45 protein-coding genes, 1 tRNA gene and 4 pseudogenes (2 of these 50 only partly in view) are annotated in these 57,671 nt (G+C 62.1%); 24 read left to right on the top strand and 26 right to left on the bottom strand.

The window, feature by feature from the left end; all coding sequences use genetic code 11:
• From EKK97_RS24350 to EKK97_RS06120, 4 genes and pseudogenes are all read left to right on the top strand, one after another.
• A pseudogene (locus EKK97_RS24350) lies at nt 1-1,621 on the top strand (sensor domain-containing protein) (its annotated part extends 1,018 nt beyond the left edge of the window); the annotation flags it as partial.
• A gap of 60 nt (nt 1,622-1,681) precedes the next feature.
• Complete coding sequence (locus EKK97_RS24340; protein WP_236551442.1) at nt 1,682-2,170, top strand: response regulator; 489 nt, start codon at nt 1,682-1,684, stop codon at nt 2,168-2,170.
• Between the two features lie 177 nt (nt 2,171-2,347).
• Complete coding sequence (locus tag EKK97_RS06125) at nt 2,348-2,839, top strand: YciE/YciF ferroxidase family protein (RefSeq protein ID WP_159550287.1); 492 nt, start codon at nt 2,348-2,350, stop codon at nt 2,837-2,839.
• Nucleotides 2,840-3,017: 178 nt separating this feature from the next.
• Nucleotides 3,018-4,661: a methyl-accepting chemotaxis protein gene (locus EKK97_RS06120; protein WP_159550285.1), complete on the top strand. Its 1,644-nt coding sequence runs from the start codon at nt 3,018-3,020 to the stop codon at nt 4,659-4,661.
• Between the two features lie 44 nt (nt 4,662-4,705).
• Here EKK97_RS06120 and pncB read toward each other — a convergent pair whose 3' ends face one another.
• The gene (gene pncB, locus EKK97_RS06115) at nt 4,706-5,920 is read right to left on the bottom strand and encodes a nicotinate phosphoribosyltransferase (protein ID WP_159550284.1); all 1,215 of its coding nucleotides are present in this window, start codon (nt 5,918-5,920) and stop codon (nt 4,706-4,708) included.
• Nucleotides 5,921-6,128: 208 nt separating this feature from the next.
• On the opposite strand from pncB, the gene EKK97_RS06110 reads away from it, so the two are divergent.
• The 5 genes and pseudogenes from EKK97_RS06110 to EKK97_RS06090 all read left to right on the top strand — a co-directional run bounded on the left by EKK97_RS06110 (nt 6,129) and on the right by EKK97_RS06090 (nt 9,828).
• Nucleotides 6,129-6,374 carry a hypothetical protein gene (locus EKK97_RS06110; RefSeq protein WP_159550283.1) on the top strand — a complete coding sequence of 82 codons (246 nt, stop codon included), beginning with the start codon at nt 6,129-6,131 and terminating at the stop codon, nt 6,372-6,374.
• 111 nt (nt 6,375-6,485) lie between these two features.
• Nucleotides 6,486-7,012, top strand: a pseudogene (locus tag EKK97_RS06105) (helix-turn-helix domain-containing protein).
• Complete coding sequence (locus tag EKK97_RS06100) at nt 7,009-7,755, top strand: AzlC family ABC transporter permease (protein ID WP_159550281.1); 747 nt, start codon at nt 7,009-7,011, stop codon at nt 7,753-7,755. The pseudogene EKK97_RS06105 and the gene EKK97_RS06100 overlap by 4 nt, the downstream one beginning before the upstream one ends.
• Entirely contained in the window at nt 7,748-8,086 is a 339-nt protein-coding gene (locus EKK97_RS06095) for an AzlD domain-containing protein (protein WP_159550279.1), read from the top strand. Before EKK97_RS06100 ends, EKK97_RS06095 begins: the two co-directional genes overlap by 8 nt.
• 11 nt (nt 8,087-8,097) lie before the next feature.
• Nucleotides 8,098-9,828 carry an ExeM/NucH family extracellular endonuclease gene (locus EKK97_RS06090; protein ID WP_159550277.1) on the top strand — a complete coding sequence of 577 codons (1,731 nt, stop codon included), beginning with the start codon at nt 8,098-8,100 and terminating at the stop codon, nt 9,826-9,828.
• Between the two features lie 83 nt (nt 9,829-9,911).
• On the opposite strand, the gene EKK97_RS06085 is transcribed toward EKK97_RS06090, so the two are convergent.
• From EKK97_RS06085 to EKK97_RS24330, 5 genes are all read right to left on the bottom strand, one after another.
• Entirely contained in the window at nt 9,912-10,148 is a 237-nt protein-coding gene (locus EKK97_RS06085; protein WP_201297102.1) for a hypothetical protein, read from the bottom strand.
• Between the two features lie 456 nt (nt 10,149-10,604).
• Nucleotides 10,605-11,153, bottom strand: a complete 549-nt coding sequence (locus EKK97_RS06080) for a nucleotidyltransferase family protein (protein WP_159550272.1) — start codon at nt 11,151-11,153, stop codon at nt 10,605-10,607.
• On the bottom strand, nt 11,143-12,120 hold the full coding sequence (locus EKK97_RS06075; protein WP_159550269.1) for an XdhC family protein: 978 nt from the start codon (nt 12,118-12,120) through the stop codon (nt 11,143-11,145). Before EKK97_RS06075 ends, EKK97_RS06080 begins: the two co-directional genes overlap by 11 nt.
• On the bottom strand, nt 12,120-12,929 hold the full coding sequence (locus tag EKK97_RS24335; RefSeq protein WP_277987338.1) for a molybdopterin cofactor-binding domain-containing protein: 810 nt from the start codon (nt 12,927-12,929) through the stop codon (nt 12,120-12,122). The genes EKK97_RS06075 and EKK97_RS24335 overlap by 1 nt, the downstream gene beginning before the upstream one ends.
• Nucleotides 12,930-13,045: 116 nt before the next feature.
• Nucleotides 13,046-14,389 carry a molybdopterin cofactor-binding domain-containing protein gene (locus EKK97_RS24330; RefSeq protein ID WP_277987337.1) on the bottom strand — a complete coding sequence of 448 codons (1,344 nt, stop codon included), beginning with the start codon at nt 14,387-14,389 and terminating at the stop codon, nt 13,046-13,048.
• 261 nt (nt 14,390-14,650) lie between these two features.
• On the opposite strand from EKK97_RS24330, the gene EKK97_RS06065 reads away from it, so the two are divergent.
• Nucleotides 14,651-15,133: a MarR family winged helix-turn-helix transcriptional regulator gene (locus tag EKK97_RS06065; RefSeq protein WP_026038256.1), complete on the top strand. Its 483-nt coding sequence runs from the start codon at nt 14,651-14,653 to the stop codon at nt 15,131-15,133.
• A 37-nt stretch (nt 15,134-15,170) separates the two neighbouring features.
• On the opposite strand, the gene EKK97_RS06060 is transcribed toward EKK97_RS06065, so the two are convergent.
• Genes EKK97_RS06060 through EKK97_RS06045 form a run of 4 tightly spaced genes read right to left on the bottom strand, consistent with a single transcriptional unit; the run spans nt 15,171 to nt 18,569 of the window.
• Entirely contained in the window at nt 15,171-15,809 is a 639-nt protein-coding gene (locus EKK97_RS06060) for an N-carbamoylsarcosine amidohydrolase (protein WP_010629561.1), read from the bottom strand.
• Nucleotides 15,810-15,819: 10 nt separating this feature from the next.
• Nucleotides 15,820-16,572: a maleate cis-trans isomerase family protein gene (locus tag EKK97_RS06055; RefSeq protein WP_010629562.1), complete on the bottom strand. Its 753-nt coding sequence runs from the start codon at nt 16,570-16,572 to the stop codon at nt 15,820-15,822.
• A gap of 15 nt (nt 16,573-16,587) precedes the next feature.
• Nucleotides 16,588-17,406, bottom strand: coding sequence for an alpha/beta fold hydrolase (locus EKK97_RS06050; RefSeq protein WP_159550266.1), 819 nt, complete (start codon nt 17,404-17,406; stop codon nt 16,588-16,590).
• Nucleotides 17,403-18,569, bottom strand: coding sequence for an FAD-dependent monooxygenase (locus tag EKK97_RS06045; protein ID WP_159550263.1), 1,167 nt, complete (start codon nt 18,567-18,569; stop codon nt 17,403-17,405). Before EKK97_RS06045 ends, EKK97_RS06050 begins: the two co-directional genes overlap by 4 nt.
• 458 nt (nt 18,570-19,027) lie before the next feature.
• Between EKK97_RS06045 and EKK97_RS06040 the strand changes: the two genes are divergently transcribed.
• From EKK97_RS06040 to EKK97_RS06020, 5 genes and pseudogenes are all read left to right on the top strand, one after another.
• Entirely contained in the window at nt 19,028-19,522 is a 495-nt protein-coding gene (locus tag EKK97_RS06040; RefSeq protein ID WP_010629565.1) for a (2Fe-2S)-binding protein, read from the top strand.
• Entirely contained in the window at nt 19,515-22,514 is a 3,000-nt protein-coding gene (locus EKK97_RS06035) for a c-type cytochrome (RefSeq protein ID WP_159550260.1), read from the top strand. The genes EKK97_RS06040 and EKK97_RS06035 overlap by 8 nt, the downstream gene beginning before the upstream one ends.
• Nucleotides 22,515-22,538: 24 nt before the next feature.
• The gene (locus tag EKK97_RS06030) at nt 22,539-22,727 is read left to right on the top strand and encodes a hypothetical protein (protein WP_010629567.1); all 189 of its coding nucleotides are present in this window, start codon (nt 22,539-22,541) and stop codon (nt 22,725-22,727) included.
• Nucleotides 22,720-24,245 (top strand): annotated as a pseudogene (locus EKK97_RS06025) (sodium:solute symporter family protein). The gene EKK97_RS06030 and the pseudogene EKK97_RS06025 overlap by 8 nt, the downstream one beginning before the upstream one ends.
• A gap of 163 nt (nt 24,246-24,408) precedes the next feature.
• The gene (locus EKK97_RS06020; protein ID WP_026038257.1) at nt 24,409-25,440 is read left to right on the top strand and encodes a 2,5-dihydroxypyridine 5,6-dioxygenase NicX family protein; all 1,032 of its coding nucleotides are present in this window, start codon (nt 24,409-24,411) and stop codon (nt 25,438-25,440) included.
• Between the two features lie 190 nt (nt 25,441-25,630).
• On the opposite strand, the gene EKK97_RS06015 is transcribed toward EKK97_RS06020, so the two are convergent.
• Genes EKK97_RS06015 through EKK97_RS05985 form a run of 8 tightly spaced genes read right to left on the bottom strand, consistent with a single transcriptional unit; the run spans nt 25,631 to nt 31,651 of the window.
• On the bottom strand, nt 25,631-26,587 hold the full coding sequence (locus EKK97_RS06015) for a CobW family GTP-binding protein (protein ID WP_159550257.1): 957 nt from the start codon (nt 26,585-26,587) through the stop codon (nt 25,631-25,633).
• Nucleotides 26,584-26,757: a hypothetical protein gene (locus EKK97_RS06010; protein ID WP_422673330.1), complete on the bottom strand. Its 174-nt coding sequence runs from the start codon at nt 26,755-26,757 to the stop codon at nt 26,584-26,586. Before EKK97_RS06010 ends, EKK97_RS06015 begins: the two co-directional genes overlap by 4 nt.
• A 1-nt stretch (nt 26,758) precedes the next feature.
• Complete coding sequence (locus EKK97_RS25320) at nt 26,759-26,917, bottom strand: cupin domain-containing protein (protein WP_276574601.1); 159 nt, start codon at nt 26,915-26,917, stop codon at nt 26,759-26,761.
• A complete protein-coding gene (locus EKK97_RS25315; protein WP_276574602.1) occupies nt 26,917-27,066 on the bottom strand; it encodes a cupin domain-containing protein in 150 nt (49 codons plus the stop codon). The genes EKK97_RS25320 and EKK97_RS25315 overlap by 1 nt, the downstream gene beginning before the upstream one ends.
• Nucleotides 27,067-27,074: 8 nt before the next feature.
• A complete protein-coding gene (locus tag EKK97_RS06000; protein WP_159550254.1) occupies nt 27,075-28,397 on the bottom strand; it encodes a TRAP transporter large permease in 1,323 nt (440 codons plus the stop codon).
• The gene (locus EKK97_RS05995; protein ID WP_159550251.1) at nt 28,384-28,953 is read right to left on the bottom strand and encodes a TRAP transporter small permease subunit; all 570 of its coding nucleotides are present in this window, start codon (nt 28,951-28,953) and stop codon (nt 28,384-28,386) included. The genes EKK97_RS06000 and EKK97_RS05995 overlap by 14 nt, the downstream gene beginning before the upstream one ends.
• A gap of 14 nt (nt 28,954-28,967) precedes the next feature.
• The gene (dctP, locus tag EKK97_RS05990) at nt 28,968-30,014 is read right to left on the bottom strand and encodes a TRAP transporter substrate-binding protein DctP (protein WP_159550248.1); all 1,047 of its coding nucleotides are present in this window, start codon (nt 30,012-30,014) and stop codon (nt 28,968-28,970) included.
• Between the two features lie 32 nt (nt 30,015-30,046).
• Nucleotides 30,047-31,651, bottom strand: coding sequence for a zinc-binding metallopeptidase family protein (locus EKK97_RS05985; RefSeq protein WP_159550245.1), 1,605 nt, complete (start codon nt 31,649-31,651; stop codon nt 30,047-30,049).
• 136 nt (nt 31,652-31,787) lie between these two features.
• Between EKK97_RS05985 and EKK97_RS05980 the strand changes: the two genes are divergently transcribed.
• From EKK97_RS05980 to EKK97_RS05965, 4 genes and pseudogenes are all read left to right on the top strand, one after another.
• Nucleotides 31,788-32,669, top strand: a complete 882-nt coding sequence (locus EKK97_RS05980; protein WP_159550242.1) for a LysR substrate-binding domain-containing protein — start codon at nt 31,788-31,790, stop codon at nt 32,667-32,669.
• Between the two features lie 225 nt (nt 32,670-32,894).
• Nucleotides 32,895-34,511: an amidohydrolase gene (locus EKK97_RS05975; RefSeq protein ID WP_201297017.1), complete on the top strand. Its 1,617-nt coding sequence runs from the start codon at nt 32,895-32,897 to the stop codon at nt 34,509-34,511.
• Nucleotides 34,512-34,546: 35 nt separating this feature from the next.
• Nucleotides 34,547-36,178: a 5-guanidino-2-oxopentanoate decarboxylase gene (locus tag EKK97_RS05970; protein ID WP_159550239.1), complete on the top strand. Its 1,632-nt coding sequence runs from the start codon at nt 34,547-34,549 to the stop codon at nt 36,176-36,178.
• Nucleotides 36,175-37,619 (top strand): annotated as a pseudogene (locus EKK97_RS05965) (aldehyde dehydrogenase family protein). Before EKK97_RS05970 ends, EKK97_RS05965 begins: the two are co-directional and overlap by 4 nt.
• Nucleotides 37,620-38,451: 832 nt before the next feature.
• Here EKK97_RS05965 and EKK97_RS05960 read toward each other — a convergent pair.
• From EKK97_RS05960 to EKK97_RS05930, 7 genes are all read right to left on the bottom strand, one after another.
• Nucleotides 38,452-40,299, bottom strand: coding sequence for an ATP-dependent helicase (locus EKK97_RS05960; RefSeq protein ID WP_159550236.1), 1,848 nt, complete (start codon nt 40,297-40,299; stop codon nt 38,452-38,454).
• Nucleotides 40,299-42,146, bottom strand: coding sequence for an ATP-dependent nuclease (locus EKK97_RS05955; RefSeq protein ID WP_159550233.1), 1,848 nt, complete (start codon nt 42,144-42,146; stop codon nt 40,299-40,301). Before EKK97_RS05955 ends, EKK97_RS05960 begins: the two co-directional genes overlap by 1 nt.
• Nucleotides 42,147-42,246: 100 nt before the next feature.
• Nucleotides 42,247-45,465, bottom strand: coding sequence for a type I restriction endonuclease subunit R (locus tag EKK97_RS05950; protein ID WP_159550230.1), 3,219 nt, complete (start codon nt 45,463-45,465; stop codon nt 42,247-42,249).
• Between the two features lie 269 nt (nt 45,466-45,734).
• A complete protein-coding gene (locus EKK97_RS05945; RefSeq protein WP_159550227.1) occupies nt 45,735-46,703 on the bottom strand; it encodes a GIY-YIG nuclease family protein in 969 nt (322 codons plus the stop codon).
• Entirely contained in the window at nt 46,700-48,097 is a 1,398-nt protein-coding gene (locus EKK97_RS05940) for a restriction endonuclease subunit S (RefSeq protein ID WP_159550224.1), read from the bottom strand. The genes EKK97_RS05945 and EKK97_RS05940 overlap by 4 nt, the downstream gene beginning before the upstream one ends.
• Nucleotides 48,094-50,073 (bottom strand): type I restriction-modification system subunit M, encoded by a 1,980-nt coding sequence (locus EKK97_RS05935; protein ID WP_159550221.1) that lies wholly within the window; start codon nt 50,071-50,073, stop codon nt 48,094-48,096. The genes EKK97_RS05940 and EKK97_RS05935 overlap by 4 nt, the downstream gene beginning before the upstream one ends.
• 104 nt (nt 50,074-50,177) lie before the next feature.
• Nucleotides 50,178-50,254, bottom strand: a tRNA-Ile gene (locus EKK97_RS05930).
• Nucleotides 50,255-50,399: 145 nt separating this feature from the next.
• Between EKK97_RS05930 and EKK97_RS05925 the strand changes: the two genes are divergently transcribed.
• Complete coding sequence (locus EKK97_RS05925; RefSeq protein WP_159550218.1) at nt 50,400-51,005, top strand: hypothetical protein; 606 nt, start codon at nt 50,400-50,402, stop codon at nt 51,003-51,005.
• A 223-nt stretch (nt 51,006-51,228) separates the two neighbouring features.
• A complete protein-coding gene (locus tag EKK97_RS05920) occupies nt 51,229-52,812 on the top strand; it encodes a sodium:solute symporter family transporter (protein ID WP_159550215.1) in 1,584 nt (527 codons plus the stop codon).
• Nucleotides 52,813-52,864: 52 nt separating this feature from the next.
• Here EKK97_RS05920 and EKK97_RS05915 read toward each other — a convergent pair whose 3' ends face one another.
• Complete coding sequence (locus EKK97_RS05915; protein ID WP_159550212.1) at nt 52,865-54,670, bottom strand: ABC transporter ATP-binding protein; 1,806 nt, start codon at nt 54,668-54,670, stop codon at nt 52,865-52,867.
• Nucleotides 54,671-54,852: 182 nt separating this feature from the next.
• Here EKK97_RS05915 and EKK97_RS05910 point away from each other — a divergent pair, with 182 nt between their 5' ends.
• From EKK97_RS05910 to EKK97_RS05900, 3 genes are all read left to right on the top strand, one after another.
• Nucleotides 54,853-55,728 (top strand): AEC family transporter, encoded by an 876-nt coding sequence (locus EKK97_RS05910; protein WP_159550209.1) that lies wholly within the window; start codon nt 54,853-54,855, stop codon nt 55,726-55,728.
• Between the two features lie 95 nt (nt 55,729-55,823).
• Nucleotides 55,824-56,969, top strand: a complete 1,146-nt coding sequence (locus tag EKK97_RS05905) for a PQQ-dependent sugar dehydrogenase (RefSeq protein ID WP_159550206.1) — start codon at nt 55,824-55,826, stop codon at nt 56,967-56,969.
• 68 nt (nt 56,970-57,037) lie between these two features.
• On the top strand, nt 57,038-57,671 hold the 5' end (the start) of the coding sequence (locus EKK97_RS05900) for a sensor histidine kinase (RefSeq protein WP_159550203.1). 824 nt of this gene lie beyond the right edge of the window; the window shows 634 of its 1,458 coding nt (coding positions 1-634); it begins with the start codon at nt 57,038-57,040; its stop codon lies off the right edge, out of view.

Genomic DNA, 57,671 nt, shown 5'->3' with positions numbered 1-57,671 from the left:
GCCTGGCCGTTTACTTTCAAGACGTCAGTACACGCAAGGTTGCGGAAAAACGATTGCGTGTTCTTGAGAGAAGTGTCGAATCGAGCATCAATGGAGTCACCATCGTTGATGCAAGCCAACCGGATCTACCCATTATCTATGTCAACGCGGCCTTCGAGCGCATGACCGGCTACAGCCGCGACGAGATCATTGGACAGAACTGCCGCATTCTCCAAGGTGAAGGCACGGCGAAGAGCGCTCGTAACGCCATAAGGAAAGGAATTTCTGGGCATCGCGACATTCATGTGGTGATACGTAATTATCGTCGTGACGGGTCCCCCTTTTGGAACGAGCTCTATATTTCTCCCGTGCGTGATGACGAAGGCAACGTCACCCACTTCATTGGTGTGCAGAACGACATTACTTCGGAGCGGGAGTATAGGGCGCAACTGACCTATAGCGCCACTCATGACGCACTGACCGGCCTCGCCAATCGAGCCTCGATCGAAAAAACCATACACCGGGCGTGCGAGGCCGCCGCACTTTCCCATCGTCACTTGGCCGTCCTCATTCTTGATCTGGACGACTTCAAGCCAATCAACAACACATTAGGACACGAGACAGGCGATAACGTACTGATCGAGGTTTCCCGTCGCCTGGAACGACAGCTACGCCCCGAAGACAGTCTTGCTCGCTTCGGTGGGGATGAATTCGTATTGGTTCTTCCAAACCTGCTCGAAGGGAAAGAGGAGTGTGCTCGTCTCATTGAGCCCATACTGGCTGAAATAGCATGCCCCTATCATATCGACGCCAATGAACTCTATCTGACAGCCAGCGTTGGAGTATCGCTATATTCTGGTGGTGCAACACATCCACAGGCACTGCTGCAGCAGGCTGACTTGGCCATGTACCAGGCCAAGCAAAAAGGACGCAACACTTACCATTTCTTCTCTTCCGACCTAAACGAAAAAGTTAGCCAGCATCTTTCAATACGCAACGAACTCCAGCGCGCCTTGGTGGAAGGCCAATTCGAGCTCCATTACCAGCCACAAGTACACGGCCCCAGCGGCAGGATTCTTGGATTTGAAGCTCTGCTGCGCTGGAAACATCCTCAAAAAGGCTATCTTTCACCAGCGTACTTCATCGATATCGCCGAGAGCACGGGCAGATCGTACCCATCAGCGACTGGGTATTGGAAACCGCCTGCCGCGCCAACAAGAGACTCAACGAGCTTGGGCATGAGCCATATGTCATGTCGGTCAACGTCTCTCCCCTGCAGTTCCAGCGCAGCTGTTTCGTACCGGAGGTCTTGCAGGTGATCGAATCCACAGGGCTCGATGCCTCATTGCTTGAACTCGAACTCACCGAGAACATACTGATGGGGAGTACGGATAATGTCATCGAGACTCTGCATGAAATTCGCTCCCACGGTATCGGCATTGCCATCGACGACTTCGGCACCGGATTTTCCAGCCTGAGCTACCTCAAGTATCTTCCGATCAACAAGATCAAGATCGACCGCTCCTTCATCAAGGACGTTATCAGCGACCATCGCGACGCAGCCATCATTCAGGGTGTGGCCTCTATCGCCACCCAGCTCCAGCTACGAGTGGTAGCCGAAGGTGTCGAGACACAAGCACAGTACGGCTACCTTCAAAAGCACCTGTGTGAAAACTTTCAGGGCTATTACTTTGCCCCACCCATGCCATTGGAGGAGCTCATCACCTTCCTGGATGAACACTATCAGGCCCAGAACCTTGGCCGGAAGCAACGCGAAGGCCATCAGGGCGGGCAAACACTGCTGCTGCTGGACGACGAAGCCAATATCCTGCGAGCTCTCAAGCGCGTGTTGCGCCGGGACGGTTATCGGGTCCTGACGACGACCAGTGCCCAAGAGGCATTCGAACTGCTAGCGACCGAAACGGTGCAAGTGATCATCAGCGATCAGCGAATGCCGGAAATGAGCGGCACGGAATTCCTGCGCCGAGCCAAGGAGCTGTATCCCGATACGGTACAGATCGTGCTTTCGGGCTATACCGACCTAAAGACCATCACCGAGGCAATCAACGAAAGTGCCATCTACAAATTCCTGACCAAGCCATGGGATGACGAGGAGCTACGCTTGGTCGTGCAGCAGGCTTTTCGCCACTATGCCAAACAGCGGGTACGGCGACGCAGCGAAAACGCCTGACCCCAGATTGAAGACGCCGGTACCGACCAGCCCTGCCGGCCCTTCACTGCCATGGGTTTCATTCCCACACATATCGTCGCCGTTCAGCAAAGAAACTACGCGCGAGCGCCTGCTACGTTAGAGAGGCCGTGAGTCATCAAGATGGATCTGGAACCCAGCTAGAGGAGGAACCTCATCATGGTCATCAAGAACGCTCAGGAACTGTTCGTGCGCCTGCTTTCCGAAACCAACAGCGCCGAGAAGCAGATCACCCGCGCGCTGCCCAAGATGGCTCGCGCCGCCGATAACGAGAAGCTGGTAGAGGCCTTCCAGCATCATCTGGAGGAGACGCAAGGCCAGCTGGAGCGTATCGAGCAAGCCGCCGATTCCATCCCCGACATACGTGTCAAACGGCTCAAGTGCCATGCCATGGAGAGCCTGATTCAGGAAGGCGAAGAGCTGATCGACTCCACCGAGAAGGGCCCGGTGCGCGATGCCGGCCTGATCGCTGCGGCTCAGAAAGTGGAGCACTTCGAGATCGCTGCCTACGGCACCCTGTGCGAACTGGCCGAGCAACTGGGCCATACCAAGGCCAAGGAGATACTCGCCGAGACACTCAAGGAGGAGAAGTCCACCGATGACAAGCTGAGCAAGCTAGCCAAGCAGGACGTCAACAAGCAAGCAAGCTGAGCACCTGCTTGACCCGCGGCAGGCCGGCTCACGGCCTGCCGCACTCCCTCTCTCAAGCCCAAGCCCAAGCCCAAGATCAACGTAGCGTTGAATCTCTCCCTTTGATCAGGGGTGGCGCAATTCATCAGGGCTCTGTATTTGTATACAAAAACTGAATACAGACATGGAGCACTAAACGATGAGATTTGTGCACAACCTTACCATTCGTGCCAGTTGGACACTGGTTCTGCTTGGGTTCTTCTCCATGCTTGCCCTGCTCAGCACGATCGGCCTGCTGGCGGTGACTCACAGCCAGCGCAACTTCAATGCCTTCGAAGCGGTCAACGTTCATCAGCAGGGCACGCTGAACCGGGCCAACTCGATGCTGCTGAGCGCTCGCCTGGACATGGCGCGCTACTACGAAGAGGCCCTGGAGCAGGGTGGGACGGCGGATGCCGGACCGCTCGCCGAGACCGGTACCGCCTTGGAGGAGGTCACCAAGGTATTCGCCGAGTTCGAGGCCCTGCCGCGGCAGGCCGGTCACGACGCGCTCATCGAGCCAATCGCGGCCAGCTTCGACACCCTGGTGTCGCAAGTTCTACAGCCCCAACTGCACGCCCTGCAGGAAGGCAGGCTCGAGGCCTATCGCAGCCTGAGGGATACGGCTCACACCGCCTACGACGACTTCTACCGCGATGCCGTGGGTTTCTTTCATACCGTCGAGGCGGAAGGCACCGCTCGTGCCGGCAACTTCGAATGGGTGGTAAGCGCTACCCGCAAGGCCATCGTGGCAGTCTTTGCCGCGGCACTGATCATGATCGCGGTCGTCTTCTGGGGCGTGACCAACAACCTGATCCGCCCGATGGAGCAGCTCATCAAGCACTTCCAGGAGATGGAGCGAGGCAACCTGGGTGAAAGGATCGAGGTCTTTGGCCGCAACGAGATCACCAAACTCTTCGCCACGCTGCGCGGGATGCAGACCGCGCTTCGCGCTACGGTGTCGCAGGTGCGCGAGAGCAGCGAAGCAGTTTTTGCCGGTACCTCGCGTATCGCCGACGCGAACCGGGATCTCTCCGCCCGCACGGAGCGCCAGGCCTCGGCGCTGACCCAGACCGCCTCCAGCATGGAGGAGATCACGGCAACGGTGCAGAGCAATAGCCGCAACGCATCCGATGCCAGCCAGGCCATGGCGAGAGTCGCCGAACAGGCCGAAGAAGGCGGCCACATCGTGGCCGGACTGGTCAAGCAGATGCATGAGGTGCGGGAAGGGTCGGAACGCATCACGGATATCATCGCGCTGATCGATCAGATCTCGTTCCAGACCAATATCCTTGCCCTCAATGCATCCGTCGAGGCAGCCCGAGCCGGTGAGCATGGCCGGGGCTTTGCCGTCGTCGCCAACGAAGTCCGCAAGCTGGCCACACGCAGCGCCGATGCCTCTGCCGAGATCCGCACGCTGATCGAAAGCTCCGTCGACCAGGCCAGGGCGGGCGCCACTGGTGCCGACAAGGCGGGTGCGGCCGTGGAAGCGATCCGCCAGTCCGTGCACGACATCAACCACCTGATGCAGGAGATCGCCAACGCCTCTCGCGAGCAGGAGGCGGGCATCGGTGAGATCAATCGCGCGGTTTCCGACATGGACGAAACCACCCAGCAGAATGCCGCCATGGTATTGCAGGCCAGCGAGTCCGCCGAGCAGTTGGAAGGCGTGGCCAGCGCATTGCGCGAGGTGGTCTCACGCTTCCGCCTGGAAGCGCAGGCTCACGAGGCGCCCTTGATCGACTCGCCGGCCCCGCAAGCTTCGACACCGAACGCACCGGCCCGGCTACCCTCGATGGCCTGACGCTTGAACGCCCGCCTCGCCTGCTCACGGGAACGGGGCGGGACTCATCGAGCCCCATAGGCCCGGTCCACGCCAAAGACGTGCTTGAGATAGCTCACGTAACTCTCGTCGCGCGACATGGTCTTGCCCGGCGAATCGGAGATCTTGGCTACCGGCTGGCCGTTGCACGAAACCATCTTGATCACGATGTTCATCGGCTTCACCCCCGGCACATCGCAGGTCAGGCTAGTGCCGATACCGAAACTGGTCCTGATTCGCCCTTCCAGCGCCGTCTTGATCCGCATGGCCTTATCGAAGGTCAGGCTGTCGCTGAAGATCAGCGTCTTGGTCATCGGGTCGATGCCCAGCGACTCGTAGTGCCGGATGCACTTCTCGGCAAACCACAGCGGATCGCCGCTGTCGTGCCGCAACCCATCGAAGAGCTTGGCGAAGTAGAGATCGAAATCGCGCAGGAAGGCATCGAGGGTGACCGTATCGGTCAGCGCGATGCCCAGGTAGCCGCGATACTCCTGCACCCAGGCTTCCAGCGCGGCACGCTGGCTGTCCACCAGACGACTGCCCAGTTGCTGGTGCGCCATGATCCATTCATGAGCCATGGTGCCCATCGGGCTGATGCCGTGACGCCGCGCGATGTCGACGTTGCTGGTGCCGACGAAGTTGCCCGGAAACTCCACCTCCATGACCTCGACGATCGCCTCCTGGACCGGCTGGGAGAGCCGCCGCCGCGTGCCGAAGTCGGCCAGGTTGAAGCCGGCAAGCTGGTCGGGCGTGTAGGCCTCGCGCAGCGCCTCGAGCTTGCGGCGCAGTTGCGCCACGGCCTGGTCGATTTCCACATTCGGATAGAGAGTCCGATTGCGCACTTCGCTGATGATGGCGAGTATCACGATCTCGAACAGGATGCTGTGCGACCAGGGCCCGTCGATGACGATGCACAGCTCGCTGCCCTGCATGCCGACCTGGACGTACTCCGGCCGGAAGCGAAACAGCTCCAGGAAGCGGATGAAGTCGGGCGACATGTAGGGGAAGCGCGCCAGATACGCTGACTCTTCGCGAGACAGCTGTAGCGTGGCCAGGCGGTCGATCTGTTCACGAATCTCGGGAATGTAGCGCTCCAGCGGCTCGGCGTCGCGACAGCGAAACTCCCAGGTGACACTGGCGTTCGGATACTGGTGATGGACACCCTGCATCATGGTCAGCTTGTACCAGTCGGTATCCAGCAAGGAGCGGATGATCGGCCCTTCGCGATAGGTCTCGCCCATGTCACCTTCCGTTTGCCTGGTTTCGGTTGCTTGCCCGTGTCTGTCAGGCTAGCGCCCGCCGTGGCCCACGACCACCGATGCCTGGATGATGGGGCCGGTTCGCTGGGCCAGCCAGCTAAAGCACTAGCACTCGAATCGCTCGCCAAGCCGATACCGTGTTGCTATGGGTAAGGGATGCATGGGAGGAAACTTCCCGGAGGGTAACGCCATGACCCAGCACGAAAGGACCGTAATGGCCTTCGACGACCAGGGACGCGAGTACATGATCGACATGTTCGTCAGCGTACGCGACCTCAGCGAACTGCAGCACGCCGGCGCAACGCGAGGCTCACCCGCCTTCCGCACCCGCGACGGCCACGACGTCACCTACCTCGGTAATGGCGAGTTCATGATCATGGTACCCGGCGAGGAGGGTGGCGTGACCGTGAGAACCGACGATTCGGAGTTCGTCTGACGGCGCCGCACGACACCTGAGCCGAGCGACAAGAGCTGAGCGTGAGGGTTGACAGCCATCCGTTCCTTTTATAGAACGTTCATTAAAAGGAACAACTCGAGGCCACCTATCTTGGACAAGCTCTCGCTCGGCACCCTGGGCCGACACCTGCAGGACCTGCGCCAGGCGCAAGGTTGGTCGCTGTCGCAATTGGCCGCTGCCGCCGGCATCGCCAAGTCGAACCTGTGTCGCCTCGAACAGGGCAACGGCAACCCTACCCTGGATACTATCTGGCGCCTGGCGGTGCAGTTGAAGGTGCCCTTCGGCACCCTGGTGGCACCTATCGCCGTACCCCTGGGCGAGGATGGCGTGGAGGTGCGCCTGCTCGACCAGGGCAAGGATCACCCTCAGGTCGACGCCTACTGGATGCGCTGCGCACCGCATACCCTACGCCTTGCCGAACCCCACACCCCGGCGCCCGTGAAACGCTCACCTTGATCAGCGGTACGCTGGAGGCCGGTCCGGAAGGCAACACCCATACTCTCTCGGCGGGTGAGTCCCTCACCTTCGCCGCAGACCGCCCCCACCTTTACCGCACCGGAGACACCTGGGCCACGCTGCTGCTCAGCGTCGTCTATCACGAGGAACCCACGTCATGAGCCTGCAAGCCGCCTCCTCGCCCACCCGCCCCTGGCTGACCGGCGTGAGCGAGGCCATCCCGCTGCTCGGCGGCTATGTGCCGGTGGCCATCTCCTTCGGGCTGATCGCGACCCAAGCCGGCTTCAGCGCCTGGGAAGCCGTGGCGATCTCGACGCTGATCTATGCCGGTGCCTCGCAGTTCCTGTTCGTCGGCATGGTGGCTGCCGGAGCGCCGCTATGGCTGGTGGTGGCCATGACGCTGCTGATCAACCTGCGTCATGTGGTCTACGCCCCCAACCTGGCCCCCTGGCTGACCTCCAGCCGTCTGTGGCCCTGGCTGATGCACGGCCTCACCGACCAGATCTTCGCCCTGGCCCATGCCCGCCTGCCGCAACTGCCTGCCGCCCAGCGCCTCGGTTGGTACACCGGCGCCGCCCTGCTGGCCTGGCTCAGTTGGATCGGCGGCACGGCGCTAGGCGCCCTGGCCGGCGGTGAACTGGTCGCCCGCTGGGCCCTGATGGGTGAGATCCTGCCCTTCGCCCTGCCCGCGCTCTTCCTGGTACTGGTAGCGCCGCGCTTCACCTCGCGGCGCTGGAGCCTGGCCCTGGGCCTGACCATCCTCAGCGCCCTGCTGCTGACGTTCCTCGGCCTGACCAACGTGGCGATTCCCCTCGCCGCCATCTGTGGCGCGCTGTGCTTCCAGCTCGTCAAGTTCGGTCACAGCGAAAAAACAGAACACGCGCAAGGAGAGCGGCATGAGTAGCTCCCTCTGGATTGCCGTCCTGGCCTCGGCGCTGGGTACCCTGTTGATACGCCTGCTGCCACTGCTGTGGATGCAGCGCCGTCTCGAGCGCCAAGACGGCGACGACGGCCTCGAGGCCATGCCCCAATGGCTGAGCCTGCTCGGCCCGCTGATGATCGCCGCCCTCTTCGGTGTGTCGCTGATGCCGGTGACGCCCGGCGCCATCTCCTGGCTGGCCACCGCCATCGGCGTACTGGCGACCCTGGCCGTGTGGTGGTACAAGCGCACCCTGGGCTGGCCGGTGGCTGCGGGCGTGGCCGCCTATGGAATTGTCATGATGCTGCTCGGGTGAGGAATGAACGCATGACCCTCACCGCCCAGCCGCGCACTACCGGCAAGCGCCGGCACCCTGGCGTGACCCGCCGTGCAGGCCCCTCCAGCCTGTTGCTGGCCCTGCTGCTGGTGGCCCTACCGGCGGCGGCCGGTTGCCCCGAGCCATCCAGCGCCGACCTTGCCGCCATCAAGGGGATGGGTGAACGCACGGCCCTGCCCGCCGACCGTGAGGTGATCGTCGACGGCGTGGTGACCGGTGAGTTTCTCGGCCGCGAACGGCTGAACGGTTTCTACTTGCAGCAGGCAACGGAGCATGGCCCCGTCGGCCTGTTCGTCTATATGCCTGGCGCCACGCCGAGCGATGGGGCGCTCATCGCTCCCGGCACACACCTGCAACTCCACGCCCGCACCGGCGAGTACCGCGGCCAGATTCAACTGCAGCGGGTCGAGCGGATCGAAACCTGTGCCCGCGATCAACTGCCCGAGCCGCTTGCGGTCGACTGGCCGCTCAGCGAGGAGCAACTGTCACGCAAGGAAGGGCTGCTTCTGACGTTTCCGCAGACGCTGACCGTCACCGGCAACGACGAGCTGGCTCGCTACGGCTCCCTGAGGCTGGCCGCCAACCGCCTGTTCCGCCCCACGAATGCGCCCGGCGAGCCCCAGCAGGGGGATATCCTCGAGCTGGACGATGGCAGCTACCGCGCCTTTCCGAGCCCCATTCCCTACCTGGATGCGGAGGGTACCCGCCGTGTCGGTAGCACCGTGGAGGGGCTGACCGGGATACTGACCCACGCCTTCGATGCCTACCGCCTGCACCCAACCCTAGAGCCGCGCTTCGAGAACACCAACCCGCGCCCGGAACCGCTGCCGGCGCCGGGAGAACGGCTGCGGGTGGCAACCTTCAACGTGGAGAACTATTTCATCAGCCTGGGCCAGCGCGGCGCCGCCAACGCCGACGAGCTGGAGCGTCAGCGGGCCAAGCTCGCCGCTGCGGTCGAGGGCCTGCAGGCCGACATCCTGGCTCTGGTGGAAGTGGAGAACGACCCGCGTGCCCTGGCCGACCTGGTCGAGCAGCTCAGCGAGCGGACCGGCATCCGCTATCGTGCGGTGGGTGGGGACGCCGACCGCGGCAGCGATGCCATCAAGCTCGCCCTGATCTACCGGCCGGACCGGGTAGAGGCCGTGAGCGAGCTCTACGCCGACAACAACCCCGCCCATCATCGCCCGCCGTTGGCGGCCTTCTTCCGTAGCCTGAACGGCGGCCCGGCCTTCGGCATCGTTACCGCACACTACAAGTCCAAGACCGGCTGCCCGCCCAGCGGCGATATCGACCGCGGCCAGGGCTGCTGGAACCAGCGCAGGGTGGAACAATCCGAGGCCATGAACGCCTTCCTCGAGCGCCTGGCTGCCGCCGAGGGGCATGAGCGCCTGCTGCTGACCGGCGACCTCAACGCCTATGGCGCCGAGGACCCGGTCCGCCCCCTGGTCCACGCGGGCCTAGTCGACCTGATCGCCCGCGAGCTGCCGCCGGAGCGCCGCTACAGCTATGTGTTCCGCGGCGAGTCGGGCTATCTGGACCATGCCCTGGCAAGCCCTGAGCTGGCCGCGGCAGTGGCAGAGGTGAGACCGTGGCCCATCAATGCCGACGAGCCCACATTCCTCGGCTATGACGGGCCGGACAACGCAGCGCCCCACTTCCGCCCCGACCCCTTCCGCTCCTCGGACCACGACCCGATCGCAGTCGACCTGGAGTGGCGTTAGGTGGGAGCAGCTTGAGGCTCGATGATGGGGCGCTGGTCGACATAGTGAACGCCCGCATCATCTCAAGGGGATCAGTAAGGGGATCAGTAACGCCGGCGTCCCAGGTCGATGTCGTCGCGGTTGGTGGCCGCGCCGACGGCAGCGCCCAGGCCGCCACCGATCACCGCCCCCCTGGTCACGCTGCCGCCTGTCATGGCCGCAGTGCCGGCACCTGCGGCTGCCCCCAGGCCGGCGCCACTCAGCGCTCGCTCGCTGGTGGTGGTACCGCAGCCAGTAAGTCCCAGGGCCAGCACACCGCTCAACAGTCCGATAGATAGCATTCGCATGGCATTTCCCTCCCAACAGGGTCAATTACGACCAATCATCCAGTTTGATTTTTTGGCAACCAAGCAATCACCCCGGCTTCGGTACCACTCGACGCCTTGGCCGGAGCGCAAGTCATCGAAATCGCGCAGCGCAGCATCAAAGTCGCATGTCATGCGGGACCACTCTGGTTGCCGATGCGCTGTATCCCTTATACAGCCCCGGGAGGGAGACGGTTCATGGACCGGGTAACGATCCACACTCTTTGAGAATTTCAGGCACTTGAGTATCAAGATAGCGACAGGTAAGACTGAAAAGCTGCTCCCCTACTATTTGATCTTGGCATGTGCCATCAGCTGGGTGACTCCACCAGTGGCTGAGCGGGAACCCCAGGCGCCCGGCCAGGCCTGATGCCACGGCTCAGGGCGCCGACTCGGGCCCCGGTAACGCACTTGGGTAATCGATATCGCGAATCACCCCGGATCCGCTACCGGCACGGCAATCACCTTGTCGGCGAACCGAGCGAGAACCGGCCTGGCCCCCAGATCATCCAGGTTGGCGGCCAGGGCGGGCCAGTAGTCACGACCGAAGAAGACCGGATGTCCGGGCATATCACGGTAGAGGGGTCTGACGATGGTGTCGGCTGCGGCTCGTCGAGCCAGCCGCTGGCAGGTTTCGGGCCTCACCCAGGGCATATCGCCCAGCCAGATGGCGACACTGTCGACATCACAGCGCGACAGCGGCTGGTCGAGCTCCCGGAAGGCATGGGCGATGCTGCCTCCAAGCCCCACCGGGGCCGCGGGCCGGATGACCAGCACCATGGCCTCGGGAATCCCCAGATCGGCGGGTGCCACCTGGGTATTCACCACCACCCTTACCTGCTCGAAGGCGTCCATGGCGGCGGCCAGGGTGGTGGCGAGCAACGTCCGACCATCGGCGAGCCGCGCCAGTCGCTTGTCACTGCCGAAGCGCCGGGAGTGCCCCGCCGCCATGATCAGGGCCAACGAGTGCTTAGAGCGCATCTCGCGCCTTGCCCCGATGGACCCGGACGATATCGGCCATGACCGCCAGAGCGATTTCGGCCGGCGTCTTGCTGCCAAGACCAAGGCCAATGGGCATCGTGATCCGAGCGATCTGCTCGGAGCCGAGCCCCCCCGAGCGACGCAGCCGCGCCTCGCGCTGACGCGAGGTCTGCCGCGAGCCCATCACGCCGATATAGAAAGCGTCGGTGCGCACGGCCTCGATCATCGCCAGATCGTCGATGCGGGGATCATGGGTCAGGGCCACCACGGCGGTGGCGGCATGACAGGCACCCGAGGCGATGAAAGTCGAGGGCATTACCGCCTGCACCTCCACCCCCGGTACCGCAAACTCCCGACGCGCCTTCTCTCGGGGATCACAAACGATGACCTCGAAGCCCAGGGTACTGGCGAAGCTGGCACAGGCCTGAGAAACCGGAGAGATACCCGCAATGATCAGGCGCAGTGCCGGGCCGAGGCGCACGCCGATTACGCCCTCCTCCCGCAGGATGGCGGGCCCCGGCGCCTCGGCCAGCACGAAATGCGCCCCGCGACCATCCAGCGGCACACGCCGAATCAGGGCTCGTCGGCCGAGCAGGGTGGCATGCACCACCTCCAGGTGGGTCAGGGTGGCCGCGTCGGGCTCCAGCCGCTCTACCAGCACCTCCAGGCTGCCTCCACAGGGCAACCGTACACGGCTCGCGCCCGGCTCGCTCCCCTGGCCGCCATACCGCACCCGTTGTACCGGCCCGGCAAACTCCCCTTGGTGCAGCCGCTCGAGAAAGTCCTCCTCCACGCAGCCACCGGACAGCGACCCCAGGTGCTCACCGTCCTGGCGTGCCACCAGCATGGCGCCGGGCTCCCGGGGGGATGAGCCGAAGGTGGCCAGCACCGTGCACAGCCATAGACGATGGCCCCGGTTGGCCCACTGCAGGGCGCGCTCGATGACCTGCAAGTCGAGATGGTCCATCAGCCGATCGCCTCAACCGGCCTCGACCGAGCAGCAGCCAGGGCGCGACGCACCACCTCCGGTGTGAAGGGGGGGCGGGTGAAGCGCACCCCGGTGGCATCGTAGAGAGCATTGGCGATGGCCGGAGCGCCGGGCAGGGAGGTGGATTCTCCGACCCCCAGCGGCGGTGCCTCGGGGCGCTCGAGGAGCATGACGTCGATCTCGGGCAGCTCGGAGAACCGCAGGATCGGATAGCCGCCCCACTCCCGGCTCACCGGCAGGCCGTCCTCGAAGGCGACCCGCTCCTTGAGGGTCCGGCTCAGCGTCTGGATGACATTGCCGTGCACCTGATGACGCACGCCGGCCGGGTTGACCATGAGGCCGGCGTCCTGGCCCACGACCAGCCGCTCGATGACGATGCGTCCACTCTCGGGGTGCACCTTCAACTCAACCACCCATGCTGCCAGGGCCGCGCCAAAACCGGGAAACTTACTGTGTACGTACTGGGCGTAGGCCACCCCTCGCCCATGGTGCCAACCCTCGACCATCCGGGGTGCGGAATGGGCCACCCGGGGCTGCCAGCCCGCTCGCGCTGCCACGGCCTCGGTCAACTCCACCGCACGCGGGTCGGTCAGGTAGCGCAGCCGATAGGCTACCGGATCCTCACCGGCCAACTGGGCCAGTTCGTCGATATGGCTCTCATGAGCAAAGGTGTTGGGCATGGCCGAGACCCCACGCAACCAGGAGGCGCGTACCAGGGTCGGCACGTCATCGCAGGCGATCTGCCGATGCGGGTAGCGATAAGGCGGGACCGAGGTACGATCCCCCATCTCGAAGGGGATATCGCTGGGCTTTACGATGCCGGTCAGCAGCAGGGCCAGGGTCGGGGCATTGTTCGAGGGATAGCGGGCGACGAAGCGATAGGCGGCGGGGCTGCCATCGGCGTTCAGGCCCCCTGGACCTCCATCAACTGGGCAGCCCCCTTGGGCTCCCAGCCATGCTCCTGCTCCCGGGTCAGCTGTACTCGCACCGGCCGCCCCACCGCTCGCGACAGCAGCGCGGCATCGGCCCCCACATCATCGGCACAGTTGCGACCGTAACAACCGGCGGCTTCCATGCGGGTAACGGTGATCACGCCCTCGTCGAGCCCCATCAGCCGCGACAGGTCTGCGCGCAGGCTGTGGGGATTCTGGGTGCCGGACCACACCTGCAACCGGTCGTCACGATAGTCGGCCACCGAGCAGGAGGGGCCGATGGAGCCGTGTAGTTGGAAAGGCCAGACATAGGTGCGAGATACACGATGCGCAGCCCGGGCCAGCGCTCCCGCCGCATCGCCCTCCTCCAGCAAGGGTCGCCGTTGGGCCGGCAGCTCTCGCAGGGCCTGTTCCAGATCGTCGAGCCGGGGTAAGCCCTTCGGATCGCGCCAGGTGACCTTGAGCCGCCTGGCCGCCGCCGCGGCCTGCTCCTCACGCTCGGCGACTACGCCCACGAAATCGCCGATCACCACCACCTGGATCAGCCCTGGCATGCCGGCCACCGAGGCCTCATCCACCGCCACCAGGCTGGTGCCGACGAAGTCTCCACGATCATGGCCGGTATAGGGCGGGCGGATCACTCGGCCGTGCAGCATGCCGGGCAGGCGCAGGTCATGAACGAAGGTCAGCTTGCCGACTACTTTGTCAGGAATATCCACCCGCGGCGCCGCCCGCCCTACCAGCCGATAGTCACTGGCCGGCTTGAGCGGTACCTCATCGGCGAGCTTCAGGGCATGACGCTCGCCGTGGAGAAGTTCACCGTAACTCACGGCGGGTCGATCACCCTCGGCCGGCAGGATGGTTCCCGCTACACAACGCAGGCCGCCCCGCTCTACGCCAAAGTGGCTAGTGGCCAGATCCAGCAGGTATTCGCGAGCCTGGGCCGCCGCACGCCGCAACGGCTCGGCGGTTATCTGAATGGTGGCGCTGGCGATGGTCGGCCCCTGGTTGGGCACCTCGAAGGGATCCCCCAGCACCATGGTGACCCGCTCGAGGACAACCTCCAGCTCCTCGGCGACGATCTGGGCCAGAGCCGTGCGGATACCGGTGCCCAGATCCACGTGGCCGTTGAAAGCCATCACCCGGCCATCCGCGAGCAAGGCAATGAAGAGTTCGGGTTCGGTGGGTATAAAATCCGAGTGTGTACCCGGCTGGCCAGGTGCCGGCTTGGGAGGAATCACGGGCTCTCGGTAGACCACCAACAGGTCGGTGCCATGGAGGAGCGCGTGTCGATCCGGCAGTGTGGTGGACGCCATTCAAGCCTCATTGCTGTTATCGGTGGCCAGGAGCGCGATACGTTGGTGACAGCGGCATCGCATGGAAGGGGTAGGCCAGCTTGCCCTGCTCGCCATTAAGTTATAGTGTATACACCATAAATAAGCACGACTTTCCCATCGCCCGCAAGCCTATGTCGCGCCCGCGCTTGACACTAGAGGCTGCTCTGCCCCGCCAGAGCCATACTCCGGCGGTGAGACCGCGACAACCATAGGTTGTCGGCAGCACACCAAGGATGCCCCATGACTACAGAGACGCCATCTCACGCCGCCATGTCCAGCGACCACCGAACCCCCACCGAACAGGGTTATGACTTCTCGGAGCAGGTCGGTCATTTGCTGCGCAAGGCCTACCAGCGCCATACGGCGATCTTCCAGCGCCACAGTTGTGACAAACAGCTGACTGCCATCCAGTTCGTCACCCTGTGCACGGTCATGGAGCGCGGGCCAAGCTCGCTCACCGAGATCGTCAATGCCACCGCCATCGATCCCGCCACGATCCGTGGGGTGATCAAGCGGCTCAAGGCACGGGAGTGGATCACCCTGACCACCGATCCCGGCGACCAGCGCAAGGTGATGGTGGTCATCACCGAGGCGGGTGAGTCCCTGGTCGAGACCATGGTGCCCATCGCCAAGCAGATCAGCGATCAGACCATGAGCAACCTCAATCCCGCCGAGCGCATCGCCCTGATGCATCTACTGGAGAAGATGAACGCCGACGGCTGAGTGAGGTAGCTGCCCGGCCGCTGTCGGCCGGGTCGGGTCAGTCATGCCGCAAATGATCCAGCGTCTCGTCGAGGGAGACCACGTCACCGTACTTGCTGTCGATATCAAACAGGTTGGCCTCGTGGGGCGCAGGGTGGCGATCACCGACGCAATCGCGCACCACCATCACGCGGAAGCCATGCTGCAGGCCGTCCACGGCGGTGGCGCGAATGCACCCGCTGGTCGAGCAGCCGGTCAGGATCAGGGTATCCACCCCCATGGCCACCAGTGTCGAGGCCAGCGAGGTGCCGAAGAAGGCGCTGGCGTACTGCTTGGTGATCACCAACTCATCGTCAGACGGGATTACCTCCTCGCAGAATGTTGCATAGGGGTTGCCCGGCACCATGGTGCGCATTACCGGTGCTTTCTTGACCCAGATGCCGCCGTCACATTGGTCCGGCGCCTGGTAAAGAATATTGGTATGGATAACCGGCACGCGGGCCTCGCGCGCCGCCGCCAACAGCCGCGGCATCCTGGCCACTGCCTCTACCACACCCGGGGCATAGAGCGGCGAGCCAGGCGTGGTGTACCCCTGCATGAAGTCGACAACCAACAGAGCGGCCTTTTTACCGAAACCGATCCGGCCATCCCAGACGCCCTTGTAGTTGTCGCTGGCTTCCTGAGCGTGTTGCGTCATGACGGTCTCCTCAGTAGGCGCCCGACAGCAAAGCGCCGGCTCCCGGCACCACCGGTTCGAGATCGAGGGCCTTGAGCATGGCGTAGGTGGTGGCAATGGCTGCGGTGACCACCGGCTTGCCAGTGATCGCTTCAACCTTGGAGACGGCGGCCAGCGAGGGCATCTGCACACAAGCAGAGAGCACGATGGCATCCACATCGCTGTAGTCGAGGCCGGCGACAATCTCCGGCAGATTGGCGGGGTCGTGGCGAGCCACGTCGAGATTGTTGGAAATCTCTAGCGCGCGATAGTCGACCACCTCGACGCCCTCCTCACGGATATAATCCACCACCATCTCGGTGAGCGGCTTCATGTAGGGCGCCACCACCACCACGCGCTTGGCCTTCATCACACCCAGGGCATCCACCAGGGCGCCAGCGCTGGTGACCACCGGGGTGTCGCAACCGTTCTCCTCGGTGCGGCTACGCAGGCGCCGCTGGGATTCGCGGTGGTATCCCGGTCCCATGGACATGATCGCCACCAGGCAGGCGTAGCCCATCACGTCCACTGCCGCGTCAGAGAGCTCCAGCGCACAGCGGTCGGACTCGGCATCCATGGCAGCCAGCTCGTCCTTGCTCACGGTCTTCATGCGCATGCGGCTGGAGTGGAAAGTGAAACGCTCTGGGCGAATCAGCTGCCTCGCAGCCAGCATGGCGGGGATTTCCGTCTCCATGGTGATGTTGGAACTGGGTACGATCTGGCCGATACGGTATGTCTTGGTCATGGCGCAAGGCCTCTCTCAGAGTTCAGTGCCCAGGAAGTCCTCGAAGGCGGCGAAGAAGCCCTCGTAGTCGTCCCAGGGAATCATGTGTCCCGCCCGCGGGGCGGTGGTGATGCGAATCGACGGCAGCAGGTCGCGGATCTCGGCACGATCTTGATCCTGAATCACCCCGCCCTTGCCGGCGCAGATCAACAGCGTCGGTACCGTCACACCGGGAAGGTCCTGGTGGATATCCACGCTGTGGAACTCCTCGAAGGCCTGGACGATGGCTGGCTCGTAGCAGGTGTGCAGCCACTCGGCGCGCAGGCGCAACTGATCCTCGCTCCAGGTCGGGCAGTACCGACGCATGGTCTCGAGATCAGCACCCCGTAGGCAGTCACGGATCGAATCCACGTACCAAGGCAGTTTGCTGGGGTACTCGCGGCGCCCCGGACCGGAGACCGGCGGATCGATCAGCACCAGCTTGTCGATGTCTCGAGCACCCCGGGACAGGGCACGCAATGCGAAGCGGGCGCCCATGGAGTGGCCGGCAAGAATGACACGTTCCAGCCCCAGCGCCGCGATGAACGCGCTCACGTCATCGGCACAGGTATCGGTGTCGTAGGCGAGTTCGGGGCCGCTGGAGGAGAGACCGCGGCCGCGCACGTCGAGCACATAGGTATCGAAGTGTCGGCCGAGGCGCTCGGCCACGAATCCCCAGGTCACGGCCGGGCTGGTGATACCGGGAATCAGCACCAGCGGCTGGCGGGTGGCCGATGCCTCACCGCCGTAGCGCAGGTAGTGCTGGCGAATGCCATTGGCCTGGACGTTGGCACCGTACAGGAAGGTACTGCTCATGCCGGACTCTCCTCATCGGTGTGCTGCAGCTGCTTGAGCGGCACCTCGTAGACGTCATAGCCGAACACCCAGGCCGGGTCTTCGTCATGACGCAGCCAGGTGTTGTCGTGGGAGACCTTCTGCACGCGGGAGGCGCGCTCGAAGCGGTTGGTACGGTACAGCTCGAAGGCGTCGTGATAACGGTCGGCACCGACCTCATCCAGACAGCGCACCAGCATGGCGGCATCCTCAATGGCCATGGCGGCGCCCTGGGCCATGTGCGGCTTCATCGGATGGCAAGCATCGCCAAGCAACACCAGGCGGTTGTCATGCCACAGTGGCAAGGGGTTACGCTCGAGCAGCGGCCACTTGGTGACCGTCTCGGTGCAGTCGATCAGTGCCTGGACCGTGGGGTGATAACCCTCGAAGGCCTTGCGCATCTCTTCGCGAGAGCTGTCCACGAAGGAGGTACCGTGATTCCACTCCGGCTCCGGCACCCCGGTAACGTAGTAGTACTCCTTCTCATCACCGGTCACGAAGTAGACCATCATGTGGCGATCCTCCGACCACCACTTCACGCAAGCCTCGAAATCCAGATCATAGGCCTTGAGCTTCTCCGCCGAGATGATCGCCCGATGGGCGACCCAGCCGCTGTAGATGGGCGCCTCGGGCCCCAGCAGCTTCTCGCGGATGCGTGAATTGACTCCATCGGCACCGATCACCAGGTCGGCCTCGTCGGTAGTGCCATCAGCGAAGGTCATGATCACCTTGTCGCCGTTGTCATCGACGTTCACCAGCCGCTTGTCGAAGTAGAGCCGCTCCTGATCCAGGGTGCTGACCATCAACTCATGCAGGTCGCCACGGTGCACGGTGATATAGGCCGCACCGTACTCTTCGCGGGCGAAATCGCCGAGCGGGATGCGCGATAGGTACTCGCCGCTCCTGCCATCGCGACTGAACCAGTGTGTCGGGTGGGAGCCCATGGCGTTGAGCTTGTCCTCGATGCCAATGCGACGCATCACCTTCATGACGTTGGGGCCGAGGTGAATACCGGCGCCCAGCCGGGAAAAGGCTGGTGCCTGCTCGTAGACCCTTGTGTCGTAGCCTGCCTGCTGCAGGAGCGCACCCGCTGCAGCGCCTCCGAGGCCTGCACCGATGACAGCAATTTTTCGATTCTTGGTCATTTACTCCACCTTTTTGATTTTATTGATCTTCCTCGATGCCCTGATGCCAGTGGGCAGAAGACAGAGGGCATGCGTAGAGCAACTCTTCGTCAGGGCGCTCCAGCATGGGGCACGCGCCAGGGTGACACGAAACTCAATTACAACGTATACACCATTATTTTTCACGTCAAGCACCGTTTATTCGATTGGCGCACCGGACAGCCCGACCAAGCCGCCAAGAGAGAAAATCTTGATACAGGCCTATAAAATGGTGGTTTTACGAAGGAAAAGCATGACACACATCATAGCTTGCAGGAACAGGACTCAAGGTGCTATATGTGTAGAAACCCAAAATTAACAGCGTATACACCTCAACAAATCGACATACCCGGATCCTCGAAGGAGGCGCAGGGTAATGCCTGAATTGGTTCTCAAGAGTCAAAAAACGTTGATAACACCAAGAATAACGACGAGCCCCTATGACCCAAGCGATCTCCCTGACTGTTAACGGCCGCTCGTACGAGCTGGCAGTACCGCCGGACACTCCCCTGCTGACCGTCCTGCGCAATGACCTGGAGCTCAATGGCCCCAAGTACGGCTGCGGCCTGGGCGAGTGCGGTGCCTGTAGTGTGCTGATCGACGGCATGGCCGCCCGGGCCTGTGTGCTGCCGGTTTCGGTCGCGGTCGGGCATGAGATCCTTACCCTCGAGGGCCTGGCCAGCGAAGGCCGCCTCGACCCTGTCCAGCGCGCCTTCATCGAGGCCCAGGCCGCCCAATGCGGCTACTGCCTCAATGGCATGATCATCAGCGTGCGCGCTCTGCTCAATCACACCCCTAGGCCTTCATCAGCCCAGTTGCGGGCCGCTCTGGAGTACAACCTCTGTCGCTGCGGCACCCACGTGGAGATTCTCGAGGCGGCGAGTCGCGCCGTGGCAATCAACGCCGCCGAGTCGCCGGAGGCGCCCCATGAGTGATCGGCAGCCCCCCACTTCCCGGGCTGAACCCACAGAGCTCCCCGCTCCGCTGGCATCGCCCAAGCGCTTCGGTGTAGCGGTAAGGCCACCCCACTATGCCTGGAACGGCGAGCACTTCGTCAGCGATCGGCTGGTGGCCGTGGACCGGGCCAGCGTGGCGGGCCTGCCGGGTCGGATCGAAGTCGTCATCGAGGGCGATTTCGTGGGCGTGGTGGCCGACAGTCTGGACGCGGCGCAAAACGCCGCGCGTCGCCTGCGGCTCGAATGGCGTGCGCCCTCCCACGCAGGCCAAGGCGACCACGACCAGGTCCCCTTGGAGACCGGGGCGCGGTCCCGGGAGCTGGCGGCTGGACATGGCGAGGCGGCCTCGGCCCATCGCCATGACTATGGCTGGCCGAGCCGCCTGCGCTGGGGCGACGCCCCCGGCTGGGTGGTGGCCGACTGCTCCGATCAACGCCTGATGCTGTGGGGAGAAACGATCACGCCCGAGGCCTTGATTCACGACCTGATGACCCTCACCGGCCTGCCGGCCGAGCGGATCGAGCTCTACGGAACCACCCCGGCGCGGGTCTCCGGCCTAGGCCGTCACTGTGGTGACGATGCCGCTGTGGATGCCGCAGTGATGTCCCGGCAACTGGGCTGCTCCGTGGCGGTATGGCTGGATGCCACCTACACCCGTGATGTGCATGCCCTGGGACAGGCACAGCGCATCACACTGAGCGCCGACCTGGCGGAGAGCGGCGATATCGCCGACTACCGCTACCATCAGGCCCATGCCTCGGGCGATATCGCCGCCGTGGGCCTGTGGCTCTGCGGCAGGCCGCCCATCCGGCGGACCGAAGCCAGCGGAACACCGCCCTTCGCACCCTATGCTTTCAGTAACGTCCAACTGGCGACCCGCCGCGACGATCATGGCGCCGGTCGGCACAGCGAGAGCCTCGCCGAGATTCAGCAGGCCTTTGCCCGGGAATCCTTCCTGGACGAGGTGGCCCACGAAAGTGGCCAGGATCCCCTGGCGCTGCGGCTACGCCACCTCGACGATGCCCGTGGCGTCGAGCTGATCGCCTCGGTGTCGCAGCGCGCCCGATGGGGCGAAGCGCTGTCGTCCGCCGCTTCCACATCACCGGATCGGCTGCGCGGTCGCGGTTTCGCCTATTCACAGCTGCCTGACCGGCATCAACGCATCCCGGAAGGCGTGCGCTCGGCCTGGATTGCCGACGTGGAGGTGAACCGTATTACCGGTGACGTGACCTTGACTCGGCTGGTGGTCGGCCAGGACGCCGGTCCTGAGGTAGACACGGATCGCCTGCAGCAGACACTGCAGGCCCGGGTGCTGGGTAGCGCTCGCCCGCTGCTGGGACGCGACCCGGCCTTCGACGAATGGGGCGATGGCAGCAAGGACGATAAGAATGTCGATCCGACGCCCGGCGGTGTCCTGGTGACCCGCACCGACATGCCAACCAAGGAGAGCGCAGACGCTGAGGCAACGACCTCGCTGCTCCAGCCGCTCGACGACGTGAATCTTGCACCCGGCGTGGCGGTGATCGCCAATGCGCTGTTCGATGCCACCGGCGTGCGCTTCCGCCAGCCGCCCTTCACCGCCGGCCGCGTACGTCAAGCTCTCCACGACCAGGCCGATTCCTTGCAGGAAGAGACACCCGGCAGACCGACCAAACGCCCTGGGCGCCGTTGGCTCAAGGCGGCGGCCCTGACCGCAGTGGCCGGCACGGCGGTCATGGCCTGGCCCTGGAAGGGAGCGATTACGCCGATCAACCGCCCCGCAGCCAACCTCTATTCCGCCGAGACCATCGAACGTGGGCGCCTGGTGGCTGCGGCCGGCGACTGTGCGGCCTGCCATACCGCCGAGGGAGGTCAGGAGAATGCCGGCGGACGCGCCTTCGATACACCGTTTGGCACGCTTTACAGCACCAACCTCACGCCAGACGAGGAAACAGGGATGGGCCGCTGGTCCTATGCCGCCTTCGAGCGCGCCATGCGACACGGCATCAGCCGCGATGGCAAGCATCTTTATCCGGCCTTCCCTTATACGGCCTTTGCCAAGATCAGCGATGCCGACATGCAGGCGCTGTATGCTTACCTGATGGCGCAGCCCGCGGTGAGCGCCGAGACACCGGCCAATGCGCTGAGCTTTCCGTTCAACTTCCGACCATTGATGGCCGGCTGGAACGCCCTCTACCACGACCCCAACCCCTTCGAGCCCGATCCCGGCCAGAGTGATCTCTACAATCGCGGCGCCTACCTCGCCGAGGGCCTGGGGCACTGCAGCGCCTGTCACTCGCCACGCAACGCCATGGGGGCCGAGCAGAGGGGAGAGCACAGTCTGGCCGGTGCCATGGTGGACGGCTGGGAAGCCCCGCCGCTCAATCGGCTATCACGCTCGCCGATTCCTTGGAGCGAGACCTCCCTCTACGACTACCTGCGCCACGGCGCGTCGTCACTGCATGGTGTGGCCTCGGGCCCCATGGCACCGGTGGTGGCCGGCCTGGGCGAGCTGCCCGAGTATGACGTACGCGCCCTGGCTCACTATGTGGCGGTCCAGATGGACGCACCGGCGGGAGATAGCGAGACCGTACGAGCCGACGCTGCGGTTCGCATCGCCACGGCCCAGAGCGGCCCCGCCGGCATGGAGGAGGGAGAACGTCTATTCGAAGGGGCCTGCGCCAGCTGCCATATGGAGAGTGGCACGCCTTCCTTCACCAGCGCCCAGACCTCCCTGGCATTGAACACCAACCTACATAGCCAGCATCCCGACAACGTCATCCAGTCAATCCTGGGTGGCGTGCATGCCGACCATGTACCCGGCCTCGGCAATATGCCCGGTTTCGCCGACAGTTTCAGCGACTCCCAGGTCGTCACCCTGACGGCCTATCTACGGGCGCGTTTTGCGCCCGACCAAGCCCCCTGGCGAAACATCGAGTCGCGCGTGACGACGATTCGCCAGCATAACAACAGTCCTTCCCCCCACCCCTGACGCAACAATAAGACGAGGTTGATCATGAAAAGAAGCAAGTGGATATGGCTGGTCTGGGCAGTGGTCCTGCTCTGCTACCTGGTTCCCTACACGCTGTTGACCCATGTGCAGGCATGGTATGGCAGCTTCCTGTTCTGGACGATTGCCGGTCTCGTGGTCATCGCTCTGAACCTCTTCATCACCAAGGACTTCGAGGAGCACGGCAATGACTGAGTCACTAATCTGGTGGTCGATCGCCATCTATCTCTTGATTGCCATCGGCATCGCCATCCTGTCGCGCCAAGGCAAGTCGGAGAGCATGTCGGGCTACTTCCTGGGTAACCGGCAGATGAACGGCTTCGTGTCGGCGTTGAGCTATAGTGCCACGACCTACAGTGCCTTCATGATGGTGGGGCTCGCCGGACTCACCTACGCTGGTGGCGTCGGCGCCCTGGGCTTCGAGATCATCTACTTCGCGGGTGTCTCGTTGGTGGCCATCTTCGGGCCGAAGTTCTGGGCCGTGGGCAAGAAGTTCAACTTCGTGACCCCGAGCGAGATGCTGGGGCACCGCTACAACAGCAAGCGGGTCGCCATGGCGGTGTCGATCGCCAGCTGCGTCTTCCTGATCCCCTATGCGGCAGTGCAGCTGGCCGGGTCGGCTACCTGCTGCAAGGCACCACCAACGGCGCCATTCCCTTCACCAGCGGGGTAATGCTGGCCACGGCGATCGCGATCTTCTTCTCCTATGTGGCAGGCATTCGCTCGGTCATGTGGACCGACTCGCTGCAGGCGATCATGATGATAGTCGCCTCGACCCTGGTCGCCTTCCTGGTCATCCAAGGCCTTGGCGGCTTCGCCGCATTGTTCGAGACCCTGGCCACCGAACACCCTCAGTCGCTGACGGTACCGGGCCCCGGCCTGTTCAGCTTCATCACCTTCCTCGGCCTGACCATCCCCTGGTTCTTCTTCAGCCTATCCAATCCCCAGGTCAGCCAGCGGCTGTTCATGCCTTCCTCGCTGCGCTCCATGCGCCAGATGCTGATCGGCTTCCTGGTCTTCGGTTTCATCTACACCCTGGTGTCGGTCCTCTGGGGCTTCTCGGCCCTGGCCGCCTTCCCTAGCCTGGAACGCGCCGACCTGGCAACGCCATCGCTGCTGGCGTCCGCATTCGTGCCGCCAGTGCTGGGCGTCATCGTAATGATCGGCATCATGGCCGCGGCGGTCTCGACCATCGACTCGATCATGCTGACCCTCTCTTCCATGCTGGCGCGTGACGTCTATGCCAATGTCAAACCGGATGCCAGCGAGAAGCGTCAGTTGCTGGTCGGCAAGATTGTCATTCCTGTGATCGCCCTGATGTCACTGGGCTTCGCCGAGCTACAGCTCGATCTAATCGCGGTGCTGTCGGTGGCCGCCTCTTCAGGACTGGTGGCGATGGTGCCGGCGATCATCGGCGCCTTCTACTGGAAACGCGGCACCGCCGCCGGCGCTCTGGTGAGCGTGCTGGGCACTGGCGCCTTCGTACTGTTCGTCTACGCCATCGGCAACTCCTTCCTGGGTCTCCCCGCTGGGGTATGGGGGATCATCGTCTCCAGCGTGCTATTCGTTGGCGTAAGCCTTGCTACCCAACCTTGCCAATCTTCTGCCGATAGTTTTATGGAAGCCATCAAAGAAGAGCTTGCTAAAAAGTCACTGAAGCCAAAGAAAAGTGAGACAGAATTTTCTCCATCGCTTCAGAGTAAAATCCGATAGCGACACGGTCACATTACCTACAAACCAATAGCGTAATTAGCGCTCAACAGGGGCAATACTGCCCCCTTCCCAAGGATGCCAAAACACAACTCTCACTCAAGCCAGATTCGCACGACGTATCCCAAGCCTTGAACCTCAACACCTACCTGAAGCGGAGAACATCATGGATCAGGCGAGCTTTACAGAAATTTGTCTTCATCAGCTAAAAATGTCGGGCGTTCATGAAGGCGAAAAAGTGATCGTTCTAACACAAGGTAATGAAAGAATCGATTATGCTGACGCATTCATGGCGGCGGGCCAGCGATTAGGCGCTAGCATGTATCATATGCGCTTACCTTCCCCACTACCTACAGGAGGCTGGAATGTGGGCACCACTGGCCTAGCCAGCATGCCCGACGCGGTAGAAGCTCTCAAAAATTGCGACATGCTAATAGACTGTATTTTCCTGCTTTTTTCACCAGAACAAATGGCCATACAGGCAGCGGGAACGCGCATACTCACTGTCGTAGAACCTCCGGAACTACTGGCCAGAATGCTTCCCAACCAAGAGCTAAAGGAGAAGGTCGAAATAGCCGGCGAGCTTCTTTCAAAAGCAAAGGTGATGCATATCACCTCGGCTCATGGCACGGATGTTACATACAAACTAAACACATACCCTACCGTCACAGAGTACGCCTGCACTGACGAACCGGGCCGATGGGACCATTGGCCTTCTGGCTTTGTATTCACAGGTGGTGATGATGATGGGGTGGATGGCACTATAGTCGTAGCACCGGGCGACATTCTGTTACCACAGAACATTTATGTTAGAGAGCCCATTACATACACTATAGAAAAAGGATGGATCACTAACATCCAAGGTGGATTAGAAGCGGAAATTGTAAAATCCTACATGGCAAGCTTCGGGGATGAACGTGGCTTTGGCATGAGTCACGTCGGATGGGGAATGAACCGAGATGCCAAATGGCATCGAATGGTTCCAGGAGAATTTCCTGGCGGCATGGGCATGGAACCCAGAAGCTTTTATGGGAATGTCATGTTCTCAACTGGTCCCAACAATGAGCTTGGCGGAACAAATGATACCGCCTGCCACTTGGACATACCGATGAGAAACTGCTCTCTTTTCCTAGACGGCAACCCCGTATTGATCAATGGCGACATTGTAGACAAGGACATTGCAATTCAGCAAAAATAGAATTTAAAGCCCCAGGTCAACTTAACCTGGGGCGTTTTACTTCATCCAGTAGACTGGCCCAACTGAACGTTGGGAGGCCCGCTACAATCAGCAGTACGAATTAGAACTGCGGGTATCCAAGAAGGGCCAGGGCGTGGCGTCTTACGGCGTGGTGATGATGCTTCTCGAGTGAGCCGCCATCCGCTCCAGATTACAACCTATCCAGTCGTTGAGTCAGCCACTCCCAGAGCGACGGCGAGTCCTCGCCGATAAAGACCAGTTGGCTCTCGTCTGTCGTCCAGTGCTCCAGCTCCCGGCTGGTCAATCGCCCAGCCGCACGCTGCAGCGCCAGCACGCGACCGTCATCCAGGCGAACAACTCCCTTGAAGCGCAGAATCTGCCTGGGCATGTCATGCAGCAGAGCACTTAGCGCATTCATGTCCACGGCCCCCTCGCGCTTCCAGCTAAGCGTCTCGAGCCCCAGGGCTTCGATGCTCGTCGTCGGAGAGGGTGCAGACCGCACGCGGCGAAACGTCGGCGCCTCGCTCGATGCCGGCCAGAAGACGAAATCCGCCGGCAGTGCTGCCTGAGTAGTTCTCACGTGACGGGAGCCAGGTAGCAGGACGGCCTGCTCGAGCCGGGCGATGTCCTGCTCGTCCACCAGATCGACCTTATTGATTACCACCAGGTCGGCATTGTCGACCTGGGAGGCCACCAGGTGCCGCAGGGCCGGGCTCAGGTCGGCATGATCGAGTGCTGCATCGACCAGGGTGATGACGGCCTCCAGCCGGGCCCTGGCCCGAATGCGCGGGTAGTGCAGGACATTCACCACCCGCTCCGGATCCGACACCCCGCTGCACTCGATCAGCAGATGGTCGAGCTGACCTCCGCGTCGCTTGATCATCGATTCGATGGAAGCGGAGAGTTCACCCTGCAGACTGCAGCACACGCAGCCATTGCTCAGGGTGATCAGGTCGTCGCGACGCTCGTCGACCAGCGCCTCGTCGATATTGAGCGCGCCAAAGTCGTTGACCATGACCCCGAGCCGACGACCGTCGGCATGCTGCAGCAGGTGATTCACCAAGGTGGTCTTGCCCGCCCCCAGAAAACCGGCCACCACGGTGACACCAAGCTCGGCGGTCATGTCCTGCGTGCGCACTTCAATCACGACGCAGGACGCCAGGCAGCACGCAGAGCATCTCGTACAGCAGTCGGCACCCCGATAAAGGCCACATCGAGCCCCTTTGCACTGTCATGGGCTGGCAAGCGCATCATGGTCGCGGGCCCGCCGAATCGGGGCATCTCATTGCCACCCAGCGGCTGGTTGAACGTTGCCATGTTACTTCTCCTCCCGGCTCGCCTTGAGTTCAATCTCGACGAAGGCAAAATGCCCCTCACCCGCATTGATGACGTTGTGCTCGACGCCGGCCTGGCGGCGGTAGGTAGCGCCGGCCTTGACCTCGCTATCGTGGCAACCCTCGGCGGTATGCAGGCGCATCACCCATCTACCAGCGGTATCACGATGTAGTCATGGAGATGGCGATGCCAGCCGGTCTCCGCGCCAGGAGCAAAGTCCCAGCGCGTCACGATGACCTTGTCATCCTCGAGTTGCCGTGTCGGTTCGGCCGGTAATGGTTGGTGGCTCATGAAACCTCCTAATCGAAGATGAGCTCGGGCAGCCACAGGGCGATCTGCGGGAACATCACCAGCAGCACGATGCCGAGTATCTGCATGGCCAGGAACGGCACCACCGAACGATACAAGTCGCCGGTCGTCACCTCGGGAGGCGCCACCGAGCGCATGTAGAACAGGTTGTAGCCGAAGGGCGGTGTCAGGTAGGCGCTCTGCATCGCCAGCACGAACAGCGTGGCGAACCAGATCGGGTCGAAGCCCAGCGCCTTGATGATCGGCACATAGAGCGGCACGGTAATGAACAGGATGGCCGAGTCGTCAAGGAACATGCCCAGCACCAGGTAGCTGAGCAGAATCACGCTGAGCACAAGGTAGGGGCTCAGTTCGGCGGCCATGATCTGGCCCACGATCGCCTGTCCGGCCCCCAGGGCGATGTAGATCTTCGAGAAAATCACCGCGCCGATCATGATCCACATCAGCATGCCCATGATGCGCGCGGTGCTGAACAGCGCACTGTTGAGCATGGTGACGTTGAGCTTGCCGTGGGCCAGGGCGCAGAGCATGGCACCACAGGCACCCAGGGCCGAGGCCTCGGTTGGCGAGGCGACGCCGACCGCCATGGTCCCGAGCACCACGGCAATGAGGGCGCCGGGCAGGATCATGGCCTTCAACGCCACGACCTTCTGCCAGAAGCCAATCCGCTCGGAGGCCTCGATGGGCGGCCCCAGCGTCGGGTTGCGGTAACAGCGAATGCCAATGTAGAGCATATAAATGCCGGCCAGCATCAAGCCTGGCATGACCCCTGCGGCAAACAGCTTGCCCACCGACTCACGGGTCAGGAAGGCGTAGAGGATCATGACCAGCGAGGGCGGAATCAGAAAGCCCAGCGCGCCACCGGCCATGATGGCACCTGCCGAGAGCTGTTTGCTGTAGCCACGTTTGAGCATCGCAGGCAACGCTATCAGCCCCAGACTGACGGTAGCGGCACCGGTAATGCCCACCATGGCGGCAATCAAGGCACAGATAACCACGGTTCCCATACCCAGTCCGCCGCGTATCCCGCCCATGATCTTGTAGATCATTTCGAAGAGATCATCGGCAATACCCGATCGCTCAAGGATCATTCCCATCAGGATGAACAGCGGCAGAGCGACCAGAATGAACTCGTTCATCAGGCCAAAGACCGAGGGCATCATGATGCCGAGGCTATCCGGCCCCCAGATCCAGTAGCCGAAGCCGACACCCACTCCCATCAGGGTCCAGGCCAGCGGCACCCCGAAGAACATCAGGGTCAGCATGGCCCCGAACATCAGCAGCGTCAGCAATATTGGGTCAATGCTTACCATGGGAATCTCCCCTGCTGTCGGTGTCCTGACCGGTCGAGAGATCGGTCTCCAGGGGATGCCCCAGCAGGGTGCAGAGATGGCGCAGGGTATTGGCCAGCATTTGCAGCATGATTAGCAGTACGGCCACCGGTATCATCACTTTCACCGGCCAGATAATCGGCGCCCAGGTGCTGCGGAAGGAGCGCTCTTGTATGGCCACGGACTGCATGGCGAAGTCGTAAGCGCTCTCCAGCAGCAGCGCCAGCAGAATCAGCGTGAGCACGCCGATGATGAAGGAAACCAGTGCCTTGCCCTTCGTCGAGAGGCGCTGGTAGAAGATATCGATCCGCACATGGCCATGCCACTTCTCGGTGTAGGCCCCGGCCAGAATGGCATAGACGCCATAGGTCAGGGTCGAGGCCTCATGCGCCCAGTTGGTGGGCGAACGCAGCAGTTGCCGCGCCGCCACCTCATACACCAGGATGCAAACCAAGGCGAAACCAAGCCAGGCAACGAGCCGCCCGAGCCACTCACTCAGGCGGTCCTGCCAGCGGATCCAGGCGTGAAGCAGATGCATCGCTGGACTCCCGGTCACTCAAGGCGACCCTTGTCACGGGCCATGTCGCGGATCATCTCGATGGCCTCGGCGGCACGCGGCGACTTCTCGGCCTCGGCATCCCACACTTCCTGGGCCGCCTCGGTCATCGCCACCACGTCGCTTTCGGGCAGGGTGGTAATCTCGAACAGGTGGGCCGCCTCCTCGTTCCACTCGACGAACTTCTGGTGACGGTAGTCGGCCCACTCGGCGGTGACTTCCATGAACGTCTCCTGGAGGTCCTCCGGCATGCGGTTCCAGACGTTCTGGTTGACCAGCACGTTGTCGACGAAGCCCGGATAAAGCATGTTCATTTCGGTGTAGCTGGTGGCCACCTCATTGAGCTTGAGCACCGAGTAGTCATAGGGGCCGCCATAGATCAGGCCGTCGATGGCGTTGGTACTCAGCGCGATGTAGAACTCCTGCGGCGGAATGTAGACGGTAGGAATGTCGAAGTGGTTGAGCACCGCCGAGACGGACGGGGTCGCGCGGATCTTGAGCTCGCTCAGGTCAGCCAGGGATTCGACCGGCTCCTTGGTGAGCAGATCGAACTTGCCGCCGAACACCGGCACGGTGTAATGCACGCCCTGCTCGGCATAGTTTTCGGCCAGCAGTTCACCGAGGCCACGCTCGTTCCACAGCTCCTTGGCTTCGTCGAGATCAGTCCAGGCCATGGGAATGCCAGATTCGAGCACGGCGGTATCCATCTGCCCTCCCCAGTAGCCGCCGTAGCCGTAGATGGCCTGCAGGGTGCCGCTGCGCAGTGCGGCGAACATCTGGTCATTGGGCACCAGCTCGCCGCCACGGAAGATGTTCAGCTTGATTCGGCCATCGCTGGCTTCGGCCAGCATGTTCTGCAAGCGCTGGAAAATCTCGTCTTCTTCGGTACCGGTGTACCGCTGCATGCGAATCTCGATGACCTCGCCGTCCTGGGCTATCGCGGTGACCGGAAAGGCCAAGGCACTTCCCGCCAGGGCCAGGCAAGCCAGGCCGACCTTGACGGAAGTGGCAACGGGGCGAATGGTGAATTTATTGTTATCCATGGTGTTCTCCTGCTGAGTGGAAAGCGTCAAGCCTACCGGGGTGCCTGGGAGCACTCATTGGGTGCCGGAATCACCCAGTCGTTTTCACCACGTGGCGTGGTGATGTATTCAGGCCAGCGGAAATGAATCGGCGGTTCGTAGTCGCATAGCGGAGCCAGCCACTGGTCCCCGCCAATGCCGCCACCGGTGCGCTTTTCGAACTCGGCCTGCGCCGCGCTCAACGCCTCCGGATGCTGGAACAGGTCGAGCAATGTCAGCCCCACCGTCTTCGCCGCCGTCTCGATCATGGGGTCGATGCACGGCGCCAACCCGCCCAAGGCGTTCATTACCCAATCCGGGTAGGCACCGCCATCGTCGCGGGGCGCCAGCGCCGGGCGTCCGATGTAGAGGCGCACGGTCGGCGCATGCCAGCTGTACTCGGTGTAGTCGTCGGAGGTGAAGTGGGTCTGATTGGGCGGGAGTATCTGGCGCAGCTCACGCTCCGCGTCCTGCGGCTTGCGCAGGGTCTCGATATCGGCCAGGAAGGGTTTCTCCATCGGCGTCATGCCCAGGTTGGCCTGGATCCGGCGGGCCAGCTCAATGGCCTCGTCGCCCAACCGCGGCGCGCCGACCCGCTCGAGGTTGGCGTAGGTCAGCTCAGCCAGGGCATGGTTCGGCAGCCCGGGGCGCGACTTGGCGACCCAGTGGCGCTCGACCCGGCAGTGGGTCAGCTTGGCCACGGATTCGGCGATATGGTCGAGCCCCCTGACCACGTGCTCCGCCTGCTCCACTGACGAGACGCGAATGAAGTACTGGATCTGGGACATTTGCGCCGCCAGGTTGTCGGCGGTGGCTTGGCCGGCGTTCAGGATCGCCTCGTTCATCGACCAGTTCAGGCCGCTGGCCAGCACGTGCTCTCGCAGAGCCTTGGCGTTGAGGTACATCTGGGTGACGGCGTCATTGGCGCCGGGGGCGCGAGCGCTGGCATGGGACGCCGCGATGGGCGAATGGCTACCGCGGGTCATCCAAGTCTCGGGGCTGTCGCACAGGAAGGTATAGATCACCCCGTAGGCGGCGCCACAGTGAGTGTCCCAGCGCGTGGTATTGCACAAAGGCAGCATATAGAAGGGATGGAAGCTGATCGCCGCATCCAGGTCGTCGTAATAGCCACGCGCCGCATGGATCGGCTTCGAACCGCGTACCTTCTCGGCCGGCTCACCGAAGAATTTCAGCGTACCGCCGATGCCCTGCTCCTTCATCATGGCCTGCATGGCCAGAAAGCCTCCCAGCGACCCCATGCCCAGCGCGGAGTGTGGGTCGGTGTGGCCACCGGCCCAGGGGCTCAGGTTGTCGCGGGGGCGTTTCACCACATCGGCCGCCTGGCAATTGCCCGGCACCGCATCGTACTCGGCGTAGCCGCCGAGCGTGGGACCTTCGCCGTTGCTCCAGGTGGCGCAGAAGGCCGTGGGCATGCCGCCCGACCCCTCTTCCACCTCGAAGCCATGCTCGCGCAGCAGGTCGACATAGAAGCGCGCCGAGCGGTATTCCCGCCAGGCGGTTTCGGCGTAGTGCCAGATGGTCTGGTTCCACTCGGAAAGCTTGGGCATCAGCGCTTCGACGCGCCGGGTGAGAGCATCACGTTGAGTCTGCGTGGTCATTCAGGCTCCTCTCGGGGAGTGTTATTGCTTTGGAATCCACTATAGAGCAAACTCAACTCATCAAAAGTCAAAAATAATCATCTAATTGGTCAAAATGGCTCAACAAAAAGCGAACCATCTCCCCTCGCTGCAGGCCTTGCGCGCTTTCGAGGCCCTGGCAAGACTTGGCAGCCTGACCGACGCCGCCGATTACCTCAGCCTTACCCGCAGCGCCATCAGCCACCAGCTGCGGCTGCTGGAAAGCCAGCTCAACCTCCGCCTTTACGAGCGTCGCGGACGTGGGGTGATCCTGACCCCGGCGGGACAGCTCTATGCCGGTGAGGTACGTGAGGTGCTCCAGAACCTCGAGCGAATCCACGCCAACCTGCCGGACCAGGAGTACAACGGTCACGTGCACGTGTGCATGCCGCCCGGCTTCGCCGCCAGCGTCATCAGCCGTCACATCAACGACTTCTACCGTGCCTATCCGACCATTCGCCTTCATCTGAGCACCAACCGCGAAGACGAGACGATCAATCAACCCAACTTCGATCTCTTCGTGGTGTTCAGCGACGGCGTTCACACCGATCATCATGCCGAGCTGCTGGCACAGCCGATGTACCACCCCGTGTGCAGCCCGACACTGCTGAACGAACTCGATATCACCCACCCTCGCGACCTGGATCGCGCCACCCTGCTGCACCTGCACGATGCCCACGACTGGCAACTGTGGCTGGCAGCCTGTGGCGGCAAGCACCAGATCAAGGTGGAATCGGGGCTGTACTTCTCGAACATCCTGCTGGTGCTGCAGGCGGCCCTGTCCGGCCAGGGAATCGCCATTGGCGACGACGTGGTATGTGGCGACAGCCTGCGTCACGGCCAGTTGGTTCGCCCCTTCGGCGAGAAGATCCCCAGCGATCGGGCCTACTATCTGGTCACGCCGCATAGCCGGCTGGAAGACCCCAACGTGCAGGCCTTCAGCGACTGGATGAAGAAGCTGTTGGAGAGCTTGCTCGGCGCTTCTGCCGTGTCCAGTTGAACTGGATTGAAGCGGCAAGAACGTTCACCTCAGGCGCAAGAAATTAACACCTCATGGCCTTTTTCACTGGTTTAAGGTGAATCTTGCACAACAATTAGAGGTGATTGCCATGTTCGATCCCTGGCGCTCCAGCCATGCGCCCGCCCCTCGCCATGCCGATATCGTGCTGCAAGGGGGAAGATCTATACGCTCGATCCCGCGCGCCCCTGGGCCGAGGCGCTGGCCATGGTCGGCGGTCGGCTGTGCGCCGTGGGAGACGACAGCGCCATGCACGAGTGGATCGGCCCCGATACCCGCGTGATCCCGCTGGGCGGTCGCTTCGTCATGCCCGGCCTGCACGATATGCATACCCACCCGGACCTGGGGCTGGCCGCCAAATACGACGATTCGCTCAAGATCGGCATCGAGGACCCTACCCCCGAGCAGGTCAAGCAGGCCATTCTCGACTATGCCGCCCACCATCCCGGCGACGGCTGGATCCATGGCGCCTATTTCGTGCGCTACACCTTCCGCCAGGCCGGCCTGACGCCAGGCCGGGAATGGCTGGACAGCTTCATGCCCGACCGCCCCGTGGCCATCCTCGACCGCATGTGGGGCACCATGATGGTCAACAGCAAGGCGCTGGCCCTGGCCGGTATCGACCGCCACACTTCGGACCCGCGCAATGGGTACATGGAGCGCGACCCGCTGACCGGCGAGCCCACTGGCCTGATGATCGATGGCGCCTATGCCATGATCCACGCCGCCATGCCCCCCACGCCGGTGGAGGTGCTGCGCAAGGCCTATCAGGAGGGCCTGCACTTCCAGACCAGCCGCGGCGTCACGGCGACCAAGTACGTGCACGTGTGCGAGCAGCGGCTGGACGCCCTCAAGCAGCTCGACGATGCCGGCAAGCTCAGCCTGCGCGTGGAGGCGGCCATCAGCTGGCAGGACGACATCTTCCCGGTCAAGCGGCGCTGGGAGCTGCTGTGCGGCGAACGCCACTATTACGCCAGCAGTCGCCTGAGCGCCAATGCCGTCAAGTTCCACTTCGACGGCACCGTGGAGCCGCGCTCCTCCTTTTTGCTCACACCGTGGGAGAGCGGCGACGACTGGCGCGGCAAGATCAATCTCACCCCCGAGCACCTGCGCGACATGCTGGTCGACATGGACCGCCGCGGCATTCGGGTCATTGCCCACTGCACCGGCGACGGAGCCTCCGACCTGTTCCTGGATGCGGTGGCAACTACCCGTCGCATCAACGGACCCAGCGGCGTACGTCATCAATGCGCCCACAGCACCATCCTGCACGACGCCAACCTCGCCCGCTTCGCCGAGCTGGATGTCATCGCCGAGTTCTCCCCGGCAGCCTGGTATCCCTCGCGCTTCACCTCGGGGGCCCGGGCCGGCTATGGGCCGGAGCGCCTGTCGCGTGCTTACAACCTCCGCGGCGTGCTGGACGCCGGCGGCGTGGCGGTCTTTGGCACCGATTTCCCGGTCGCCTCCATCGACCCCTGGCTGGCCCTGGAGACCCTCGTGACACGCCAGAACCCCTGGGAGCCGGGCGAGGAGCGTTTCGGCACGCCCATTAGCCTGGAAGAGGCACTCCGTGTCGCCACACTCAACGGCGCCTATGCCATGGGCCTGGAGCATGAAACCGGCTCGCTCGAAGTGGGCAAGTCGGCCGATCTCATCGTGCTCGACCATGATCCCTTCTCGCGCGAGGTACGCGGCAACCTGCATCGTACCCAGGTCGAGATGAGCTTCCTGCAGGGCCAACCGGTCTACGACCGCGACCGCACGCTGATCGATTTCGATCTGGAGGCCACCTGGCACGGCCAGCCGCCTGCGCTGGCCTCGTGACACGCCACGTCAACGCCGCTTTACGGAGTCATGATATGACCTGTGCTGAACTACTCATTCGCCTGCTGCGCGATCGCTACGGTGTCGATACGCTGTTCGGCATCCCCGGGGTGCATACCGTGGAGCTCTACCGCGGGCTCGAGGCGAGCGGTGTGCGCCACGTCACGCCGCGCCACGAGCAAGGCGCCGGCTTCATGGCCGACGGCTACGCCCGGGCGACGGGCCGGCCCGGCGTCTGCCTGATCATCACCGGGCCCGGCATGACCAACATCGCCACCGCCATGGGCCAGGCCCTGGCCGACTCGGTGCCCATGCTGGTGATCTCCAGCGTCAACCGCCGGGACACCCTGGGCCGTGGCCAGGGCCGACTGCACGAGCTGGAGAGCCAGCGCAACCTGGTGGCAGGCGTGGCACGCTTCAGCCATACCCTGCTCGACCCCGACGGTCTGCCCGAAGTGCTGGCCCGGGCCTTCGCCGTCTTCCAGGGCCAGCGGCCGGGGCCGGTGCATATCGAGATTCCCATCGACCTCTTCGACGCACCCGTCAGCCCGCCGCGGAAGTGGAACGCACCGACAATCTACCCAGCGGCACCCGACCCCGACGGACTGGCCCAGGCGGCGCAGTGGCTGCGTGACGCCCAGCGCCCGCTGGTGCTGCTCGGTGGTGGCTGCGTCAAGGCACCCGCGGCGGCCAGGGAACTGGTCACCCGCCTGGACGCACCGACGGCGACCACCATCAACGCCAAGGGCCTGCTGGGCGATGCGCACCCGCTCGACCTGGGCGCCAATACGGGGCTGCCGGCCGTGCGCCGGCTGGCCCACGAGGCCGACGTCATCCTGGCCATCGGTACCGAACTGGGCGAGACCGATTACGACGTGGTCTTCGACGACGGCTTCGTCCTTACCGGCCGGCTGATTCGTATCGACCTGGATGCCCAGCAGCTGGTGCGCAACCAAGCCTTGTCGCTGGGCCTGGTTGGCGATGCAGCCCAGGCGTTGCAAGGCCTGCTCGAGCATTTCCCCAGCCCGCTGAACAAGCAGGGCGTCGCGCGTGCCAGCACCACCCGCGACGCCCTGAACCTGGCCCAGGATCCTACCCTGGCGCCCTTCGTGCCGCTGTGCGATACGCTGCGCGAGGTACTGCCGGAGGCCATCTGGGTAGGCGACTCCACGGCCCCGGTCTACGCCGCCAACCACTTGCTTGCGCTACCGGCTCCGCGCCACTTCTTCAACGCCTCCACCGGCTACGGCACGCTGGGGTACGGCCTGCCGGCGGCGCTGGGCGCCCAGCTCGGCCAGCCGCAGCTGCCGGTAATTGCCCTGGTCGGGGATGGCGGGGTCATGTTCACCCTCTCGGAGCTGGCCACCGCCGTCGAATACCGCCTGCCGGTGGTGATCCTGCTGTGGCACAACCACGGCTACGAGGAGATTCGGCGCTACATGGACAATCACGGCGTCGAACGCCTGGGCGTCGACATTCAGGCGCCCGACTTCATCACGCTCGCCAGCGGGTTCGGCTGCCTGGCCACGCGGGTCGACTCGCCTTCCGAGCTGGCCAGGGCGCTCGAGAGCCGTCCGACCGACGGCCCTTTCCTCGTCGAGATCGACGCCAGTGCCTGGATGGCCTGGTGCCATGACAATGCATCCTCGGCCAAGGAGCTTTCATGACGTCCCTGACGCAGCAGTTCATCGACAATCAGTGGGTCGCCTCGGCCAGCGGGCAATGCCTGCCGGTGACCAATCCCTATACGGAGGAGCGAATCGCCGACGTCACGACCGGTCATCCGCGCGACGTGGATACCGCCGTGGACGCGGCCAAGCGCGCCCTCCCCGCCTGGCAGGCACTCAGTGGTGCCGAGCGCGGCCGGTATCTCGAGGCATTCGCCGAGGCGCTGACGCGCCGGCGGGATGAGCTGGCACGTGTGTCGTCGACCAATAACGGCAAGGTGCTGGCGGAAGCGTACATCGACCTCGACGACGCCATCGCCTGCTATCGCTACTACGCCCGGCAAGCACGCGCCCTGGACGCCCGGCAGGGCGAGCAGGTGCGACTCGACATGGAAGGCGTCGAGGCGCGCTGCTATCACGACCCCGTCGGCGTCGTCGGGCTCATCACGCCGTGGAACTTCCCGCTGGTGACCAGCGCCTGGAAAGTCGCCCCGGCACTCGCTGCCGGCTGCACCGTGGTGCTAAAGCCCTCGGAAGTGACGCCGCTGCCCGAGCGTGCCCCCGCCGAGATCGCCCTCGAGGTGGAACTGCCGCCGGGAGTGTTCAACCTGCTCTTCGGCGACGGCCAGGGTATCGGCATACCGCTGTGCGCCCACCCCGATATCGACAAGATCTCCTTTACCGGCAGCAACCGGGTAGGCGAAGCGGTGATGCATGCCGCGGCCGACCGCACCGCCAGAGTCTCGCTGGAGCTCGGCGGAAAATCGCCCGTGCTGGTGCTGGAAGATGCCGACCCCGAACAGGCCGCGGACTGGGTGATGGCGGGCATCTACTACAACGCGGGGCAGATCTGCTCGGCGACATCGCGGCTGTTGGTTCACCAGGACGTGGCGGAGCCGCTCTATGCGGCACTGGCACAGCGCATCGATGCCCTCGAGCTGGGCGACCCGTTGGCCGAGGGTAGCGACATGGGCCCGCTGACCAGCGCAAGGCAGCGCGACGCGGTGCAGGCCTACCTCGCCATCGCCGAGCGTGAACGGCTGGTGGCGGTGCGCGATGCACGCCACCGCACCCTGCCGAGCGGGGCTACTTCCTGGCACCCACGCTCTACCGCGACGTCCCCACGACCAGCCGGCTATGGCGAGAGGAGATATTCGGCCCGGTACTCTGCGCCCGCAGCGTGGCAGACGAAGCAGAGGCCATCACCCTCGCCAACGACACCGACTTCGGCCTCGCCGCCACCGTAATCAGCGGGGATCCAGAGCGAGCCCGGCGCATCGGCCGCCAGCTCAAGGCCGGCAGCATCTGGTATAACAGCGAACAGCTGGTGCTACCCCAGACCGGCTGGGGCGGCTTCAAGCGCAGTGGCATCGGTCGGGAGCTGGGGCCTTGGGGCCTGGCCGCCTTTTTGGAGGTGAAGCATCTGGTAGGGCCTAGCTGAGCCACACGACGCCTTTATGAAGGATAAGCAAGGCCGGGAGCCTCATCTCGAGTGAGGCTCTCCCGGCTGCCAAGGGAGCACGGCTCGCCGGGCATGGGCGCGTTACGTGACGCGAGCGAGATGAAGTAGTGGCCTGGGTGAAGGAATAGCATGCAGCTTGCTCAGCCGACCAGTGCCGGAGCCGCCTATGGTGGGCCAGCTGAACTCGAACCGGCGACTAAGGGATTATGGGTTCGCTTTTAAATTAATATGCTACTGATACTCAAGGTAAAGCAACCGTAATTGAGCGAAAGGTACAGTTCTTTAGGATTAGTAGGTTAGCGAAATTTGAGGATAGCATACGAAGCTGGTGTGTGTGCCGGTGGGGTATCGATCTTGGCCAGCTAATCAACGATGCAGCGTCGAGCCAGTTCAAAGACTTCAGAGTCATCAGCGATGATATTCTGGAGCACCAAAGGCTTTACATCAACTAGGCACATGATTCTCGTTCCAAGTATGGTCAATGTTTCCTGATCATAGATAATTCTAGTCGAGATAGACAAAGCTATGTATTCCATGCAGCACCTCGGTTCGCTAGCCATAAAAAATTAAGCTAAAGCTAGTATTGTACTCACCTCAGCCGCCCAGATACTTTTGAGCCAGACATTCGAGAAAAAATTAGGGTCACGAAAAATTAAAGCGCATCCACAGCGTGACAAAGAAGTTACAGGTACAGCCAAAGCCATGGGCAGAAGCGTTTTATCACCAATACCAAATGGCAGATTCGGAAGGCAACCTGATTCAAAGGAACTCCGATAAAGCCTGTGCACTTCATTACTCTTTCTGCCAAGACCTAGTCCGGAGCGCCCGTCAGAAAGCGCGAAGGCGCTTGGCGCCGGATATCACCCCATGGCATAACCCTCGACATGGGGTAAGTCAGGTATAGTAGCCTCTTCGCACGCGTAGCAGCTACGAAAGCGTTGCGATTTTCTTCGGCCCGTTCCTTGGCTCCCGTAGCACGATAGTCGGGAAACATGCCTTCTGCCATACCCGCCATAAAAACGACATCGAACTCCAATCCCTTTGACGAATGCACAGTCAATAGCGCAACGCCCTCGCGCGATGTCTTCTGAACCGCGCCGAGCGCTTTACCACTGAGGAATGCAGGGAGACTCCTGGTACCTGTCGCTGAACGAAGGAACTGATCCCACTCTTGCCGCAACACTGCCACATCCTCATATATCGCAAGCCGATCCGCTTCATCAAGTGCGTCAGCGTGTTCTTCGAGTACAGTTAGCGCTGGCATGAGATCGAGGCGCGACAGCTTCTTCGCCACCGCGGCGATGCTATTAACGACAGCTCCTACCCGTGACTCATCTGCCTCTGAGGCCATCAACCGGATCGTTGTAAGAAAGTCGTCGGATGTATCCGGTGTGCCCACCTTCCAGCGCTTAGCTAGGGCAGACAAATGCAGGAGGTCCCGCGGATTGGCCATTACACGCAACGCAATGAGAAAATCATCAACGACTTCTGACTCATTTTCATGGTTAGCCGAAAGCCGCTTGTAGAAAGTGATACCTCGTTTCTTAAGTTCCGCCTCAATATTGAGTAACGCGAAGCGTGTCCTACCCAGTATTGCGCACTTACCAGGCTCTATGCCACCTTCCACATCCGGATGCCCTTCCAGAAACAGCCGCTCAAGTTCGTCTGCAATCTGCACTGCCTCGTTCTTCTCGTCAGCACCCCGCAGAACTCGAACACAGCCGGGTATAGGTAGTTGCTGGTCCACCATGTAGTTGGGGTCAAGAGTTTGTGCGAAATTCACTACCGCTCGCGAGGATCGGTAGTTAGCCATAAGTTGGACTCTCTTAGCGCGGAAATCTTGACCAAAACGCTCCATATACTCGGGGCTAGAAGTGTTAAATCCGTAGATTGACTGACGCGGATCACCTACCATCATCACGTTACGATGAGACCCAGAACAAAGCGCAGCAATAACTGCGTACTGAGCTTCGTTCATATCCTGAGCTTCGTCAAGACAAATAAACTTATATAGACGCCGATAGATGTCACCAACCTTCGGATTATCGATAAACAGTTTATACGTGAGCAGAAGAAGGTCGTCAAAGTCGAATGCGTTGCATGCCTGCATGCCCGCATTATAAGCATCCAGGACTCGCTGCACCTCTTCGTCTTCGATTACTGCACAGGTCACAGGATGTGATTTAACGTAAGATATTGCGGACAACCATTTCCCCACACGCCTCTTACGCTCTTTTGAATCAGTAATATCCGCGAGCTTCTCAGAAAGGAACGGGTCTTCTGTGATCGCTTTTTCAAGCACTTCCTGACGGTCTTTTGCCTGCTCAAAAATGTTTGGTGCTCCCTCAAGCCCGACGAACTTACCACGCTCGGAGAGCACCTCAAGGCAGAATCCATGCAGGGTCCCAATGAAAGCACGCTCCCGCACATCACCTAGGTCCGCTAGGCGCTCTTTCATTTCGGCTGCGGCCTTGTTCGTGAACGTTAAAGCTAGCACCCGAAAGTGTCCCGGAACGTTTGTCAGCAAGTTCCGAATACGTTCAGTAAGTACTCGCGTCTTACCAGAACCCGGCCCCGCAACCACAAGAAGTGGTCCATCAACATGAGTGGCAACACTGAGCTGCTCGTCGGAAAGCCGCCATTTAAATCCATCTTCCATTACTCATCCTCCGACTTCGATAACTCGTGGCATTCACTGATTATTTCAAGCAGGTTTTTAATATTCGCAGGAAATCGTCGATCCGAATCAGGGAGACTGCAAATTACTTCGGCCAAAGGGCGTGCAATCCTTGTCTTGTTCTCTTCTGTATAGTCTAGCGCAGCACGGGCACGCCCGCCTTCGCTCTTGTAGTCGCGAATTTTTCCTTTCTTTTTCTTGGTTCTATCGAGCCTTTCAATATAGTCGCCAAGGTAATTTTCTTGTTTCTCAACCTCATCAATCACCCTCTCAATCTCGGAGAGGTAACCTTCGTCGATCAACTGAGCTTCAAAACCATTTCCCGAAGGCAAAACGACCACATTGGTGCATTCTCCCGATTCTTTCTCGCCAGCCCTAACCAGAGCTCGGTTTAAATCACCGACTGGGCGGGGTTCGCCATCAGCAAACACGTACCAAGGTATCGTAAGAGCCTTAGCCAGCCAAATGAACGGAAAGTAGTCGGTTCCGTTTACGCGAACAAAACAGAAACCGAGTTCGTGAATGGTCGCACCCCAATATTTCGAAGCGTAGACCGGCAAGGCTTGTTCTTCGGTTTGCCCCTCGAACAACACCACACCCCGCGAAAACAGTATATCTCCACGTGTATCGATGACCGTATTTTGAAGCTTGCGGACGTCATTAGGACCGAGTGTACTGGTATCCAGCTTATTGACGACAGTATCTCCTTTTGACTTGAAGAATAGCCGGAGGTCTTCAAGCGCCGCCTGGCCGGTGAAATAAGGCGAATGGGTGCTTACGATGCGCTGGCCCGCCACGTGCTTGATGTGTGAGAACAGAGACCGCTGGGCCTGAGGATGCAAATGCGCTTCAGGCTCTTCGAGTGCTAATACCGAATGAATACTATCCCCACCCTCCGTGGCTTGTTTGTTACGCCAAGAAGCGTAGGCTCTGAACACCATGAGAGCTGCAAGACTGCGAGTACCCATCCCATGCCTAGCGAGCGGGAATGACTGAGCGCCGGGAGTATTGAATGCTACATCCACTCCTTTTGAGAGGTCGCGAAGCTTGCGAGCGACTGCAGCGACCTCAACCCCTCCACCATCGGAGGCGACCACTGATTGCAATCCAGAGAGGCTCTCCCTGAGGTGCTTTAGGATTGCACTCTTGTTGACTATCCGCTCGTTGATACCTGATAGAGTCTTTTCCATCTCTTCAATCTCGTCGACAGAAAGACCCAGGTCTTCGGTGAGTCGCCTCCAGAAGGAGCCAGGCTTTCGCAAATCCTCGTCAAGGTCGCGCTTCGCATCGATATAATGGAGTGCGAGTGGCTCAAGCTGCGCTCCGGTGACCGGTCTCTCTTGGGTGGCAGCAGTCTTCCAATCCTCAAACGCCTTCCACTCCTTGAGAAACCGTCGCTCAAGTACGTATTCGCCTCTGACATCACTCCATCTTAGCGTCGTTCGGATGCCTGTGAATTCGCTGATATCGTCGTCAATAGCGATACCTGTAGTTCCCCAAAGGTTCGTCCAGAAACTGCCTTCCGGATAGGTGCTCGAAACCTTGCCGTCAGCGTCTACCGGACGAAGCATTAAGTCGATGGTCACTTCGCGGCTTTTAGGTGCCGTCAACTCGCCAGGAGCCAAACGCACATCGTCCGCCCCAAGCGACTTTCGCCCCGCCCCAATCGCTGCGAAGAGCGCATCGAGAAAGCTGGTCTTACCAGCATTATTAGCTCCGATGAGAACGGTCAGGTTATTGAGTTCAACCTCGATATTGGCGAGTGAGCGGAAATCACACACGCGCGCGGCGACGATAGCAATTCCACTTTCGGCTCCATAGATGGTCATCTTGATGCACTCCCTGCTGCTACTGAACCATTGTCATCCATCTCAGAGGGCCTCCCAAGCAAAAATCGAGAAAACTTTTCAATAAGCCACAGTTAAGAAATCAGATGCTTGGTTGTAAATCCCCCCTGTTCCTCCCCGCCAGCAATTTCAGTATTAACAGAGCAAACTGCCTACCCGTCTCTTCGTCCTCCAACAGCGGCATGCTGAGCTTCTCGTGGTCACTCATGGCGTCGAGCACGGCATCAGTGACTCGCTTGGGGAAGAGGCCGTGCATCACCTGGTCTGCGCTGTGGTTGCGGACTTGGGCCATCACCGCTTCGTCGCGCTCGATACGATCAGCAATGCCATTGGCGAAGTGCAGCTTGTCGTCGTCGCTGACCTCAGCGCCGTATAGGTCGTTAAGACGGTCGATGATGTCGGCCAGGCGCTGCTTCTCGGGATCGTGGGGCTTGCCTGAGCCGACTTCGCTGACCGGGGTGAGACCGTAGTCGCCCTCGGCCTCTTCCAGGCGCAGGCGCTTCTCCTCACGCTTGGTGAGTCGGTAGTGGGTCAGCTCCAGCTCGCTAACATCGATGGCCTCCTCTTCCAGCAACCGATCGGTGCGCAGCAGCGGGTGGAGATGGCGGGCGAAGACGCAGAGCTGCTCCAGCTCGGGGTCGTCGAAAGTGACGATCTGGCTGAGAAACTCGTAGGTACGCACGAAGCTCTGCAGGTTCTTGCGGAACAGGTCGAGCTTGTCGCGGGTGGTGCCGGCCTCCTTAAGCTCCTGCTCGGCGCGCTTCAGGCCCTTGTCGTCGCCATTCTTTTCGGCGGTCTGGCGAGCCTCCTTCCAGACCTGAAGTTGCTCTAGGGCTAGCTGATAGCGCTGCTTGAAGCGGTCCTGAGCCGGACGGCAGTAGTAGCTGAGGCTGGAGGCCGGCGCCTTGGGGTCAAAGAAGGCCTTGGCGAAGGCTTCCACCTCGGGCCAGTGATAGATGCCGCTGGCGTCCAGGGTGCGCTGCAGGTCGTAGACGACGTTGGGATCGGAGACATCGGCCAGCTCTGCCTTGCGGTAGTAGGGCGCGAAGGCGTCGAGGATCTCCTGCTCGTCGTTGTAGAAGTCGAGGATGAAGGTCTGCTTACCGGGGAACAGCCGGTTGAGCCGCGAGAGGGTCTGCACGCAGTCCACATCACGTAGCTTCTTGTCCACGTACATGGCGCACAGCTTGGGCTGGTCGAAGCCGGTCTGGAACTTGTTGGCGGCGATCATTACGTTGAAGTCATCGGTATCGAACGCCTCGGCCAGGCCGCGCCCCTTGAGCCCGGGATTGAGCCGCTGGCTGGTCTCGGTGACCTCCTCGGGGATCTCCTCATCGGGCGGCACGCTGCCGGAGAAGGCGACCATCGGATGCACGTCGCCGTAGCCCTTGTTTTTGATGTAGCCCTGCATGGCCAGCTGATAGCGCACCGCCTCCTGGCGGCTGGCGGTGACCACCATGGCCTTGGCCTGGCCGTCGAGCAGGTGACGAACGTTGTCGCGGTAGTGCTCGACGATCACCTCCACCCGCTGGGCGATGTTATAGGGGTGCAGCCGCACCCACTTGGCCAGGGTGCGCGAGGCCTTCTTGGTATCGACCTCCTGGTCCTCGCCATCCGGGTGGGCGAGCTTCCAGGCGGTGCTGTAGGTGACGTAGTTCTTGAGCACATCGAGGATGAAGCCCTCCTCGATGGCCTGGCGCATGGAGTAGAGATGGAACGGCTCGGGCTTGTTGTCGGCGCAGGCCGGCAGATCGGGATCCGACGGACGACCGAACAGCTCCAGGGTCTTGGCCTTAGGGGTGGCGGTGAAGGCGTAGTAGCTGATCCGCTCGCTGGGGCGCCGTGAGGCCACGGCAGCGTCCAGCATGGCCTCCGCACTGATCTCGTCGTCATCGCCCTCTGTGATCTCTCCCGCGGCCGCCAGCAGCGCCTTGAGCTTGCTGGCTGAGCTGCCGGTTTGTGAGGAGTGGGCCTCGTCGGCGATCACTGCATAGTTACCTTCGGCGAGCTGGGGCCGCTTATCCAAGGCGTCGAAGAGCGCCGGGAAGGTCTGGATGGTGACGATGATGATACGGGTGTTGCTGGCTAGGGCCTCGGCGAGCTGCTCGGACTTGCTTTGGTTGCCGATGTCTCGGGTGATGGGCCTCACCACGCCGTGGGCGTGCTCGAACTGATAGATGGTGTCCTGCAGCTGGCTGTCGAGCACCGTACGGTCGGTGACCACGATCACCGAATTGAAGAGCTTCTTGCCGTCATCGCCGTAAAGATTGGCCAGCTGATGGGCGCACCAGGCGATGGAGTTGGACTTGCCCGAGCCGGCGCTGTGCTGCACCAGGTAGCGGCGCCCGGGCCCCTCGGCCAGGGTGGCCTGCACCAGGCGATTGACCACTTCCCACTGATGATAGCGCGGGAAGATCAGCGTCTCCTTGGTGGTGCGACGGCCGTGGAAGTCCTCGACGGTCTTCTGATCCAGATGCAGGAAGCGGCCGAGCACCTTCAGCCAGGCGTCCGGGGCGAACACCTCCTCCCACAGGTAGGCGGTGGCGTAGCTCTGCTCGTCCGGTGCGGGCGGGTTGCCAGCCCCGCCCTCCTCGGTGCCGCGGTTGAAGGGCAGAAAGTATGTATCCTTGCCGGCCAGCTTGGTGGTCATGGCCACCTCGTCCTGGCTCACTGCGAAGTGGACCAGGGCGCCGCGATTGAAAGTCAGCAGCGGCTCCGGCTTGCGGGTGATGGGGTCCTTGATGGGGCGGTCCTGGCGATATTGTCGCTTGGCGTTTTCCACCGTCTGCTTGAACTGGCTCTTGAGCTCCAGAGTGGCGGTGGGGATGCCGTTAACGAACAGCACCAGGTCGAGGCGGGGATTGTAGTTTTGGCCGGTGCTCTCGCCGCCCTTGCCCTGCTCCCTGGCGTGAGGCGAATAGGAGACCTCCGGTACCACCCGCAGTCGGTTGGCGCGATAGCGGGCCAGGGAATCGGGGTTCATGTCGTGATCCGGCTGGAAGCTGCAAAGGTCGAACTTCACCCCCGGCACCTTGAAGCCATGGCGCAGCACCTCCAGGATGCCGGCCCGCTCCAACTCGCGAACCACCTTCTGCACGAATACCTGCTCGGGGGCCTGAGGGTTGGCCTTGCAGAACTTCTCCCAGCACTCGGGCCAGGCCTCGCGCACATAGCCGAGCAGGTCCTCGGTGTAGAGTGCCGAAGTACGGTCGTAGCCGCTGGCAGTGCCAGTCTTCCAGCCGCCGGCCACCATGGCCTTGATGATGTCCTGCTGGAATTGGCCTTCCCTGCTGTCCGCCATGTGATCCCCTGCGCCTGGCGTAATTATACGTAACAGCCTAGCGCTTTAGGGTTAGGAGGAGAAGCCTACTTAGGCTGAGACATTCCACAGAGGGCGTTACCGCCAGTCATCAGGGAAGCCCTCTCCCATGCTATCGACTCCCTCTGGATCACCCGGCAGCGCTGACCAGAAAAAAGTGCCCCCAAGGTGCGCTTCCATGAAAGGCGTGGGGGGTGTTGTTACCCATGAGCATAAAGAGGTGGACGGCCGCTACCAAGTCTTGCCGATCACTACTGCTCAGCCTGCCCGGCATGCGCAGCTGCAGCGCTGACCTGCTGATCTTGCCAATCAGCATAGGTTTGTCCGGTCGTCTCAACCTTCCAGTCCACGCGACCGTTAGCGGCACGCCCAGCGACTATGGCCGCTGCTGGACTCGGACTGGTGAAGGCATAGTCACGCGTAAACTTCTTGAATCCGTTCCCATCGTCCAGTAGCACCTTTTCATCACAAAGCTGCTTATAGAGATGCCGGTAGTTATGCTTCAAGTCTATCCATTCTCCCCGGGCGAGAGAACCTTCAAGAACGATAAATTCACCATCTACTTCTTGGGCGAAGGCGACAATATTTTGCCTTTTCACTTCCATCTTCAGCCTAGGGCTTACTGAACCCCCGCCCTGGCTTGTCTCTAGCTCTGTGTGCAGTTGACGCTCAAGCCCAGGGCTTGAGGATATTTTTGTAGTGCTGCGTAGAAAATCCATACCAAGGACGGGAAGTACCGTACGAACCTGTTCGATAAAAAAAGCCATATCGGCACGATCAGACTCCGGCAACCCCACATAATCATGTGCTGTGCCATTAGCTAGCTTACAACGCCCCACGGCACTAGCTTTCTGTATCAGTAAGCTTTCTAGGTACTTCACATGGGCCTTGGTCAGGTTCAGGTCTTTGCTCGTGACGAGGCACACCTTCTCCCAGAAATCCTTGCCGCCCTTGCCTTCCGGTCGATTGTGTTGTTTAAGCCGCGTAGCGACATCATCACTTTCTCCGATGTATACCAGAGGGCGTAAATCACCATCAGGATCCGTACCGACCAGGAAGTAGATCCCGGTGCGGCCGCACTCGGGGCGCTGGACCAGTTCGCTGAGCTTGCTGCGCGGCCCGGTGAGCACGTGGCCGGTCCAGTTCATGATCTCGGCGGTAAGCAGGCCGTTGGGCGTGCCATCCACCAAGAAAAGCCGTATGCTGCGTCCTTGGGTCATACCATCTCCGTTTGTGTAGCTTTGGGGACCGATGAGCCCGCTGGTGGCTGCCAGCCACGCACGTCGATCTTGCCGGTAACGGCTGCAGAAATCAGGGCGGAGCGGCGCTCTTTCAGCAATTCGACAGTAACGACAGCTAAGTCCACCTGCTCCTTCAGACCATTCAATACCATTGCTGTTTCTGAGACAATTTGGCGCTGTTCCGATATTGGCGGGAGCGTAATTTTGAGATTTTTTATTGCAGCTTGAGAGAGATTGTTTGCAAGTCCCTCAGCCCCGTTAATTGACAGTCCGATCTGACGACGAAGCGGTATACTGCCAAAAGACAGAGCAACAAACTCGGGGAGCACTTCTTGACTTGCCACAAGTCTAAAAAGCTTGTCAGACAGCATTAACATTGCCCTTGTTGATTCCACATAGGCCGCTGAACCTATTAGTTCAGACGAGCCACTGGCTCGACACATCAGCAGATCGCCAGGCATAACCTCAATATTATTCCTTGGCTCAACTCCTTCTGGCAAAGCTTTATTCTCGACCTCTCGATAAACCCCATTATTTACAGCTCCAGCTTTAAGAACACCCCATGTGCCTTCATCCGCTGGAAAGCCAAAGCATTCAGGACTCCAGCCTTGTTCAATTCGCTGTAGAACTCGGCGTAAAGCCACAACACCCCAATGCGCCGGTATTTCGCCCAGCCACTCCACCCCAGAATCCTTCATCGCTACATTGGGGTCCAACCCCTTGGTGACGGCATGGGAGATCACCGCCTGGCGCTTCTCCTTGAGCAGCTCGATCAGGCGCTGCTGCTGCTCCACCAAAGCGTCGATGCGGGCGGTTTCGTGGTCAAGGAAGGCAGTGATGGCTTCTTGTTCGTCCTGCGGCGGCACAGGAAACAGGGTTGAGTTGACGAGTTCAGAATCCAGGCTTTCTACCGTTGCACCCTGTTTTGACCACTCCGGAAGAAGTTCGCGATTCAAGCCCTGGATCAGCCTCAAGAAAAAATCAGGTGAAAGGCGAGGCCTAACATTATACGCCCTAACATCCTGGTTTACTGTCACTGGCACTTTATTAATGGCAGCCGGAATTCTGTGGCGTAATATGCCAGATCTGAAAACGATCAAAACGTGGCCTGGTTCAACCATGCTGACCGGAGAAGCGTGGAGCGCCGCCTCGGCAAGTGTATCAATGGTCGAGGAAATCCACTGTCGCTTCATATCCTTGGGGGTAACCCACGGAATGCTTCCATTCCAATACTGGAGTTCGTCCTTAGGAGGGGTTCCACCACCCTTCGATATAGCGAGATAGCTAAGTTTTACGACTTCCCAATGCGCCGGCACCTCCCCCAGCCAATCAACGCCGGAGTCCTTATACACGGAATACTTAGGGAATGTCATGCCGACAGCCCCTCGATCATCTGCTTGATCCGGTCGGTGCAGGCCTTGAGGTCGGCGTCGATCTCCTCCAGCGGGCGCGGAGGGGTGAACTTGTAAAAGTGGCGGTTGAAGGGGATCTCGAAGCCGACGATGCCGATGCGGCCGTCCAGCGGGTCGCGTTTCTCCTCGTCGATCCAGGCGTCGGGGACGTGGGGTTTCACCTCGAGCTCGAAGTAGTCGAATACCGATTCACCCAGCGGCACGTTCTCGTTGTCGCGCAGGCCGGCGTCGGGCTCAGGGTTGCCGTTCTTGTCGAGGCAGATGTCTGCCTCGGGGTCGCGCTCGGAGAGGGCGTTGAGAATCGCCTTCTGCGCTGGGGCGCCGACCTTTAGGCCCGCCTCCTTCAGGGCGGCCTTCAGCGCCTTTGTGAAGGCGTCGCGATTGGTGAAGCGCTGTTCCGGGTCCAGGCTGGCGCAGGCGGCCTTGATCGCCTCGCGCTCGCCCTCCGCAAGCTTCTGGATCGGCTTCTCGTCGTCGAGCTTGGCCAGACGCTCGGGGCTAGCCTGGAAGTTGAGACGCAGCGGGCGCTCCACGGTGATGCGCCGGTAGCCGAAGGCCTCCACCGGGAACAGCTTGCTCTCCTCGCTCTCCTGGCAGGCGCCGTAGAGACGCACGATCTCCTCGATGTCGCGGTCGGCGACGAACTGGCGCTTGCTGCCCAGCGACTTGCGCATCTTGCTGGCCCTGCCGGCGGCATTGATCAGCTGCACCTGGCCGCGACGCTCGACGGGCTTGTGGTTGGAGAGGATCCACACATAGGTGGCGATGCCGGTGTTGTAGAACATGTCGGTGGGCAGGCCGACGATGGCCTCCACCAGGTCGTGCTGCAGCAGGTAGCGGCGGATCTCGGACTCGCCGCTGCCGGCGCCACCGGTGAACAGCGGCGAGCCGTTAAGAATGATGCCGATGCGCGAGCCGCCCTCCTGGCGGGAGCGCATCTTGCTCACCAGGTGCATAAGGAACAGCAGCGAACCGTCGGAGACCCGCGGCAGGCCGGGGCCGAAGCGGCCGTCGTAGCCCTTCTGCTTGTGCTCATTGGTGATCGGCGTCTGGACCTTCTTCCACTCCACGCCGAAGGGCGGGTTGGAGAGCATGAAGTCGAAGCACTCGCCAGCCAACTGGTCGTCGGAGAGGGTGTTACCGAGCTTAATCTGCTCCACCGCCTGGCCTTTGATCAGCATGTCGGCCTTGCAGATGGCATAGGACTCGGGGTTGAGCTCCTGGCCGTGCAGCGAGACGGTGACGTCGCGGCTGATCTGCTGGATGTACTCGTCGCTCTCGGAGAGGAAGCCGCCGGTGCCCGCAGTGGGGTCGTAGACAGTGACGATGCCATGGGGGCGCAGCTTCTCCTCCTGGCCGGTGAGCACGAGCGACGTGGTCAGGTGGACGATGTCGCGCGGGGTGAAGTGCTCCCCCGCCGTCTCGTTGGAGCTCTCGGCGAACTTGCGGATCAGCTCCTCGAACACCAGGCCCATACCGAAGTTGGAGAGCCGCTGGGGACTCAGGTCGATGGAGGCGAAGCGCTGCACCACTTGGTAGAGCAGGTTGTTGGCATTGAGCTGCTGAACGAAGCTCTCGAACTCGAAGTGCTCGAAGATCTCTCGGGCGTGCTGGCTGAATGACTGCACGTAGCTCATCAAGTCATCGCCGGTCTGGGTGTCGGAGAGCTTGCCCAGGGTCAGCGACGAGGCGTTGAAGAAGGGCTGAGCGGCAGCGCGCAGCAGCAGCTTCTCGCGTACGGCGTCGGGCTTGGTCTGGTGCTCCCGCGCGGCGTCCAGTACCTCGGCCTTGGTGGGCTCCAGCACGCACTCCAGGCGCCGCAGCAGGGTGAAGGGCAGGATGATGCGGCCGTACTGAGACTGCTTGAAATCGCCGCGTAGCAGGTCCGCCACAGACCAGATGAAGGCTGCGAGTTGAGAATGACTTTCCGTGTTCACGATTGTCCCGCGTAGGTACCTGATAGGTGACTGTTGTCGGCCATCAAACCCAGCAAGGAGGAGCGAGGGCAGTGCATCTCAAACTGGGGAAAGCACTGTTGTAATGGTGGGCCCAGCTGGACTCGAACCAGCGACCAAGGGATTATGAGTCCCCTGCTCTAACCAACTGAGCTATAGGCCCTGCATTGCGCCGCCGTATGATAGCGAAAGCTGCCGAGTGAGGCCAGAGGCTCGGGGTCGGCTTTTTCCGTGCCGACGGTTCGGGCACTTCTCGGCGTTTGGCGTGTCTTCTGGGGGAGCCTTCCGCTCCAGGAGACGCACCGCTCATGAAACGCCTTTTTTCCTCCTTCTCACTGATGGCCCTGGGCGCCTCCGCCCTGCTGTTCACCCTGCCGCTGGCGGCCTGGGAGCTGGATCCCGAGCGCTCGCGGGTTTCCGCCACAGTGATGCAGATCGGCCCCGATGGCCCCATTCCGCGCCAGCACGAGGTGCGTCGGCTTTCCGGTAGTGCGGATAACAGCGGCACCCTGGAATTGCCGCTGCGACTCAACCAGAGCGACGTAGTGGATCGCCTCGGCCCGCTACCGCCCTGGCTTGCCGGCATTACCGAACGGCCGATGGCTACGCTGACCACCCGATTCCCGCCCGAGCGGTTGGATCAGTTGGCGGTGGGCGATTCATTGGTGGAAACCCTGACCATGAAGGTGCAGTCGGGCAGTGCCATGCGCGAGGAGTCGCTGCCGGTGCGTTTCACCAAGACCGGCCGCGACCAGGTACAGGTCACCAACGCCGAGCGGGTGGCGCTGGACGGGCAAGCGCTGATGGCCAACCCTACCCTGCGCTCGGTGCTGCTGTTGCTCGGCTACGAGCAGATCGGCGACGAGGTGCCGGTCAGCCTCGATGCGATGCTGGTCAAGACAAGAGACTCATAATCCCTCGGTTGCTGGTTCGAGCCGAAGCAATTCCCTTCTTCCAGGCGGCGTAACCGCCGCCCTTTTCGCGCAGTTTTACTGCCCGTTTACGCCGGTAGCCCTTCGTTGCTGCCCTGCGAGCACTGGTCTACGGTTTGAGAGACGGGCCGCGACAGTGGCGCCCCTTGGTTCTATGCATACTGCGCGGCTACTCAAGGATGAGCCCTGGGCGAAGGAGGGAACCGTGCCCGAGTTCGAACTGGCAAATATCGATCTGGTGATCGTCGGCCTGTATGTGGCCATGATTCTCGGCATCGGCTTTTGGGCCGGCCGCAAGCAGCAGGATTCGGAGAGCTACTTTCTCGCCGGTCGCGGCACGCTCTGGCCCCTGGTCGGGCTGAGCCTGGTTTCCGCCAACCTCTCCGGCACCTCCTACATCGGCCTGGCGGGTGCGGGCTATCACGACGGCATCGCGGTGTGGAACTACGAGTGGATGGCCACGCTGGTGCTGGTGTTCTTCGTGCTATTCATCCTGCCGTTCTACCTGCGCTCGCGGGTCAGCACCATGCCGGAGTTCCTCGCCCGCCGCTACGACAAGCGCTCGCGCTACGCCTTTTCGCTATTCTCGATTTTCACCGCCATCCTGATCGACAGTGCCGGCGCGCTGTTTGCCGGCGGCATCACCTTGCAATTGCTGTTCCCCGAGGTGCCGCTGGGCGTGCTGATTGGCGCCATGGCGCTGCTCGGCGGCGGCTATGTGATTCTCGGTGGGTTGCGGGCGGTCATCGTCACCGACACCATCCAGTGCGTGCTGCTCTACGTCGCGGGTGGCGTCATCTTCTTCCTGGTCTTTCGCGAGCTGGGCTCCTGGAGCGCCGTGCAGGACGCAGCGCCGGAGGGCGGTTTCAGCGTGGTGAAGCCGGCCGACGACGACTTCCTGCCCTGGCCCGGAATTTTCACCGGGGTGCTGTGGTTGGGCTTCTACTACTGGACGACCAACCACATCGTGATGCAGAAGGTGCTCTCCGCCAAGAGTGTCGACCACGGCCGCTGGGGTGCGCTGCTGGCGGGTTTTCTCCAGTTGCCGCTGCTGTTCCTGCTGATCCTGCCCGGCACCATGGGCCGCGCCATCTATCCGGACCTGGCCGAGGCGGACCTGATCTGGCCCACACTGGCCTTCGACCTCCTGCCTATCGGCCTACGTGGCCTGGTGCTGGCGGCACTGGTCGCTGCGCTCATGTCGACGCTCGACTCGGTGCTCAATGGCGCTTCCTCGCTGGTGGTCAACGATTTCATCAGGACGCGCAAGAAGAATCGCAGCGCGAAGCAGTTGCTCCTGATCAGCCGCGCCATGGTCGGCGTGTTCATGGTGCTCGCGGGGCTATGGGCACCGGTGATCCTCACCTTCGAGGGCATCGTCGAGTATTTCCAATCCTTCCTCGGCTACGTCACGATGCCCGCCGTGGTCATCTTTCTCGGCGGGCTGTTCTGGCGGCGGGCCACCGCGGCGGCAGGGTTCTGGACCCTGGTCATCGGCGCGCCGATCGGCATGACCGGCTTTCTGGCCGGCGAGATCTTCGAACTCTACCAGCTGCAGTTCCTCTACGGCACCGGCCTCATGCTGCTGCTTTGCGTGTCGATCTTCGTGGTCGTCACGCTGAGCACCGAAGCACCGAAGGAGGAGGAACTCAAGGATTGCGTCTGGTCGCGAGCAGCCTGGCGCGAGGAGTCCCGCGACCTTGCCGGCAAGCCGTGGTGGCAGAACTATCGTGTGCTGGCTGGCCTGCTGGTGGTGGTGACGGTGATCTGGGTTTCCCTGTTCATCTAGCGGCATGACGGTGGCGGGCGAAGCCGCCACCGTCAGCCTGGGACGAGGGTGTTCAGCCGAGCGCTTCGCTCTCCTCCATCGCGCCGGTCTGGACCCGCCACTGGGCGGCGTAGCGCCCGCCCTTTTCCAGCAGCCCAGCGTGAGTGCCCTGCTCTGCGACCCGCCCACCGTCGATCACCACGATCTCGTCGGCATGCACGATGGTCGAGAGCCGATGGGCAATCATGATCACCGTGCGACCGTGGCCGATCTTGGCCAGCGAGCGCTGGATGGCCGCCTCGGTCTCGTTGTCCACCGCACTGGTGGCTTCGTCGAGTACCAGGATAGGTGGATCCTTGAGCAGCGCCCGCGCCAGCGAGAGGCGCTGGCGCTGGCCCCCGGAGAGACGCACGCCGCGCTCGCCCACGGCGGTGTCGAGCCCCTGGGGCAAGGCCTGGATGAATTCCCACGCCTCGGCGGTGCGCGCTGCTTCGATGACTTCCGCCTCGCTGGCCTCGGGCCGGCCGTAGGCGATGTTGTCACGAATCGAGCCCTCGAACAGGTAGACGTCCTGGCTGACCAGGCCGATGGCCTGGCGCAGCGAGGCGAGACTCACCTCGCCGATCGGCTGACCGTCGATGCAGACACGGCCGGCCTGGGGATCATAGAAGCGTAGCAGCAGCTTCATCAGGGTCGATTTGCCCGAGCCGGTAGCGCCCACCAGCGCCAGGGTGTTGCCGGCGGGCACGTGCAGGCTGACACTCTCCACGCCCACCCCGCTGGCGGCATAGCGGAAGCTCACTGCGTCGAAGCTCACCTCGCCGCGCACTGGCTCGGCCAGCGGCTTGCCTTCGTTGTCCTTCACCGTGACCGGCACCGCCAACAGGTCGAGGATACGGCGGGTGCTGGCCATGGCGCGTTCGAACAGGTCGATCACCTCGGCGAGTCCCGTCAACGGCCACAGCAGGCGCTGGGTGAGGAACACCAGCACGCCGTAGGCACCGACGTTGAGGTCGCCGCGCAGGGCCAGCATGCCGCCGACGGTGAAGGTGGCCAGGAAACCGGCCAGGATCGCCATGCGGATCACCGGAATGAAGGCGGAACTGACCTGGATGGCGCGGCGATTGGCCTCCACGTAGGCCTCGCTGACGCTGCGCAGCCGCTCGGCCTCGCGCGCCTCGCTGGTAAAGCTCTTGATGGTGGCAATGCCGGAGAGGTTGTTGGAGAGCCGGCTAGCCAGATCGCCGACCTTCTCGCGCACGTCGGCATAGAGCGGGCCGGCCTTGCGCTGGAAGAAGAACGCGCCCCAGATGATCAGCGGGATCGGCGTGAAAGCCAGTAGTGCGATCAGCGGCGAGATGACGAAGAACACCGCCCCCACCGCCACCACGGTGACACCGACCTGGATCAGTGAGTTGGCGCCGCCATCGAGGAAGCGCTCGAGCTGGTTGACGTCGTCGTTCATGGTCGCCACTAGCTGGCCCGAGCTCTTCGACTCGAAGTAGGCCATGTCGAGGCGCTGGGCGTGCTCGTAGGTATCCAGGCGCATGTCGGCTTGCAGGCGTTGGGCCAGGTTGCGCCACAGGATCTTGTAGAGATATTCGAAGATCGACTCGCCAGCCCAGATGAAGAAAGTGAGCACGGCCAGCACCACGATCTGCTCCTGGGGCGTAGTAAAGCCGATACGCGCGACGAAACTGTGCTCCTGGTTGACCACCACGTCGATGGCCACACCGATGAGGATCTCGGGGGCGATATCGAAGATCTTGTTGATGACCGAGCAGGTGGTGGCGGCGACGATGCGGCGCCGGTAGCCGCGCGCGTAGCGTAGCAGGCGCACCAGTGCCTGGAAGCTGTTGGCGGAAGCGTTGGCAGACATGAGGGTTTCCTTTCGAACAAGAGCCGCAGCTTACCGGGTCAGGGCCGCTTTCACCAAGGCGAAAACGGCAGTGCCCGCCCTAGGTAACACGTCGTTCGAAAGCCTGGAACGCGCGCTGAACTTGCATCGACACGACGGAATTCACGACAATACTTGGCTTGCTCAATGGCCAAGGACGCTCGATGCTCGCCGACCTCTTCGCCGTGATGGCCCCCGTACTGGCCGGCGCAGGCCTCGGCTTCACCTGGATTCGCCTGGGCCACCCTTATCCCGTCGACTTCGTGACCCGGCTGGTGTTCAACATCGGCACCCCGGCCCTGGTCATCGCCTCGCTCTCGAGCGCCGAGATCGATGCAAGCAGCTTCGGACGCACCATGCTGGCCACCGCCCTGGTGATGTGCTGCATGGCGGCAGCCACCTTCGTCATGGCCCGCCTGCTGCGCCGGGACTGGCGGGTACTGCTGGCGCCGATGATGTACCCCAATACCGGCAACATGGGCCTGCCGGTGGTGCTCTACGCCTTCGGCAGTGCCGGCTTCGCCTTCGGCATCACGGTAATGGTCACGGTCTCGCTGTTCCAGTTCACCATCGGTGCCATGTTTGCCAGCAGCGGCAATCCATTGCGTACACTGGTCAGGACGCCTACGGTTTACGCTATCCTGATTGCACTGGCCCTGTTGCTGAGCGACACCGAGCTACCGCGCTGGCTAGCCAACAGCGTGGGGTTGATCTCGGGCTTCACCGTCCCGCTGATGATGATAACGCTGGGTGTCTCGCTAGCCAGCATCAAGGTGAAGAACCTGCGTTCGGGCATTGGCTTCAGCCTGCTGCGCACCCCGGTGGCGGCGTTGCTGGCCTGGGGCATCGGCTCGCTGCTCGATCTCTCGCCGCTGGCGCTCAGCATCCTCGTGCTGCAGATGAGCATGCCGGTGGCCGTGTTCAACTACCTGTTCGCACAACGTGCCCAGCGCGAGCCGGAATACGTCGCCAGCCTGGTGTTCTGTTCCACCCTGCTGGCCCTGCTTTATTTGCCTGTCCTGCTGGCTATCCTGATGTAGCGGCCAGCGCGGGCCAAGAGGGTGATGGGAACACCCGGGCCGCTCCGAAGTCTCTATCTATTGGGGGGCGGTATCGAAACGCAAGGGAGAAGATCATGCATGAAGCAAGCAAGCGGCTGGCAGTTCCCCTGCTGGCCGGCATCGTCGGGAGCACCGGATCGGCTCAAGCCGTCGAGGTCGTCGCCGAGCGTATCGCCACCGAACACTTCGACCTGCGCCTGGAGCGCATCGCCGAAGGGCTCGAGCACCCCTGGTCCGTGGCCATGCTGCCCGATGGCCGCTTCCTGGTCAGCGAGCGCCCGGGACGCTTGGCGCTGGTCGAAGAGGATGGCAGCGTCACCCACCTGGATGGCCTGCCCGAGATCCGCGCCCGAATTCAGGGCGGCCTGCTCGACGTAGTGCTGCACCCCCAGTATGGCGACGGCGAACACGACTGGATCTACTTTACCTGGAGCAAGCCCGAAGGTAACGGCCAGACCGCCACAGCCCTGGGCCGGGCTCGCCTGGACGATGCCCGTCTGAGCGATGTCGAAACCCTGTTCGTACAGGGACAACCTGCCGACCCGGGCCGTCACTACGGTTCACGGCTCGCCTGGCTGCCCGACGGTACCCTGCTGATGAGCATCGGTGAACGAGGCACGCCAGCACGGGCACAGGACAGCCGCGATCATGCCGGCAGCATACTGCGCCTGACGGAAACCGGAGACGTCCCCGACGACAACCCCTTCGTCGATGACGAGGACACTCTCGACGAGATCTTCACCCTTGGCAACCGCAACGCCCAAGGCCTGATCGTCACCCAGCAGGGAGAAGCCTGGGCCACCGAGCACGGCCCCCTGGGCGGCGACGAACTCAACCTACTGGTCGGTGGTGAAAACTACGGCTGGCCCGAGGTGAGCCTAGGGCTTGGTTACGGCTCCCGTAACCCCATCGGCGAAGACTCCCTACCCGGCATGCGCGATCCGGTGCACGTCTTCGAAGAGCGCTTCGCCCCCTCCGGCCTGGCACAGGTCACCGCGGAGACGTTCGATGCCTGGCAGGGCAACCTGTTGGCGGGCGGGCTGCACAGCGAGCAGTTGCATCGCCTGGTGCTGGAGGGAGATCAGGTGAGCGATTGGGAGATGGTGCTCGATGGACAGATTGGAAGGATTCGCGACGTACGCCAGGGGCACGATGGCGCCATTTATCTGCTCAACGACGACCCGCAGGGCAGTCTCTATCGGCTGAGACCGGTGGATTGAGCACCGTCGCGGCGCCGGGTTCGCTGCCCGGCCATGCCGTTCCCGTCGAATACCGTTCGCGAGCTGCCATGCGCCTACGCAACCTGATCCTTATCACCGTCATTGCGCCGCTCTTCCTCGTGCTGCTGATTTTCAGCCTGGTGGCTATCAAGTCGCTCGAGGACAATGTGCGCAACCGTCTGGAGCGTGAAGTCCAGGTCATCACCAACGTGATCGGCACTACGCTGAGCCATGCCTTGACCCGGGATGCCACCGAGCCGCTCGAGGAGTCGCTCTACTCCGCCTTCTCCTTCCATCGTATCTATGGCGCCTATGTCTTCGATGCCAACGGTCGGGAAATCTACGGCCTTGGGCTGGGCCAAGCCCTGTTCAGCCCCGAGACCATTCGCGAGGTGGCCGAGCATGGCGAGATGCGCGCCGCCTACCGCGAGCATGACGGCTGGCACTACTACTCGGCACTGAAGCCGCTGCTCTCCGCTACCGGCGAAGTACAGGGCGTGCTACAGGTCAACCGGCTCAACACCGGCATCGAGAATTACACCGGCTTTCTCAGCCAGTTGGCCCTGCTGGCCTTCGTCATCGGTGCGGCCGGTATCGTGCTGGGTATCTGGTGGGGTTTCCGCCGCCATATCGAACGGCCGCTGGAGCGCCTGCTCACGGTGATGCAGCGTGTCGAGGCCGGGGACCGCGGCCAGCGTGCCG

Origin of the sequence: Billgrantia tianxiuensis, from assembly GCF_009834345.1 — a bacterium.
GTDB classification, from domain to species: Bacteria; Pseudomonadota; Gammaproteobacteria; order Pseudomonadales; family Halomonadaceae; genus Halomonas; species Halomonas tianxiuensis.
The sequence above is the reverse complement of the archived record's forward strand: the minus strand, read 5'-3'. Positions and strand labels throughout refer to the sequence as shown.

Excerpts from the sequence above, each read along its gene's own strand:
- EKK97_RS05955 (WP_159550233.1), bottom strand. The coding sequence starts at position 42,146 with ATGACCATCTATGGAGCCGAAAGTGGAATTGCTATCGTCGCCGCGCGC.
- EKK97_RS06030 (WP_010629567.1), top strand. The coding sequence starts at position 22,539 with ATGAAAAGAAGCAAGTGGATATGGCTGGTCTGGGCAGTGGTCCTGCTC.
- EKK97_RS05975 (WP_201297017.1), top strand. The coding sequence starts at position 32,895 with ATGGTCGGCGGTCGGCTGTGCGCCGTGGGAGACGACAGCGCCATGCAC.
- EKK97_RS06100 (WP_159550281.1), top strand. The coding sequence starts at position 7,009 with ATGAGCCTGCAAGCCGCCTCCTCGCCCACCCGCCCCTGGCTGACCGGC.
- EKK97_RS06095 (WP_159550279.1), top strand. The coding sequence starts at position 7,748 with ATGAGTAGCTCCCTCTGGATTGCCGTCCTGGCCTCGGCGCTGGGTACC.
- EKK97_RS05995 (WP_159550251.1), bottom strand. The coding sequence starts at position 28,953 with ATGCATCTGCTTCACGCCTGGATCCGCTGGCAGGACCGCCTGAGTGAG.
- EKK97_RS06020 (WP_026038257.1), top strand. The coding sequence starts at position 24,409 with ATGGATCAGGCGAGCTTTACAGAAATTTGTCTTCATCAGCTAAAAATG.
- EKK97_RS06090 (WP_159550277.1), top strand. The coding sequence starts at position 8,098 with ATGACCCTCACCGCCCAGCCGCGCACTACCGGCAAGCGCCGGCACCCT.
- EKK97_RS05910 (WP_159550209.1), top strand. The coding sequence starts at position 54,853 with ATGCTCGCCGACCTCTTCGCCGTGATGGCCCCCGTACTGGCCGGCGCA.
- EKK97_RS05915 (WP_159550212.1), bottom strand. The coding sequence starts at position 54,670 with ATGTCTGCCAACGCTTCCGCCAACAGCTTCCAGGCACTGGTGCGCCTG.
- EKK97_RS05925 (WP_159550218.1), top strand. The coding sequence starts at position 50,400 with ATGAAACGCCTTTTTTCCTCCTTCTCACTGATGGCCCTGGGCGCCTCC.
- EKK97_RS25320 (WP_276574601.1), bottom strand. The coding sequence starts at position 26,917 with ATGCGCCTGCATACCGCCGAGGGTTGCCACGATAGCGAGGTCAAGGCC.
- EKK97_RS06040 (WP_010629565.1), top strand. The coding sequence starts at position 19,028 with ATGACCCAAGCGATCTCCCTGACTGTTAACGGCCGCTCGTACGAGCTG.
- EKK97_RS05970 (WP_159550239.1), top strand. The coding sequence starts at position 34,547 with ATGACCTGTGCTGAACTACTCATTCGCCTGCTGCGCGATCGCTACGGT.
- EKK97_RS05945 (WP_159550227.1), bottom strand. The coding sequence starts at position 46,703 with ATGACCCAAGGACGCAGCATACGGCTTTTCTTGGTGGATGGCACGCCC.
- EKK97_RS06060 (WP_010629561.1), bottom strand. The coding sequence starts at position 15,809 with ATGACGCAACACGCTCAGGAAGCCAGCGACAACTACAAGGGCGTCTGG.
- EKK97_RS06045 (WP_159550263.1), bottom strand. The coding sequence starts at position 18,569 with ATGACCAAGAATCGAAAAATTGCTGTCATCGGTGCAGGCCTCGGAGGC.
- EKK97_RS06055 (WP_010629562.1), bottom strand. The coding sequence starts at position 16,572 with ATGACCAAGACATACCGTATCGGCCAGATCGTACCCAGTTCCAACATC.
- dctP (WP_159550248.1), bottom strand. The coding sequence starts at position 30,014 with ATGGATAACAATAAATTCACCATTCGCCCCGTTGCCACTTCCGTCAAG.
- EKK97_RS05950 (WP_159550230.1), bottom strand. The coding sequence starts at position 45,465 with ATGGCGGACAGCAGGGAAGGCCAATTCCAGCAGGACATCATCAAGGCC.
- EKK97_RS05905 (WP_159550206.1), top strand. The coding sequence starts at position 55,824 with ATGCATGAAGCAAGCAAGCGGCTGGCAGTTCCCCTGCTGGCCGGCATC.
- EKK97_RS06000 (WP_159550254.1), bottom strand. The coding sequence starts at position 28,397 with ATGGTAAGCATTGACCCAATATTGCTGACGCTGCTGATGTTCGGGGCC.
- EKK97_RS05985 (WP_159550245.1), bottom strand. The coding sequence starts at position 31,651 with ATGACCACGCAGACTCAACGTGATGCTCTCACCCGGCGCGTCGAAGCG.
- EKK97_RS24340 (WP_236551442.1), top strand. The coding sequence starts at position 1,682 with ATGCCATTGGAGGAGCTCATCACCTTCCTGGATGAACACTATCAGGCC.
- EKK97_RS06075 (WP_159550269.1), bottom strand. The coding sequence starts at position 12,120 with ATGGACCATCTCGACTTGCAGGTCATCGAGCGCGCCCTGCAGTGGGCC.
- EKK97_RS05940 (WP_159550224.1), bottom strand. The coding sequence starts at position 48,097 with ATGACATTCCCTAAGTATTCCGTGTATAAGGACTCCGGCGTTGATTGG.
- EKK97_RS06010 (WP_422673330.1), bottom strand. The coding sequence starts at position 26,757 with ATGGCAACGTTCAACCAGCCGCTGGGTGGCAATGAGATGCCCCGATTC.
- EKK97_RS06035 (WP_159550260.1), top strand. The coding sequence starts at position 19,515 with ATGAGTGATCGGCAGCCCCCCACTTCCCGGGCTGAACCCACAGAGCTC.
- EKK97_RS24335 (WP_277987338.1), bottom strand. The coding sequence starts at position 12,929 with ATGGGGGATCGTACCTCGGTCCCGCCTTATCGCTACCCGCATCGGCAG.
- EKK97_RS06065 (WP_026038256.1), top strand. The coding sequence starts at position 14,651 with ATGACTACAGAGACGCCATCTCACGCCGCCATGTCCAGCGACCACCGA.
- EKK97_RS06120 (WP_159550285.1), top strand. The coding sequence starts at position 3,018 with ATGAGATTTGTGCACAACCTTACCATTCGTGCCAGTTGGACACTGGTT.
- EKK97_RS06085 (WP_201297102.1), bottom strand. The coding sequence starts at position 10,148 with ATGCTATCTATCGGACTGTTGAGCGGTGTGCTGGCCCTGGGACTTACT.
- EKK97_RS05960 (WP_159550236.1), bottom strand. The coding sequence starts at position 40,299 with ATGGAAGATGGATTTAAATGGCGGCTTTCCGACGAGCAGCTCAGTGTT.
- EKK97_RS06125 (WP_159550287.1), top strand. The coding sequence starts at position 2,348 with ATGGTCATCAAGAACGCTCAGGAACTGTTCGTGCGCCTGCTTTCCGAA.
- EKK97_RS06080 (WP_159550272.1), bottom strand. The coding sequence starts at position 11,153 with ATGCGCTCTAAGCACTCGTTGGCCCTGATCATGGCGGCGGGGCACTCC.
- EKK97_RS24330 (WP_277987337.1), bottom strand. The coding sequence starts at position 14,389 with ATGGCGTCCACCACACTGCCGGATCGACACGCGCTCCTCCATGGCACC.
- pncB (WP_159550284.1), bottom strand. The coding sequence starts at position 5,920 with ATGGGCGAGACCTATCGCGAAGGGCCGATCATCCGCTCCTTGCTGGAT.
- EKK97_RS06050 (WP_159550266.1), bottom strand. The coding sequence starts at position 17,406 with ATGAGCAGTACCTTCCTGTACGGTGCCAACGTCCAGGCCAATGGCATT.
- EKK97_RS25315 (WP_276574602.1), bottom strand. The coding sequence starts at position 27,066 with ATGAGCCACCAACCATTACCGGCCGAACCGACACGGCAACTCGAGGAT.
- EKK97_RS06110 (WP_159550283.1), top strand. The coding sequence starts at position 6,129 with ATGACCCAGCACGAAAGGACCGTAATGGCCTTCGACGACCAGGGACGC.